Here is a 57,671-nt window from a genome sequence, read left to right as displayed (position 1 = left end):
ATATGGTGCCAATTTCCATCATTTACTACTGTACTGCCAATTGTATTTAGATATCCAGATTGCTGAGCACATAAACCAGTACCACAAAATGGTCGCATTACAACAGTAATTTTATTCCCATCTAAAACCGCTGTTGACCCAGAGAAAATGGACGTGTTATTATAATTTGAAAAATGATGAACGATTTCACTAAAATTTCCTGTGGCTGTGGTACTTACAAAAAAACTGTATGAAGTTTCTTCGGTAGAACCATTTATTCCCGATGCCTTTAAACGTGTTCCTCCAGCACTTTGTAACGCACTATTAGATTCACCACAATGCCCATTAACAGTATTTGTAGCACCACTGTCTAAACTTAAATTGTTTGATGCATTTGCATAATTTAAATAACTTCCGTTTTCGAAACTATACGTTATTAAATCGTCCGTTGGATTCATTGCATTTACAATTTCGTTTGCTAATGCTGTAATTTCTGTTTGTGTTAAGGTTCTATCATAAACCCTTACATTATCTATATCGTTTGTAAAACCAGTAGAAGTTTGGTTAGAAATTGTTGTAGCATGACTACTATAGAATATATTTCCATTAGTAAAAGGACCAGAAGAATTGGTTAAATTTTGGCTAAAAACCCCATCTAAATAAATTCTTAATTCCATAAAATTTGTAGGATTAGTAACCGCTGTACTTGTCATTACAATATGATGCCAGTTACCATCATTTAAACTAGACTCTGTAGCTAATCTTCCTGTCCCAGAACCTGAACTATCTTCTATTCTCCATTTAAAATCGACTGCACCATTACTGAAAGTTTGTTGGTTAAAAAAAATTCTATGCCCATCTTGATTTGTAAATCTAATGATCTCTTGTTCACTTGTAGCATTACCACTTAATTTAAACCAAAAGCTGTAAGAAAATTCTGTTGTGGTTGAACTTGTTACGACAGCCGAACCATCAAACGAGTCGGAATTAATTTTTAAAGCATTATTAGGAATACCTTCAATACCATTAGTAGTTGTTGATGCTGTACCAGACTGCACCAAATCACCCACACCACTATTGGCTTCATTAATTAAATTTCCGTTTGAAAATAAATACCTCGTTATATCATCTGTAGGAATTTGTGCTAAAGCAAAACTACTTGCAAATAATAGCAATAATAGTAATCGTGTTTTCATAATTATGTATTTGTGATTATTACAAATACAAATTTGCTCATACTAACACCTTTAATATTGTTTTTTTTTCTGAAACCCTTTATTTTTTTGCTGAATGTGTTTTTTTATTTCAGCCTAGTTTTTAGCCCAGATTGAGCGATTTGTTTGAAATCCTTTTTTTACGTTGCATTTATGCGCAAAAAAAAGATTGAGTCGTGAAAGCTGGAAATAGCTCCTTAAAAAACCTCTGCTATAATTTGCATAAACTCTTCTTTTTTATCTTTTGAGACTGGAATACTTTTATTGTTTTCCATAATTAAATGAAAGCCGTCTTTTTTAGATAATTCGTTAATATGCTTTAGATTAATTAAATACGAGCGATGCGGTTTGTAAAATGACACTTTGCTTTCTAGCTGACTTACAAAGTGCTTTAGTGGTTTGCAAATAAGTTCTGTACGGTTGTTTAGTAAATGAACTTTAGTGTACATTCCGTCGGCTTCAAAATAAAGAATATCATCTTCGGCTGCAAATATAATTCCTTTAGGAATCTCTAATGCCACTTTATTTATAGCCAGCTGTTTAAATGCTTGTTTTAAATCTCTTATTTGATTATTTATACTTTTATTTTCAATAATATGTTGTGCTTTGTTTACCGCCGTTATTAATTCTTGAACATCTACAGGTTTTAATAGGTAATCTATGGCAGATAATTTAAAGGCTTCTACTGCGTATTGATTATACGCTGTAACAAATATAATTTGAAAGTCTATAGGTTGGTTATCAAAAAAGTCTAATATTTCTAAGCCAGAATGTTGTGGCATATCAATATCTAAAAATACAATATCTGGCTGAGTTTCTTTTATTATTTTTATGCCTTCTAACAAATTAGAGGCTTTAAGAATGCTATTAACTTCAATACAGTTTTGTTGTAATAAAGCTTCCATTAAATTTTGTGCTTTACGCTCGTCGTCTATAATTATAGCTTTCATTATAGTGGTATTTTTATAAGTACTTGCGTACCATTTGGTTTGTTATTTTCGGTATATAAATCTATGATTTCTACTTTTATTTTTTCTTTGCGATCTTTATTTATTAAATCTACACGCTTTTTGTTGGCTTGAGTTGCAAATGACTTATGAAAATTAATATGTTGCTGCTTTAATTTATTAGCGGCTTCTCGACCAATACCATTATCTGTAATTGCACATATTAACTGGTTTTTATGTTGACAAAATGTTATGTTTAGATTTCTGTTATCTAACTTATGATGAAGCCCATGTTTTAAGGCATTTTCTATGTATGGTTGTATAAATAAGGACGGTAATTTAATGAGTTGCTGGTTTAATGTCGTATCGACATCTAAGTTATAATTTAGTTCTTGTTCAAAACGAACTTTTTCTAATTCTAAGTATAGTTTTAATGCTTGTAATTCTTGCTCTAAAGTCACTTCTTGCTCCTGACTTTGCTCTAAGTACATTCGTATTAATCTTGAAAACTTAACCAAGTAAGTACTTGCTAAGTTTTGCTGATTTAAAACAATATATTCTTGAATTGAATTTAATGCATTAAATATAAAATGTGGGTTCATTTGAGAACGCAAATTCTCTAATTTTAAATTCACTAATTGTTTATCTAACTCTAATTGTTTTAACTCTTTTTGTTTTAGGGATTCTTTACGTCTAAGTTTTCTTTTAAAATAAACAACAACAACACTAATAGTCAACATACTAATTAAAAGGTAAAACCATAATTGTTTGTAAAATGGCAATACAACTTTTATTTGTATACTTTTTGTTTTTGAATAGGTTTTACCAAATCTATTTTTAGCTTTAATGTTAAATGTAAAATCTCCTTCTGGAAGCGTATTGAATTTGACCTGCCCATTAGTTGCCTTTACCCATGTAGTATCAAATTTTTTAAGTTGATAATAATGCTCTATAAATTTTGAAGCTTGAAAACCTTTGCTATGAAAATTAAAAGTAATTTCTGATGCGTTTTGTTTTAAGGTATAATTTGGTTCTAAATCTTGCTCAATACCATTTACGACTACTTGAGTAAAATATACTTCTGGAACATTTTTTGGTTTAAAAATCGAGTTTTTATTAAAACTGAACAGGCCCAAATTAGAGGAAAACACTACTTCATCGCCTAAAACCTCTAGTTGATTAATATTATAGGAATTAATTCCATTTAATTTTGAAATGGTTTTATAAGTATGATAAGTTCTATCATAAAGTTGTAAACCAGATTCGGTAGATATCCATAAATTATTACCATCTGCTTTAATTTTGTTAGTTACATTAGACGCTAAACCTTTTTCTTTATTTAAATGCGCTACAACCTTATTGTTCTTTATACCTAAAACTCCAATGTTATAAGTCGCAACCCAAAAAACACCATCATTGGTTTGTGTTAAGTCATAGGCATATACTGGTTTTTCTTTAAAACGTATTGTTTGTGATTTTAAACTAGGAAAATCAAATAAAAACAAACCTTTTACAGAACTCACTAGTATTTGTTTTTTATCTCGAGACACTAATGATTTATAGGTTCGTTGTCCTATTAATTCTTGGGTTTTATTTTGAGATATTAATGCTGCATTGTGCGGTAGACTTACTACGTAGCAAGTGTCATTAACTTTGTCTAAAGATTTTAAAGAAGGTAATCGCTTTAAGGTATAATTTTCTAAATTATTTTCATTAATTGAAACCGTTTTTAAATCAGATACATAAAGTAATTTGTTAGTTTTCTTATTATAACTTAATGCTCTTATTGAACTATTATCTGATATGTGGTTTACAGTTTTTAACTGTTGTTTCTTCAGGTTTAATTGTTTTAAATGACCTTTTCTATCACCAATAAAAGCTTCAAATTCAGATTTTTTTTCAATAACTGAAATAGCATTAGAATTGGAATAACGTATTAAATCCTCGTTTGGGATAACATAAACACCTTTATTTAAAGTTGAAACCCAAAGATTTTTATTAAAGTCTCTTATGATAGAGGTTATGTACGTCGATTGAAAATAGTGTGATAAAATCTCTAAAGAGTCTCCGTTTCGCTTTAACTTAAACAACCCTTTTGATGAAGCAACATACCAAATAGCATTTTCAATGTAGACATAGTCAAGATGTAATTCTTTTAGAGCTTTTGGTATTTGTAATGGAGTTAAAACATTTGACTGAAACCTATATATTTTACCATCTCTTTTATATTTATTAAATAAAAAAAAGTAAACATCTTTATGATCTTTAAAATATTTTGTAAAGCCTAAAGTTTCTTTAGCTTCAAAACTTTTAATGTCCGTATTTTTTAATGTTTTTAATTTTTTTGGACTTTCATAAACTGATAATTCATAATCTTCATTTATATTAATCAATTGGTTTTTTTCATTTACAAAGCCTATTGAAGTACCAACTATTCCTGGTTTAGCATCAATTTTTTTTGTATCGAGGTTGATAAATAAAATTTCTTTATTTCCATTAATTACTAAATAGTTTTTAAAAATCACATAATCTGCTAAGCTTCCATTTAGTCGGTTCCCTAAATCAATAAACAAAGACAATTGATTGTTTTCAACATAAAAAAATTGACCTGCAATATTGTTACACCAAACTCTTCCTTTAGCATCAGTTTTTAAATTAAAAAAAGATCTTCCTCGTTTTTTTGAATGAGAAAATGACTTAAATTCTTCTCCATCGTATCTAAATAAACCTTTATTTCCAGACAACCACATGTAGCCACTTTGATCTTCTAGCATACTATAAAACTCAACATCTGGCAAACCATTTTCTTCAGTTAAGTGTATGCTCACTGGTTCTTGACCATAGATAAATTGGCCAAAAAATAATGTAAATAGAATTACTATTTTAGAGTATGTGTTTAACATTTTCATGTTAAAAATAAAAGAATTAAATATAAAGTTTATTATTAATTTGCTGTAAATAGCTTAGTTATTGCTGAAAGGTATATCTAAACAAAAAAATGCCTTAACTTTCGTTAAGGCATTTTTAAAATTATTTAAACATGTAAATTATTTTACAACTGTTTCATCAATTACTTCTTCCTTCTTACGTAATGATTCTGCAGCGCTTCCACTCTTAACCGTATCAAACATAATTGGTGTTGCAATAAATAAAGATGAGTATGTACCAACAATCACACCTACAATTAATGCAAACATAAAGCCTTGAATAGACTCACCTCCAAAAATAAAGATGGCTAATAACACAACTAATGTAGTTAAAGACGTGTTTAACGTACGGCTTAAGGTACTACTTAAAGACTTGTCTATAACATTAGAGAATGGCATACCTGTAAATTCATTAAAGTACTCACGAATTCTATCGAATACAACCACAGTATCATTTAATGAATAACCAATTACAGTTAATATAGCCGCAATAAATGCTTGATCAACTTCCATTGAGAATGGCATAAATTTATGTGTAATCGAGAAGACCCCTAATACAATTAAAACATCATGGAATACTGCCGCTACAGCTCCTAAAGAGAATTGCCATCTCTTAAATCTAAATAATATATATAAGAATACCACTACTAAAGATCCTAAAACAGCCCAGAATGATGCTTTCTTAATATCATCTGCTATTGATGGAGCCACTTTGTATTGCTCCATAATACCAACCTGCTTATTCTCATTAGAATTGTCTATAAACTGCTCATAAGTTAATCCATTTAAATAAGGTTTTAAAGCAGTAAATAATGTACTTCTAATTTCTTCATCGGTTTCTTGAGAAGTATCATCAATTTTATATTTTGTTGTAATATTTAAATCGTTATTGTCTCCAACTGTTTTAGCTACAGCGCTTCCAAACACATCTGGTTGAGATAACTCTGAAGATACTTTAGCAGCACTTACTGGATTAGCAAAACGCACTTTATACGTTCTTCCTCCAACAAAGTCTACTCCTTGGTCTAAACCATTAGTAAATAACGATACAACACTACCTAAAATTAATACTCCAGAAATAATATATGCTATTTTACGTTTCTTTAAAAACTCAATATTGATATTTCTAAACCAGCTTTTAGTAATAGCAGTTGTAAAATCTAACTTACCACCTTTTACAGAAGACTTATCTATAAATAAACGCGTAATAAAGATTGCTGTAAACAAAGAGGTTGCAATACCAATTAATAAAGTTGTTGCAAACCCTTTAATAGGTCCAGTACCAAATAAGAATAATATTAATGCCGTTAAACCTGTAGTAATATTTGCATCTAAGATTGAAGATAAAGCGTTATTAAAACCATCTTTAATAGCAGATGCTCTATCTTTTCCTTTATCTAACTCTTCTCTAATACGCTCAAAAATAAGTACGTTCGCATCTACAGACATACCAATAGTTAATACAATACCAGCAATACCAGGTAATGTTAAAACTGCTCCAATACCAGAAAGAATACCGAAGATTAATAAGATATTAAATAGCATTGCGATATCTGCATATAAACCTGCTTTACCATAATATAAAGCCATCCATAATAACACTAAAACTAATGCTATGATGAAAGACATCGTACCAGAATCTATTGCTTCCTGACCTAATGATGGTCCTACCACATCACTTTGAATCATTTCTGCTTTTGCTGGTAATTTACCCGCACGTAAAACGTTAGCTAAATCTGATGCTTCATTTAATGTAAAGCTTCCTGAAATCTCAGAACGTCCACCAGAAATTTTACCATTACGCAAACCAGGTGCTGAGTATACCACATTATCTAAAACAATCGCTATTTCTCCTCCAGTTTTAGCAGCATTATCGGTCATTTCTTCCCAGATTTTAGCTCCTTTCGGATTCATTTGCATTGTTACAACTGGCTGGTTGATTTGATTGTACTCCTGACGAGCATCATCAATTACAGCTCCACTAAGTTGTGGAACTCCTTCTCTATTTCCTTTTAAAGCATAAAGCTCTACTAAATCTGTATCTGCCTTAGGCTTTCCAAATGCGAAAATAACATCTTTATATTCTGCAGGTAAACTTGCTCTTACTTCAGTAGAATTTAATAACTCTAAAACTTTTCTAGAATCCGACTGACTAAACATAGCTACAACTGGACCACCTTGGTAACCAGGACCTTTAACTAAATCTACTAAAGGATTTTCTTCTGTAACTGTTTCGTCTTTAGAACCTGTTAAAGCTTCAATAGCTTTTTCTTCTTCAGTTTTAACTACTGTTGAGTCTTGTGCAGTTTCTGCTGTTTCTTCTGAAGCACCTTTTCCTTTTAAAATCTCATTAGCCTGGTAAATAAAGCCTATAAACTCTTGACCCTTATAAGCATCCCAAAATTCTAATTGAGCAGTACTAGTAATTAATTCCGTTGCACGTTCTACATCTTTGACGCCAGGTAATTCTACCAAAATACGTCCAGAAGTACCTAAACGCTGAATGTTTGGAGAAGATACACCAAATTGATCTATACGTGTTCTTAATACCTCTAAAGCAGAAACGATAGACTCATCTACCTTACGATCTAAAACTGCTTTGACATCATCTTCTGAAGTATTAATACTAATTTCAGGATATAATGATTTTGTAGCAAATATATCTGGAGAAGCTAATTTTTTATCACCTTTTAATTCATCAAAAGCCACATAAAAATCTTCTAAATACGTGTTTTGAGAATCTTTTTGTAACTCGTCGGTTCTTAATAAAGCTTTACCAAATGTAGGATCTGTAGTATTATTAGCTAATCCCTTTAAAATGTCTTTTACAGACACTTGTAAAATTACATTTAAACCACCTTTAAGGTCTAAACCTAATTTCATAGAATTGTCTTTAACCTCAGAATAGGTGTTTCCTAAAAACAAATTTTCTTTACTTTGAGATAAAGAGTCTAAATAATTAGCTTCTAAAATACTTACTTGTTCCTTATAATCTTTTGCAGATGCGTCTGCTTTACTTAAAGCATATTCGTTTGCTTGATTTTCTACCGCATTGTTTTTAAATGAAAAAGACAATTGGTAGATACTAACCGCTCCAAATAAAATAGCGAATAGTATAACTAAACCTTTGTTTTGCATGTTTTTTTTGTTTTTATCTAATATTAAAATCGGGCAAATATAGACTTTACCTCATAATTAGACAATTAATTTTAATTTGAAAATTTATATGGGTTACACCCTAAATGTTGTAACATTTGAAATAGTATAAAAAGTTGACTATTTCCTGAAATTAGGCAACTGGCCCAGCACGAACATTTGCTGTGTTATGCTCTGTATTACTATAGGCTTTTTGAGAAAAGCCTGAAAGTTCTTTTTTACAATTTAGTTGTACATTCTCTGAATTAGCTTTAGCAGGCTTTAAAAAGGCGCTTAAACTAATATCCAGATTACGGTTCACTTCATTTTTGCGTTCTACTACAATAACACCATCAAAACCAGAATTTGTAGAATTAGGATTTGAAATAGTGTCTACCGTTACGTGAAATTCTTCTTCAAGGTGAGATTGTATAAAGTCAGGCTGATACGCACTGTAGTATCTAATAGAAACCTCTCCATTATTAGAGTATTCTATAATTAAATCTGTAACACCTAAACTAGTAAGTTTCTCCTGAATTTGACCAATTACATCATCTTGATCTTTAGAAATTTGGTAAAACTTTGAAGGACTAAGAAATAATTCTTGATTCGGTTTGCAGCTATGTTCCTTACTAATAGCAAAAGCTACTAATAAAAACACTAAACTAAAACCTAACCATTTCATTTTCATGCTCCAAATATAAAAATAAAAGACTGTATTTCTACAGTCTTTTTAAAATTAATATATTTTAAGTAAAATTTATTTTCCTTCTTCCATTGCTGCTTGAGCATTGGTATATCCTTCTGGAATTTTTAAACTAAACACTTCATCTTTTATAGGTTTAGCTTCTACTTTAGTTACTTCACTTTCAATTATCATGTCCATTCCACCTTGATTCATTTCAATTTTCATGTACATTGGATAACCTTCTAGCTTAGAACCCATTTTGTTTAATTGCTCATTTTGAGCCTTAATTTTGTCGGTTGTAAAAACAGTCATGTTCATTTTAACCCCGCCTTCATTTACGGCAACATTATATTCTTGACATTCGTAACCTAAAATGGTTTTTGTTTCATCTCCTTTAGTAATATCAAATTTATCAACCTCTTCTTCGTTTGGGTCAATATCTTTCATTACATAAGTTTTACCATTCATAGACTCACTTAAAACTAACATTTTCTTAGCATCGCTGTCCATAATTGTAGTATTATTCCCCATCATAATACTATTTACCTGAGTATGCATTTTTCCTTTTTTGAATTGAGTTGTTGTAACAACGTCTCCAACCATAGCTAATTGGGCAGCTACCTCAGGATTAGGACTAGACATTTTTTGTGTTGAAATGACTACACCTTCTTCAATTTTATTTTGTGCGATCATTGTAAATGATACCATTAACACAAGCAATACTAAAATTCTTTTCATTTGATTTTATTTAATATTATATTATTATAATTCTAACAATCCGTTAGTTTTTTTAACGCCTTCTGCAGATTCACTTAATTTTGCTTTTTCCGCATCATTTAAGCTAATATTTACAATCTTTTCAATACCATTAGCTCCTAAAACACAAGGTACTCCAATTGCTAAATCATTAAGACCATACTCACCTTCTAATAATGCTGAACATGGAAATATTTTTTTGGTATCACAAGCTATAGCCTGAACCATCCCAGAAACTGCAGCACCTGGTGCATACCATGCAGAAGTTCCTAATAATTTTGTAAGTGTTGCTCCACCAACTTTGGTATCCTCCACCACTTGTTGCATACGCTCTTCACTTAAAAACTCCGAAACATTTACACTATTTCTTGTTGCCTTATTAATTAATGGCACCATACCTGTATCACTATGGCCTCCAATTACCATGCCATCTACATCACTGATTGGTGCTTCTAAAGCTTCCGCTAAACGGTATTTGAAACGTGCAGAGTCCAATGCTCCACCCATACCAATAATTCTATTTTTAGGTAAACCTGTTGTTTTATGCACTAAATAAGTCATGGTATCCATTGGATTTGATACCACGATAATAATTGTGTTTGGAGAGTTTTCAATTAAATTTGAAGATACTGTTTTAACAATCCCTGCATTAATACCAATTAACTCTTCACGAGTCATTCCTGGCTTTCTTGGAATCCCAGAGGTAATTACACAAACATCACTATTGGCTGTTTTAGAATAATCGTCGGTAACTCCAGTTATTTTAGTATCAAACCCATTTAAAGAAGCAGTTTGCATTAAATCCATTGCTTTACCTTCAGCAAAGCCTTCTTTAATATCTAATAAAACGACTTCGCTAGCAAAATTTTTAATTGCAATATACTCTGCACAACTTGCACCTACTGCTCCTGCTCCAACAACTGTTACTTTCATTTATGTTTTTTTTAATTAGTTAAATATCTTTTGCGAATTTATGAATTTAACCGCAAATTATAACTGCGATTCCAATTTTTTATTAGACCGATTTAATTAATTAAAAAACACATTTCTATTGCAAAAATGCTGTAGATGATGAGCTTATAGATTAAAACATAAAATTTATTCCTAAGGAAGCACTATTAAAATCTGCAATAGTATAACTGGCATTTAAGCCAAAAAAACCTGCTTTTAAACTTGCTCCTAAAGTAGTAAGCAAACCTTTAGTATCTGAAGATATTGAAAACGGATCTGTAATTTCTTCGCTAAAAAACACCCCATCACTAACTACATAAGTTCCTAGCAGGTCTGTTTTATTTTTACCCGACATGTACCCTAAAGAACCATAAAAATTTATCACTTTTAACTTTGTGCTCACTATTGCCTGATACAAAAAGGTATTTGTTTCGGTTTCAATACGTTGGTTTTCTCCATTAACCACACCTTGGTTAGTAAAGTCGTAACTTCCATCTAAATGAGTATATGCCACTAACCCTGAGATGGCTATTGGCAACGCTTTATCTGCTGGCAATAATGCTGTAAAATCCTGTTGAAGCCCAAAACCATATAGCCCAACTTTTGCATCTTCACGGTCTACTTTTGGGAAGTACCGGGCTTTAACCTGCGTTCCATTAAATGGTGAAAAACTGGCTTGTAAAAAAACGGTTGGAATAATATTAATATTAGCAGCTCCAATACCCGTAGGCAATTCAAATTCAGCCTCTTGATTACCAAAAATAGGATCTTCGTAGGTTATTATAACTGTTTGAGCAGGGTCATTATGCCCAAGAGCTGTAGCTACATTTTTGTTAGGACTATTATCTGGAAAACGAATGTTTTCATACTCGGCTACATTAAGATTAAAAGTTTTTTGCTCGTCTTTAATAAAACTCGCGTTTCCAATTAAACTTAATTCAAATCCAAATCTTTTTGGAGTTGCTGCATTATTAAACCACCCAACATTTATCCCATAAGCTAAACCATCATTAGCAGGTTTTATATAATTTTCAGAAAAACGCTTGGCATCATTTACACCAGCCGCTAATAGTTCATCAATATTCTCTTGAGCAGTTAGTGTTGAAACTATTGCGCATCCCATTATTAAAAATAACATCTTTTTCATAAGTCTAAATTTAATTTTGTGTTACTAAAATTAAACAAAGCGAAAAGAATCCATGTTAAAGAATAATTAAAGTATGCGGTAAAAAATAAAAATCCAATCCAAAAATTAATTTATGTTATAATTAATCCCAAAATTCAAATTCGTATAATCTCCAAAGGTAAGCATTGTATTAATTGAGAAGTCTTTGATGCGGTAATTAACATTGACATCTGCTTTAAAATTAGTTTTAGAGGCTTCTAATCCTTCTAAAGAATCATTTAAAATTTGAAGCAGTAAATCTCCTTCTCCTCCAACACTATATTCGAATTTAGAAGACATAAATCCTATTGCTGTTGAAAAATCAAATTGTTTTATACTTTTTGATGCGACAAAACTTCCACCAAAAGAAGTACCGCTTACTGCTATACTGTTTATCGTCCCTAAAATAAGGTCGGCCTCATTAAAATCGTCATTAACTTTATAGTTCGAATAATTTACTAAAACTCCGAAATTGTAACTGCTATTTTTAAGCGGATTAATCCACTGGTTTAAATGATGAGACAAACCAACACCAAAAGATTGGTATTTGGTTTTATTAATTTTAATGTTTGGTGCATACCGAACTATAAGATTAGTTTGTTTCCATAAACCTACAGCAGCTTGAATTTGACCATGTTTTACAGAACTATCATTAATTCCTTCTGGCGCATCAAACTCGAACACTTCTCCATTAATTGAACCTTCTAACACTTGTACATTATCGCCTCCTAAAGCGGTTGGACTATATGCAAAGGTTTGACTACCTTGCACTGAAATATTTTGAAGTTCTGCTTCATCTATTAAAAACGTCTTAGCCTTTTTTGGAATAAGCAAGGCGTTAAATTGAAGTGAAACCTCAACATCCCAAAGTTTTTTTGGTGTAAAGTTAGAAAACCATCCACCTGAAGCTTGATAAGCAGATGCTTCTGCTGCGGGAGAAATGTATTTTTCTGTAAGAAAAATTAAATCTTCCGCGACAGCATTAACATCTTCAAATTGTGCATTTGCCGATAGGGAGAACCCAAGGCAAACTGCAAATAAAAATTTATGCATCAATATTAGCGTAAATAGCGTTTCGTTCTATAAAATCTCTACGAGGTGGCACTTCGTCTCCCATTAACATTGAGAATACACGGTCTGCCTCTACTCCATTATCTATCTGGATTTGACGTAAAGTTCTAAATTCAGGATTCATTGTGGTATCCCAAAGTTGTTCTGCATTCATCTCTCCAAGACCTTTGTAACGTTGTATTTTACTGCTTTCACCAAATTCTTTCATGATAGCGGCACGCTCTTCATCATTCCAAGCATATTGCTTTTTATTTCCTTTTTTAACTAAATATAAAGGAGGCGTTGCAATATAGATGTGTCCGTTTTCAATTAATTCTTTCATATAACGGAAAAAGAAGGTTAAAATAAGTGTTTCAATATGCGAACCATCGATATCGGCATCACACATAATTACTATTTTGTGGTAACGTAATTTCGAAAGGTTTAAGGCTTTGCTATCTTCTTCTGTACCAATAGTAACACCTAAAGCGGTGAAAATATTTTTAATTTCTTCGTTTTCGAAAACCTTATGAGTCATGGCTTTTTCAACATTAAGAATTTTACCTCTTAATGGTAATATAGCTTGGAAATTACGATCTCTTCCTTGCTTAGCAGTACCACCTGCCGAATCTCCCTCGACTAAATACACTTCGCATTTTGATGGATCCTGCTCTGAACAATCTGATAATTTCCCAGGCAAACCACCAATACTCATCACCGTTTTACGCTGTACCATTTCACGTGCTTTTTGAGCAGCGTGACGGGCTTGCGCAGCAAGAATAACTTTTTGAACTATAATTTTAGCGTTATCTGGATTTTCTTCTAAATAATCCGTCAACATTTCTGATACTGCCTGACTTACAGAAGCAGACACTTCTCGGTTTCCTAATTTTGTTTTAGTCTGACCTTCAAATTGTGGCTCCTGGACTTTTACAGAAACAATTGCAGTTAAACCTTCACGAAAATCGTCTCCTGCTATGTCAAACTTAAGTTTATCCAACATTCCAGACTCATCTGCATATTTCTTTAAAGTATGCGTAAGACCTCTACGAAAACCAGATAAGTGTGTTCCTCCTTCATGTGTGTTAATATTATTTACATAAGAGTGTAAGTTTTCTGCATACGAGGTATTATAAATCATAGCAACCTCAACAGGAACGCCATTTTTTTCACCTTCAAAAGAAATAGCATCTTGCATTAAAGGCTCACGATTACCATCTAAAAACTTGATAAATTCCTTTAGACCTTCTTCTGAATGAAATGTTTCTCCTTCAAAAGAACCATCTTCTTTTTTATGTCTTTTATCTATTAAGTGAATCGTAATACCCTTATTTAAATATGCCAATTCGCGCATACGACTTGCTAAAGTATCATAACTATACTCTAAAGTTTGTTGGAATATAGTTGGGTCTGGTTTAAAGGTTACTATAGTACCTCTTTTATCGGTCTCGCCAATAGCTTTTACTGGATAAAGCGATTTACCACGCTCATATTCCTGCTCCCAAATTTTTCCGTCTCTATGAACCGTTGCTGTTAAATGTTCTGATAAGGCGTTAACACAACTTACACCAACACCATGCAGACCACCTGAAACTTTATAAGAATCTTTATCGAATTTACCACCAGCACCAATTTTAGTCATTACAACTTCTAATGCCGAAATGCCTTCTTTTTTATGAATATCTACAGGAATACCACGACCATCATCTTCGGTTGTAATAGAGTTATCCTCATTAATAGCCACGGTAATATTATTACAATGTCCAGCTAAAGCTTCATCTATAGAGTTATCTACAACTTCATATACTAAATGGTGTAAACCTCGTACTCCAACATCTCCAATATACATAGACGGACGCATTCTAACATGCTCCATACCTTCTAATGCCTGAATACTATCTGCCGAATAACCGTGTTTATTAAACTCTTCTTTAGGTTCGCTCATATTTATACTTTTTATTATCAATTTAATTCTATATAAATCAAAAAAATTAATTTTTGAATACAAACAAAGATACGAAAACACAGAAGCTTTTTAAAGAGTTTTGTTAACCGATTACTGTTTTTATTAACATTTGTTAATTATTGAGAAACATGCTTAAATCGTTTAAAAACAGCCTTAAAACAAGAATCAAAAACATTGCTTAAGATGTGCGACGAGCAAAAAACAAAAAAACCTCGCAAATGCGAGGTTTTGAAATTTAGTTAATTGGTTAAACTTAAAAATTATTGCTTAATAATACGTTTTGTAACAACGCCTTCATTTGAGGTAATTTTAAAAAGATATATTCCATTAGCAACAGATGATAAATCTATAATATCATTATTTAGGACAGATTGGTTCTTAATTAATCTACCATTTAAGTCATAGATGTCAATTTCTGCTTGACTGCTATTTTTTAAATTTATGTGAACTGTATTTTTGGTAGGGTTTGGATAGATATTAGACTCTAACTCTTGAGAAAAAAACTCAGTACTTAAAGTAATACATGTACTACCAGTAGTAATTGGTGATCCTGCCAACCAATTTGAAGTTGCTCCATTTAAGGCAAAATTTGTTAATGTCCCGTCATATGAGTTAGATGTTGCATCTGTTAACGTTGTAACACCAGTGTTGCTTCCTGAATCTGTTCCTTGATTAAATTTATAATATGAAATTAAACCTGTTTCTGTACCAAGTAATTCACAAGATTTAGAATTGTTAATTTGAGTACCAGTTCTTACTACATTCCAAATACGCACATCGTCTATTGATCCTGAAAAATATTCGCTTGGAAACTGATTTATTAAATCTGAGCTTCCTATTACTAATGGCGTACCAGTACTTGCGGCATTCATTGTAGTTGAAATATTCCCTCTAAAAACGCCATCCATACAAACCCCTACAGTAGAAGCATTAAATACAAATGCTACATGGCACCAAGTATTGGGATCTAATACACCTACATTTAATGTTTCAAAAGTTGAGCCGTTATATACCCCAAAAGTATTTGCATTTTCATTAACGTGCAAACTCCATCTTGTTTGAGATACAGAGGCTCTTTTAGCAACTATTACTTTATTATTAGAATTAGCAGAAACCTTAATAAAAGCTTCTACAGTACCCGTTGTAAAGTCAAAATCTGAATTTGTACCGCAATTAACAAAATCGTTAATTCCATCAAAATTTAAATGTGTTGCTGGTGTAGGAGGCCCTGTTACAGTACCATTTATTCTAACTATTCTATTAGCAAAGGATCCCGAATATGAAGAAAATGGTCCACCTATTAAAATTTTTCCATCTGCTTGAATTTTAGAATCAAAACCAATATTATTAAATCCACCAGCATACGAAAAGGAGTTATCTAAACTTCCATTATCATTAAGGCGAGCGATAAAATTTCTTCCAATACCATTAACGCTAGTAAAACTTCCCGTAATTATATATTTGCCGTTAGCTTGAACCGAAATTGAATTTAAATTACCTCCAATACTAGTGTTAAAAGATGTATCTGGAGTTCCATTAGAATTTATTCGAAGTAACCCTTGAGAACCATAACTATTATATGTACTAAAGCTTCCTGCAATTAGAATTTTTCCATCACTTTGTATTTTACTATCAAAAAGAACTCCGTTAGCACCGCCCGCATAATTAAACGTATTATCTATACTACCATTGGTATTTAGTCGTGCAATATTATTTCGTCCTACACCATTAATGGAACCAAATAGTCCAACCAAAATAATTTTATCATCACTTTGTAAAGACACAGAATATACTATATTATTAGTATTAAAACTTACAGAAGTATCTGGTGTGCCGTTAGGATTAATCCTTACGACGTCTACAGCACCACCATAGCCATTATAACTGCTAAAATTTCCTACAGCAATAACTTTTCCGTCACTTTGAATTTTAATATCGTAAACAACACCATTAACACCTCCGGTATATGAAAAACTATTATCTAATGATCCATCTGTATTTAATCGTGCAATACGGTTTCTACCATTACTATTTACTCCTCCAAAGGTTCCGCCTATTATGATTTTACCATCAGTTTGTATGGCTATTGCATTGACTTCTCCATCGTTAACAAATCCTACAAAACTGTTGTCTATCGTGCCGTCTGTATTTAATCTTAGAAGTCTGTTTTTATTTACTCCATTATACGCTGTAAATTGACCTCCAACTAGAATTTTACCATCGTTTTGTATAGTCATTTTTTTAACAGTACCATTAAACCCACTTCCGGTATTAAAGCTTGCGTCTATTGTCCCATCTTGTGAAAAGGAAATAGCGGTTATTAAAAATAGTAGTTTGAAAAAGAGTAATTGTTTTCTCATGATTAGTAGTTTTAAATTTAATTTTATAAATAAATGTAAACACTAATTAACAGAGTAAAAAAAATGTGTGACGAACGTCAGTTTTTTGTATACAAACGACCTTTATAGTAGTTTTGAGAAGGCTCTTCCTAATGGAATTTCAGTATCATCTAAGAAAACAGAATTTACAGTTTTTTTAGAAATTAAATTTTTATTAACCACATAAGACTTATGGATTCTTATAAAATTTGCAGCTTCGGGTATTTGTTTTATTAAATTTCCTAAGGTTTGTCTTATTGAATATTTATTTTCTTTAGTATGTATATCAATATAATTTCCGTCGGATTTAAAATATTGAATTTCCGAGTAGTTTAAAGTTACTAATTCATGACCATTTTTAAAGGAAAACGCATGTGACTCTTTTTTAAGAATAACTAAATTAATAGCAGCTGAAACATCATGTTTTTTAATTGGCTTAGTTAAATACGAATCTGGATTTGTCGCTAAAGCTTTATTCATTAATTCATAATCATATTGACTTGTTAAAAAAATCACATTGGCTTCCTTATTTTTTTCTTTAGCTAAATCTATGCCTGAATTAAATCCATTTAAATTAATATCCATTAAAATAATTTCAGGCTTAAATAGCTCCATCATTTTTAAAGCTTCAATATGTTCATGAACCATTTCAATAGTATCAAATCCAAGTTCCCTTAATAAATCAAAAATATACTCTGCAATTATAACTTCATCTTCAACAATTAAAATTTTAATGTTTTTCATGTTTTATACTTGTTTTGTAAAAGTAAACAAAAACCCATCTGTTCTATTAATATACAGCTTCACCTTAAGCTGCCTGCATATTTTATCTACAAGTTTAGGTTTTATATCTACATTTTTAGAGTTTGTACCATTATCTGAATATTTAAAATCTACTAAACCATTTTCTTCAGTTAACAAAAATGAAATTTGTTTTTGCTTTTGATTACCAAAAGCATGCTTCATAGAATTAATAATTAATTCTGTTAATAACAAACCAAAATACATGGCTGTATCTGTATTTAAATAAATTGTAGAAATTTTATAATCTAGTTTTATATTTTTTTCATTTAGAAGTTCATTAAAATTTATAAGAATTTCTTTCAAGTAGTCTTTAACATTAATAGTTTCCTTATTTGTATTTTTATATAAATGCCTATGTAATGTTGCAATAGAATCTACTTTAGAAAGTAAATTTTTTAAGCTAGACTGTTGCTCATTATTAAGTTTTTTTAATTGATCGGCAATTAAAATAATTACTAATTGCAAATTATTATTTATCCTATGGTTAGCTTCGCTTAATAAAAATTTATTTTCGTTTGAAAGTTCTTTTAGTGCTTTATTACTTCGTTTAATTTTTAAGTTATAAAAATACATTGTAAAAAGCCCTAAGACTATTAGAAAAACTATTACTAACAACAAAGCGAGATATCGCTTACTATTTTCCGCTTCTGTTGTTTTGTTTTTAATTATTTCTTTTTGCTCTTTAAACCTTAAATTATACTCATTACTTTTTAGAAGATTGGAAGTTCTTAAATTATATATATTGTTTAAATATTTAGTTTCTAGTTTTTGATATTTATAAGCGTTCTCATATTCCTCAAGTATTTCATACATTTCTGCCAATGAACGACTATTAGTATAAAGTTGAGTCATATTCTTAGTTTTCAAGGATGCATCATATGCTTTTTCTAAAAACTCAACACTACTTTTTATATCATGAAAGTACGCTTGATGGTATCTAGCAATATTTCTTGCTATATCTGCAGTTGCTATATCTATTTTGTTTTTTTTAGCATATTCTAACGCTTCATAATACAATTTTAGACTCTCTTTTAAGCTTCCGTGGGATTCATAAAATTTTGCTTTTTCATTTAAAGAATAGGCTATTATAGATTTGTCTTTAACTAAATGCTCTAATTTTAAAACTTTATTAGTTAAGTTTAAAATGAGATCTAAAGTATCTTTATTACCATCGTGAAATTCATTAAAAAAAGCTGCTTTTCTATTTAAATAATAAACAAAAACTTCACTGTTGAACTTATATTTAGAATTACTTTTAAGGAATTTTTCAGACTCTAAAAGTGTTTTGTCCATTAAATATCGATTAGCGTCAAATCGTGCTAACTCTGCTTTTAAAGTATAAAAATACAAAACACTGTCTTTATTGTTTGACTTTAAAATAGAGGCTTTCGCTCTATTTAAATAATAATAACTACTATCAATTTTACCTAATTGCTTTAGGATTTTTGAATATGAAATTAATTGAGGTGTGGAGACGCTCTTTTTTAAATTTTTCCTGTAGACATTTGCCACAGAGTCCAAATTATTTATGTTAGAAAAATTTTCTACAGAAAAAGAGTCCTCTTGAGAAAAGACAGAAATGGTAATTAGCAAAAAAAAGACACAAAGAAACTTCAAAAGCTGGTGGTTAGTTTTTTCAAATTTAAAGAAAAAAATATAGGTTTTCCCTAATAAAAAAAGCCAACTCAAAAGAATCGGCTTTAAAAAAAAATTATTGATTAAAACTAGTTAATTAATTAGCTTACTGTTTTCTCTTTGTTATAAGCGTCGGTATGTACTTTACTTACTGCTCGCCCACTTGGGTCATTTTGGTTTTTAAAGGCTTCATCCCATTCCAAAGCAATTTTAGTACTACAAGCTACACTTGGCTCTTGTGGTACACTTAAAGCTGCTGCGTCACTTGGAAAATGCGCTTCAAAAATAGTACGGTAATAATATTCCTCTTTATTTTGTGGCGTTTGGATAGGGAAACGGTGCTTTGCGGTTTCCATTTGAACATCGCTAACTTCAGTAGCGACTAATTCTTTCAAAGTATCAATCCAGCTATACCCTACACCATCACTAAATTGCTCTTTTTGACGCCACGCCACACTTTCTGGCAACATATCTTCAAAAGCTTTTCTAAGAACCCATTTTTCCATTCGTTCGCCATTAATCATTTTATCTTGTGGGTTAATAGACATCGCAACATCTATAAATTCTTTATCTAAAAAAGGTACACGACCTTCAATTCCCCAAGCAGCAAGACTCTTATTAGCTCTTAAGCAATCGTACATATGCAACTTACTTAATTTACGCACGGTTTCTTCATGAAACTCTTTAGCATTAGGTGCTTTGTGAAAGTACAAGTAACCTCCAAACAACTCGTCTGCACCTTCTCCTGAAAGTACCATTTTTATACCCATAGATTTAATTACTCGCGCCATTAAATACATAGGTGTACTTGCTCTAATGGTGGTGATATCATAAGTTTCTAACTGATAAATGACATCTTTAATAGCGTCTAATCCTTCCTGTATAGTAAATTTAATTTCATGGTGAATCGTTCCAATATGGTCTGCTACTTTTTGAGCAGCAGCTAAATCTGGAGAACCTTCAAGTCCTACAGAAAATGAGTGCAATTGTGGGTACCAAGCTTCCGAAGTATCTCCAGACTCAATTCGTTTTGAAGCAAACTTTTTTGCAACAGCCGATGTGATTGAAGAATCCAATCCGCCAGATAATAATACTCCATATGGCACATCACTCATTAACTGTCTGTGCACCGCAGCTTCCAAAGCTTCTTTTACCTTTTCTATAGATGTTTCTGCGTCTTTAACATCGTCATAATGTTCCCAATCTCTTTGGTACCATTCCACAAGTTTTCCATCGGTACTTGACAGATAATGACCTGGAGGAAACAATTCAATTTTAGAGCATACACCTTCCAATGCTTTTAACTCGGAAGCAACATAAAAGGTTCCAAATTTATCCCATCCCATATATAAAGGTATAATTCCCATATGGTCTCTGGCTATAAAGTAGGTATCATTAATTGTATCGTAAATAGCAAAACCAAAAATTCCGTTTAAATCTTTTACAAAATCAGCTCCTTTTTTTTCATAAAGTGCTAATAACACTTCACAATCACTTTTGGTTTTGAATGTATAATCTGAAACCTCTTTTCTTAATTCTAAGTGATTATAAATTTCACCGTTTGCAGCCAGCACCAATGTTTGATTATGATTAAACAAAGGTTGTTTTCCTGAAGCAGGATCTACAATCGCTAAACGCTCATGAGACATAACTGCCTTTTCATTTGAAAATATACCACTCCAATCTGGTCCACGATGTCTAATTTTTTTAGACATTTCTAAAACTTGAGTTCTTAACTCTTCTGAATCTTGCTTTATATCGAAAGCACATACAATTCCACACATAATAATTAGATTATAATTACATGACAAATATGCAAACAAACATTACTAATTAAAACCACAAACTTATATTTAATTACTATTTTATACTTTAAATACTAAATTAGATTCATTTAAAAACAAACCGCATCATAAATTATATCGTATATTTACAAATTATAAGTTGCGATACATTTTTATGAAAAATTTACTCTACATCTGTCTCTTATTGACTTCTTTTGCATATTCTCAGGCTAGTTGGCAAGAGTTACCCAATTTATATTCCAACCCTAACGGGCAACGTTTTGATGATATTTTCTTTTTAAATGAAAATTTAGGTTGGGCGGCTAACGGGTTTTATGCTGCAGTTTATAAAACTACAGATGGCGGATTAAATTGGACAGAGCAATTAAATAACGGCATTTTAGGAAGTAATCATTATTTTAGAAATATTCAGTTTTTAGATGAAAACATTGGCTTTTTAGGCACCTTAAACGGTAAATTCTACAAAACTGTTAATGGAGGAGCAACCTGGACCTTAGTTCCTATTACACCAAACCCAGTTGCTATTTGCGGATTAGACACCATTGGAACGTCTACTATATATGGTTGTGGCGCCTATTTTGAACCAGCTTTTATTATTAAGTCTACCGACAGTGGAAATACTTGGAATTATATAGACATGTCTGCATACGCTAATGCATTGGTTGAAATAAAATTTTTAGATGAATTAAATGGATTTGCAGCCGGAAAAAATGCAAATGGTGCAGTGGTGTTAAAAACTACAGATGGCGGTCAAACCTGGAGCACCATTTATAACGCTAATATTCCAGGAGAATACATTTGGAAACTACAAATTTTAGACGCTAACACAAATGTAATATTTGGAGCATTATATTCTTTCGCTCCAAATGAAGGAAAATTAGTAAAATCGACCGATGGTGGCCTTAACTGGGCGGAGTTTACAGCTCCAGAAAGCGGTATTGAAGCAGTTGGTTTTGTCTCTGAAACTAAAGGTTGGATGGGCGGACACACTACTGGTTTTTATGAAACTAATAATGGTGGACAGACCTGGACCAATTTAAATGTTGGAGGAAATTTAAATCGTATTTTTATTTTAAATAGCACATTAGCTTATGCTGCAGGAACAACAGGATACAAGTACACTAGTCAATCTTTAGGTACTGAAAATTTCAACTCAACAAGTAAAACAGATTTAGATCTTAGACTAATTGAAAATCCTGTAAAAAATGAACTTCTTATAGAAATTAATTTTCTTGCTGCAGACAACTTACTTATTGAACTTTATGATAGTAACGGAAAACACATTAAACAATTAGAACGTGATCAAATTAATACGAGCTCAAAAAAGGTTTATACGTTTTCAGTAAAAGATTTAGCGAATGGAATTTACATTTTAGATTTCCACAATAATTTAGGAAGAACCACCAAGAAGTTTATTAAAGAATAGTAGGCAGTAGGCAGTAAATTAAAAAAACAATTAACTTAATTTTCTATTTAGAATTTAAAAACTGAAAATAAAGACTAACCACTGAGAACTGAGTACTGAAGACTAAGGACTAAGGACTGAGGACTGAGGACTGAAAACTAAGGAATATTTAAATACTTATGCGTTTGTAAAGACACTTTCCATTTAGGATTTTTCATGACGTAATCTACAATTTCAGGAACGACTTTATCGCGTTTACTCCACTCTGGTTGTAAATATAATATACAATCTTTATTTACTTTAGCTGCTTGTTCTTCAGCAAATCTAAAATCGTCTTGGTTATACACAATTACCTTTAATTCATTAGCTTTATCGTAAACACTTTGTGTAGGTAATTTTAATTTCTTTGGAGACAAACAAACCCAATCCCAAGTACCAGACAATTCATAAGCGCCAGAAGTTTCAATATGCACCTGCATACCTTCAGCTTTTAAAAGTGTTGTTAAAACGGTCATATCCCAAGTTAAAGGCTCACCACCTGTAACCACAATGGTATCGCTATACTTTTTAGCATTAGCTACTATGGTTTCAGTTTTAGTTGGTGGATGCAATTCTGCATTCCAACTTTCTTTAACATCGCACCAGTGACAACCAACATCACAACCACCTACTCTAATAAAATAAGCAGCTGTACCTTTATGAAATCCTTCACCTTGTATGGTGTAAAATTCTTCCATAAGAGGCAATAATAATCCTTTATTGACTAAGTCTTGAGTTGTCGCTTTCATAGCCTGCAAATATAGTTAAACTATAGAAATTCAAAACTATGTCTTACAAGAATTAGCAATAATATTTTTAAATTACTGTAGCTTTGCTTAAGGATTAGTATTTTTACATTAAACGACACTATTTTATGGCACGTAAAGACGATTTTTTTAAATCTATAACAGATGGAAATACGTTTAAAGGCGAATTTATCACCTTAGGTTCTGCGATGTTAGACGGCGAAACTCTTAGCAATGCATTTGTAAAAGTTCCTTTAAAAACCTTAAACCGTCATGGTTTAATTGCTGGAGCTACAGGTACAGGGAAAACAAAAACACTTCAGGTTTTAGCCGAAAACTTAAGTGAAAAAGGTATCCCTGTTTTACTTATGGATATTAAAGGCGATTTAAGCGGACTTGCACAACCTAGTCCCGGACACATAAAAATAGATGAACGCCATGAAAAAATAGGACTACCTTTTACAAGTAAAGGGTTTCCTGTTGAATTAATGACGCTTTCAGAACAAAATGGGGTAAGACTTCGTGCCACTATAAGTGAATTTGGCCCAGTGCTAATCTCAAGGATTTTGGATGTTACCGAAACGCAAGCAGGCATTATCTCTGTTATTTTTAAATATTGTGATGATAATAAACTACCTCTTTTAGATTTAAAAGATTTTAAAAAAATGTTGCACTATGCAACTAATGAAGGTAAAGATGAATTTTCTCAGGATTATGGAAGGATTTCATCCGCATCAACATCTGCCATACTTAGAAAATTAATTGAAATTGAAGAGCAAGGTGGCGATTTATTTTTTGGCGAAAAAAGTTTTGAGGTAGACGATTTGACCCGTCGAGATAAAAATGGAAATGGTTACATCAATATCATAAGATTAACAGACATACAAGATAAACCTAAATTATTCTCCACGTTTATGCTGAGTTTATTGGCTGAAATTTACGAGAATTTCCCAGAACAAGGCGATGCAGATCAACCTGAATTGGTTTTATTTATTGATGAAGCTCACCTGATTTTTGACAATGCATCAAAAGCACTACTTAATCAAATAGAAAGTATTGTAAAATTAATACGTAGTAAAGGGATTGGAATTTACTTTGTAACGCAAAATCCTACAGATGTGCCAGAAGGTGTTTTAAGCCAGTTAGGTTTAAAAGTCCAACACGCCTTAAGAGCTTTTACAGCAAAAGACCGTAAAGCCATAAAACTAACCGCACAAAATTATCCAGATACCGATTATTACGACACTGCAGATGTTTTGACCTCTTTAGGAACTGGTGAAGCGTTAGTAAGTGCATTAGATGAAAAAGGACGACCAACGCCATTAGCCGCAACAATGATGCGAGCACCAATGAGTCGTATGGATATTTTAACACCTCAAGAAATTAATACACTTCTAGATAAATCCGAATTAGTTAAAAAATATAACGACACCATTGATAGGGAAAGTGCCTATGAGATCCTCAATAAAAAAATTGAAGAAGCAGAAGCTTTAAAACAGAAAATGGAAGCTAAAGAGGAAGCTGCAAAAGCAAAAGAACGCGAAGAAAAATCGAATTCTAGACGCAGCACGACTCGTAGAAGCACCGCTATGAATCCTATTGTAAAAGTATTAACCAGTGCCACGTTTATTCGTGCGGTATTTGGAATCCTTAAAAAGGCGATGAAATAGTTGTTGGAAATATATTAATGAATCTATAACACCATTAGAATTTAAAATGTCTAAAAAATATCATATTCAAAATTCGCCATTTGTAGTACCCACAACAGACGGGAAACTAATTGAAGAACATTTCGGACAAGCAACCGATGGGAACAAGGACATTAGTATTGCTCACATGATTGCTCCTGCGGGCTGGAGCGAACCATTTCAAACCCCAGAATTTGATGAATACACCTATATTATAAGTGGCAAAAAGCAATTTATTATAGACGGCGAGACCATTATTCTTGAAGCTGGACAGAGTATTAAAATTGAAAAAAACACACGTGTTCAATATTCTAATCCGTTTGTAGTAGCTTGCGAATACATTGCTATTTGTACGCCTGCATTTTCTATGGATTTAGTAAACAGAGAAGCCGAATAATTTATGTCTAAAATTGTAAAACTCGTAGGGAAAACCTTAAATGGCTTAAGCTATATAGCACCTAAATATGCCTCGCAAAAAGCATTGGACTTATTTTCGACTCCACGAAAAGGTCGCGTTAATGAGCACCAAGTCTCATTTTTAGAATCGGCAACCAAAGCCATTATAAAATATAATCATTTAGATGTGGCTACTTATGTTTGGAAAGGCACTAATAAAAAAATTCTTTTAGCACACGGATGGGAAAGCAATACCTTTAGATGGAATACTTTAATTGAAGATTTAAAAAAAGATAATCATACAATCATTGCATTAGATGCACCTGCACACGGAAACACTTCTGGGAAATATTTTAATGCCATTTTGTACGCAGAATGTATTAATGAAGTGGTAAAAAAACATCAGCCAGACATTATTATTGGTCATTCGGTTGGTGGTATGGCTACTGGGTTTTACCAGTATAAATTTCAAAATAAAAACATAGAAAAATTAGTGCTTTTGGGAGCTCCTTCAGAATTTACTGGAGTTTTTAAACGTTATGTAGACATGTTAGGCTATAATGAGCGTATTGAAAACGGATTAAATCATTTAGTTGAAGAACGTTTCAACCAAAAACCCGAGCATTTTTCTCTAGCTAATTTTTCAAAAGACATAGAAACCAAAGCCTTGCTAATTCATGATGAAGATGATAAAATTATTCCTTATGAAGATGCAAAACTTATAGCCAAAAATTATAAAAACGCTACACTTATTAGCACAAAAGGTTCTGGACATGGATTAAAAAGTGAAGCTATAAATAAACACATTACAACCTTTATAAACGAAGCATAACATGGAAGAACAACTAACACGATTAAACAAATATTTAAGCGAAGTAGGCTACTGCTCTAGAAGAGAAGCAGATAAGCTTATAGACGCTGGTCGTGTGACTATTAACGGCGAAGTTCCAGAAATGGGAACCAAAGTTAAAAAAACCGATGTCGTGCAAGTCGATGGAGAAACCATTACAAATCGTAAAGAAGATTTTGTATATCTAGCATTCCATAAACCGGTAGGCATTGTTTGCACTACAGATACTGGTGTAGAAAAAGATAACATTATAGATTTTATTAATTATCCTGAACGTATTTTCCCTATTGGTCGTTTAGATAAACCTAGTGAAGGTTTAATATTTATGACTAATGATGGAGATATTGTAAATAAAATTTTAAGAGCGAGTAATAACCATGAAAAGGAATATGTGGTTACGGTAGATAAACCTATCTCACAAACCTTTTTAGAACGTATGTCTAAAGGTATCTATTTAGAAGATTTAGACAAAACCACAAAACCTTGTATTGTAAAAAAAATAAATTCAACAACATTTAAAATTATATTAACCCAAGGTTTAAATAGACAAATTCGTCGTATGTGCGACTATTTAAATTATGAAGTATTGACTCTAAAGCGAATTAGAATCATGAATATTGAGTTAGATGTACCCGTTGGAGCATACAGAGAATTTACTAAAGACGAATTAAAAACACTGAATGAGCTTTTAGAAGCTTCTACAAAAACTCACGAATCAAAACTTGTAGAGCGTGAAGGGAGAACTTTGACTAAAAAACAAATAAAACCTAAAACAGAAGAACCTAAAGAATCTAGAAGCACACGACGAATTAATAGAAGACGAGACTAATGCTTGCACCTTTTCACTTAGCCATTCCTGTATATAATTTACAAGAATGCAGAACGTTTTACCGAGATATTTTAAATTGCGAAGAAGGTCGAAGCAGTGACCATTGGGTCGATTTTAATTTTTTTGGTCACCAATTAGTTATTCATCTTGATGATTCCAAACATGAAGCGGTTTCAAACCCTGTAGATGGAAAGTCTGTTCCGGTTCCTCATTTTGGCGTGGTGTTAGAATGGCAGGATTTTAAAGATTTTTCAGAGCATTTAAGGTCTAAACATATTCAATTTATAATTGAACCTTATATTCGATTTGAAGGTTTGGTTGGAGAGCAAGCGACGATGTTTTTTAAAGACCCATCTGGAAATGCACTAGAATTTAAGGCGTTTAAAGAAACATCTCAGATTTTTGCAAAATAATTAACGTTTGGATTAACATAATATTAAAACTATTAATCAATAAATTATATAATTTAGTAGGACTAACCAAATTATTTACAATTATGATTAAGATTTTAGCGATAGTATTAACAATTGGAGGAATGATTTCTTTAATTATGGGTGTTTTAGGAATTTTTGGAGACAACATGACTTCTTTAAACCCATGGGCTTTAACCATTTTAGGTGGCGTATTTTTTATTGCTGGAGTTTCTATGCTGAAATATAGAAAAGACCAACCAGCTCCTTCTGAAGGCGAATAGATTATTAAAAATGAATAATAGAAAAGAGCTTCATTATACTGAAGCTCTTTTTTTTTGAACTAATTTAAAAATAACATAGATAACAAAAAACACTATACCTAAAATTGCATCTGCCTTTAAAGTATACATAGGCCAGTCTCCTAAAACATCTAACACAGATGGTGATTCTGGTTTACGATTTAGATACATATAATTTGATCCCAAAATATAATTTAAGATCAACATTAATAATAAATAAACTTGTAAAAAAATATAGGACTTAAATACACTACTTAATTTAGGTCTCATTTTATAAATTGCTATAGCATAAGCCATTACTAATAATAGCCCTAAATGAACAATCCAATATCTAAAATAGTCCAAACTAGGGAAACCCTCTTCAATATCTGGAGTAAGAACCCCTTGTAGCGTACCCGCAATTATCCAAAACACTAATATTTCGAACATCCAATACTTTCTATAACAAGTAAATAAAGGTATGATTAGGCCTAAAAAACTACATAAATACAAAGGTAAATCTTCTTTAAAATTATAATTACCATTTATAATTTGAACCAAATGATAAGTTACTACTGAAGCACTAACACATAATGCGACATAGTGTATTAGTTTATTTTGAAACTTTACAGATTTTTGTTTAGAGTATTTTATTAAAAAGAGAGCGCAAAAAACAAATATACCAATTGGCAAGAGATGCTCAGCACTTCCTATAAGAACACGAGATAGTAACATAAAAAAACCTGAATCTTTTAGCATTCAGGTTTTAAAAATAAGGGTTTCTAAGTTATTTCTTAGCGGCTTTTCTATGTCTTTCCCTTGCAAGTAGGGTGTTTTTTAACAACATCGCTATCGTCATTGGTCCCACACCTCCAGGTACAGGTGTAATAAAGCTTGCTTTTTTACTAACGTTTTCATAATCTACATCTCCCGTAATTACATAACCACGTTCTTTAGTGTCGTCTGGAACACGAGTGATACCAACATCTATAATGACAGCATCATCTTTTACCATTTCAGCTTTTAAGAAATTTGGCACACCTAATGCAGAGATAATAATATCTGCTTGCGAAGTAATTTGAGTAATGTTTTTAGTGTGACTATGAGTTAATGTAACTGTAGAGTTTCCAGGAAATCCTTTACGTCCCATTAGTATACTCATTGGGCGACCAACTATGTGAGAACGTCCAATTACTACAGTATGTTTTCCTTTAGTATCTACATCATATCGATCTAAAAGCTCTAAAATTCCAAAAGGAGTTGCAGGGATAAAAGTTGACATATCTAATGCCATTTTACCAAAATTCATTGGGTGAAATCCATCCACATCTTTATCTGGATGTACCGCCATTAAAACTTTTTGCGTGTCTATCTGGTCTGGTAAAGGCAATTGAATAATAAAACCATCGATATCAGCATTCTCATTTAACTCTTCAATCTTATCTAACAATTCAACCTCGCTTGTAGTATTAGATAATCGTACCATAGTAGACTCAAAACCCACACGCTCACATGCTCGAACTTTACTTCCTACATAGGTTAAACTTGCACCATCATTACCAACTATAACTGCAGCCAAATGAGGAACTTTTTCTCCATTAGCCTTCATTTTATCAACTTCCGCTTTTATTTCGTTTTTAATATCGTTACTTACTTTTTTCCCGTCTAAAATGGTCATTTTTAAAGTGCTTTTTATTGTAGCATAATAACTACTGTAGGTTAATATTTTGAGGATTTATAAAAATAAAAAAAACATGAGTTATCTCATGTTTTTCATTGCTTGCATCATACGTTTACCGCCGCCACCTTGCATCATTTTCATCATCTTACTCATCTGGTCAAACTGTTTTAGCAATTGGTTGACTTGGGTTACAGAAGTTCCAGAACCTTTCCCTATTCGTTTTTTACGGCTTGCGTTAATAACACTAGGATTAGTTCTTTCCTCTGGGGTCATGGAATGAATAATGGCTTCAATACCTTTAAATGCATCATCATCTATATCGACATCTTTCATCATTTTTCCAGCTCCAGGAATCATTCCAACCAGGTCTTTCATATTACCCATTTTCTTAATTTGCTGAATCTGTTTTAAGAAATCATCAAACCCAAATTGGTTTTTAGCAATCTTCTTTTGAAGTTTACGCGCTTCATCTTCATCAAATTGTTCCTGAGCTCTTTCAACTAAAGATACAACATCTCCCATACCTAAGATACGGTCTGCCATACGAGATGGGTAGAAAATATCTATAGCTTCCATCTTCTCACCTGTACCAATAAACTTAATTGGTTTATCAACTACCGACTTAATCGAAATTGCTGCTCCACCACGCGTATCTCCATCTAATTTGGTTAAAATAACCCCATCAAAATTTAATACATCGTTGAAGGCTTTTGCCGTATTTACCGCATCTTGACCTGTCATAGAATCTACAACAAAAAGCGTCTCCTGTGGCTCTATAGCTTTATGAATATTTGAGATTTCGGTCATCATCGCTTCATCTACTGCTAAACGACCTGCGGTATCTATAATAACTACATTATGTCCATTTTCCTTAGCGTGTGCTATACCAGCTTTTGCAATAGCAACTGGATCTGTATTACCCTTATCACTGTAAACATCTACCTTAATTTGTTCTCCAACCACATGAAGTTGGTCTACCGCTGCTGGACGATACACATCACAAGCGACTAATAACGGTTTTTTTGTTTTTTTATTTTTAAGAAAGTTTGCCAGCTTACCAGAAAAGGTTGTTTTACCAGAACCTTGTAAACCAGACATCAAAATAACAGTTGGTTTACCAGACAGATTAATACCTGCGGCATCACCACCCATAAGCTCAGTTAACTCGTCCTTAACAATCTTCACCATTAATTGACCAGGCTGAAGCGTTGTTAATACATTTTGACCTAACGCTTTTTCTTTTACACGATTGGTAAATTCTTTAGCAATTTTAAAGTTAACATCGGCATCTAAAAGCGCTCTACGAACTTCTTTCAACGTTTCAGCAACATTTACTTCTGTAATGCTACCGTGTCCTTTCAGGACGTGTAGGGCTTTATCTAACTTCTCGCTTAAATTATTAAACATAGTTTTCTTGTATTCAGTTATCAGTCTGCTGTGCGCAGTCTGTTGCAAAAATGAACTGCAAATTTAAGGATTTTATGTGGAATTTTGAAGTATTTTAAATAGTAAACTTCGTTATAATATAATTAAAATTTATTCGTTTTTAAGACGAAACCTAACCTCTATATTATGAAACCTTTAATCTGCTTATTTACATTTTTTATTTTTTTTAACTGTGGTTCAAAAAAATCTTTTAACAAAAACGAATTAGTGACTGGTACTTGGAAAGTTGAATCCATCTCTGAGGATTTTAAAAATAAATCATCAGAATATAGTGCTCTACACAAATGTAATGACCTTATCAGACACAAGTATTTTAGTGATGGTCGTTTAAATTACATTATGCCAGATTGGAAAAATACTAATTGTGAATTACGAAATAAAGACTTTTGGACTGGAGAATGGGGTATTATTAATGATTCGACATTAGTTACCCGACATAATTTACATTATCCTAATGGACAAATTAGTGGCTATTGCTCTGAACAAAGCCTAAGATTTATTGACAAGAATACTATGGAAATAGTTTTAAATTATGAAGATGATGGAATAGCAATGGATGATGAAAACAGAGTTGGGGAAACTACTATTTTCAAGCGAGTAAAACTGTAGTACTCAAATAATAAATAACATGAAAAATATAACCTACTTATTACTATCGCTTTTATTTTTATCCTCAACCCATAAAAATCACATCAAATCAATAGACGAAATAATTATTGGATCATGGCGAATTGATTCCTATGAATTAGATTACATAAATAAGCCATCCGATAATATAAAAAGTTACGACTATAATGAATTTTCAGTTGTTACTTACACTATTAAAGGTAAGATGAAATATTCTAATTTAAAAATAACAAATGAAAAGTCTGAACTGATAGATGACACGCTTGCTTCTGGAAATTTTACTGTTTATAAAAAAAATATACTTATAGAAAATCAAATTCACAAATACAAAGCTACCGGTATCTGGACTAGTGAAATTAAGGTAATTGACAAAAATACTTTAAAAAAGGTTCTCAATTTTGAGGACAATGGTGTATCAATTGATGATAAAAACATTATTGGGGAAACTGTAATTTTGAAAAGAATTGAATAAACAAATATAAATTTAAAAAACAAAAGCCTCAATTTCAATTAAAAATGAGGCTTTTGTTTTAATTATAGATTTCGACTCCGCTCAACATGACTTTTATCTTAATCTCTAATTAAAGGCATTGTACTGCATCTTAATAAGCCTTCTTGCTTAGCAATTTCAGCATATGGGACTTCTTCAACCGTAAACCCGTTTTCTCTAAACCATGCATTTAAACGGGTAAAGTTTTGTTCTGAAATTACCACATCTTCAGCTATAGAAAATACATTAGAATTCATGTGGTACATTTCATCTTTAGTAATAACGAAACAGTTCTCTTTTCCAAAGAAATTAACTAGCCATTCATATTCTGAAATATCTCTAAATCCTTCTTTATGGATAATACATTTGTCTTTCCCTACGGGTTGAAAACAACAATCCAAATGCAAGGCATTTTCTTTAGCATTTTTAGATTTATTTAAATCGAACGCTTTTATTTTTTTATGAGTAAATTGCTCTTTAATATAGTCAATTCCTGCCTGATTGGTTCTTGCAGTTAACCAATCACTATAATCGGCACCACGATAGGTTCCTATAAATATATAATCGTTATATAGCATGACATCGCCACCTTCTATGTGCGCTTCTTCTGGTGGACGGATGACCTTTTTAGGGTCGATTTGATCTATTACATATTGTATAGCATCCAATTCCTTTTCGCGTTCTGGTAAAATATTAGCTTTTACCAACACATCGTCTATGGTAAAGGCAATGTCTCTCGAAAATATTTGATTATAATCCTCAATAATTTCAGGTCTATAAACCTTAACATCATATTTTTTAAATACTGCCGCAACTGCTTCCATTTCTTTAACCATATCTTCTTCTTCCGGATAGGTTCCTGCCAAGATGTGTTCTAAAGATTTAGGGTCATAAGCTTCCTCTGCGGTTGGTTTTGGACCAATACTTTTAGCTGTTCCTAATATAACAGCCCTTAATCTTGAGGTTTCATTTTTTACGTTCAGTTTAAGCATATATCTCATATATAAAAAGCTCCATAAGTGACCTTATGAAGCTTTCATTAATCTTATAAAATAAATTATCTCTCAGAAATAGACTTAAATGGTCTATGTGTTTCTCCTGTATAAATTTGTCTTGGACGACCAATTGGTTCTTTCTTCAACCTCATTTCTCTCCATTGAGCTATCCACCCTGGTAAACGACCTAAAGCAAACATTACTGTAAACATTTCAACTGGAATACCCATACCCCTGTAAATAATTCCTGAATAGAAATCTACATTTGGATATAGCTTACGATCTACAAAATATGGATCACTTAAAGCTTCGCTTGCCAAACCTTTTGCTATATCTAACACTGGATCTTCAACTCCTAAGTCTCCTAAAACTTCATCTGCAGCAACTTTTATGATTTTTGCACGTGGGTCGAAATTTTTATAAACTCTATGTCCAAAGCCCATTAAACGGAAAGGATCGTTTTTATCCTTAGCTTTCGCCATGAATTTTTTAGTATCTCCTCCATCTTCTTTAATCGCTTCCAACATTTCTAAAACTGCTTGGTTAGCTCCACCATGTAAAGGTCCCCAAAGAGCAGAGATACCAGAAGATAACGATGCAAATAAACCTGCGTGAGAAGAACCAACTATTCTAACTGTAGAGGTAGAACAGTTTTGCTCATGGTCTGCATGTAAGATTAATAATTTATCTAAAGCATTTACTAAAATATCGTTTTGTTGATAGTCTTCATTAGGTGTTTCAAACATCATTTTTAAGATATTCTCTACATAACCTAAGTTCTTATTCCCGTAATTTAAAGGTAATCCTTGTTTTTTACGTAAGGTCCAAGCTACTAACACAGGGAATTTCCCTAATATTTTTACAATAGCCTTGTACATGTCTTCTTCAGAATCAACATTTACTGAAGATGGATTAAAAGCCGTAAGAGCACTCGTTAAAGACGCTAAAACACCCATAGGATGCGCAGACTTTGGAAATGCTTCAACTATTTTCTTTAAATCTTCGTCTACACGAGATTCATCTTTAATGTCTTTATGAAATTTGTCTAATTGAGACTGATTTGGTAATTCTCCAAATATTAATAAATATGCAACCTCTAAAAAACCAGCTTTTTCAGCTAATTCTTCAATAGCATAACCTCTGTATCTAAGAATTCCTTCTTCTCCATCTAAAAAAGTAATGGCACTTTCACAAGATGCTGTGTTTTTATAACCAGGATCTATAGTGGTTACACCATTTGTTACAGCACGTAACGCTTTAATATCAATTCCTACTTCATTTTCTGATCCTACAATTAAAGGAAATTCATGTTTTTCTCCATTAATTTCCAAGGTTGCTTTGTTTGACATATATATTGTATTTCTTTAATTTTTTTAACATCGTAAATTTACGAAAACTATAACGATTTAGAAAGTCTAATTATAATCGTTTTAACATTTTTTTGAATGAAATTTTGAGCTGATAAACAAAAAAACCCATAACAACTGTCACGGGTTTTTTAATTTATAGAATTCTAAACTAGATTATTTGATTTTGAATGCATTCATTTTAGGAAAATAAGCTACATCTCCTAATTCTTCCTCAATACGAATTAATTGGTTGTATTTAGCCATACGATCACTTCTTGAAGCAGAACCAGTTTTGATTTGCCCACAGTTTAAAGCAACTGCTAAATCTGCAATGGTATTATCTTCTGTCTCACCAGATCTGTGTGACATTACAGAAGTATATCCTGCATTATGTGCCATATTAACCGCCGCAATAGTTTCGGTTAATGTACCAATCTGATTCACTTTAATTAAAATAGAATTGGCAATGTTTTGCTTAATTCCTTTAGATAAACGCTCTACGTTAGTTACATATAAATCATCACCAACCAATTGTACTTTATCTCCAATTTGCTCGGTTAAATATTTCCAACCTTCCCAATCGTTTTCATCCATTCCATCTTCAATAGAAATAATTGGATAATTACGAGATAATTCTGCTAAGTAATCTGCTTGTTCTTTACTTGATCTTACTTTACCTGTATCTCCTTCAAATTTAGAATAATCATAATTTCCATCAACATAAAATTCTGCTGCTGCACAATCTAAAGCAATCATAACATCGTCTCCTAATGTATAACCCGCATTTTTAACGGCTAATGCTATGGTGTCTAAAGCATCTTCAGTACCGTCTAAAGTTGGTGCAAAACCACCTTCATCTCCTACTGCTGTACTTAAACCACGGTCATGTAATACTTTTTTAAGATTATGGAAAATTTCGGTTCCCATTTGTAAAGCATGTGAAAAATCATTTGCTTTTACTGGCATAACCATAAATTCCTGAAATGCTATTGGGGCATCACTATGTGATCCTCCATTAATAATGTTCATCATTGGAACAGGTAATGTGTTGGCAGAAACACCACCTACATATCTGTATAATGGCATACCTAACTCTGCAGCTGCAGCTTTTGCTACCGCAAGAGATACTCCTAAAATAGCATTTGCTCCTAATTTAGATTTATTTGGAGTTCCATCTATTTCACACATCAATTTATCAATGTAATTTTGCTCAAACACATTAACACCTAATAATTCCTCAGCTAAAATGGTGTTAACATTATCTACAGCTTTTGTTACACCTTTACCCATAAATTTATCACCACCGTCACGCAATTCTACCGCTTCATGTTCTCCTGTTGAAGCTCCAGATGGAACTGCAGCTCTTCCCATAAACCCGTTTTCTGTTTCTACATCTACTTCTACTGTTGGATTACCTCTAGAATCGAATATTTGTCTTGCATGAACATTGATAATGATACTCATAAAATTAATTTTTTAATATTTATATGGCTCAAATTTACGGTTATATTTGCAAATTCTCAGCTTTTACTATGATTTTTAAAGAATACTCAAACTAAAACGTTTGAGTTTAAAAAATAAATCAACAAAATTAGTGTTTTGTTGATTTATTTATACTATTATGATTTAATGTTACTTATAAATTGATCGAATAAGTATGAAGAGTCGTGCGGTCCAGGACTTGCTTCTGGGTGATATTGTACAGAAAAGCAGTTTTTAGACTTCATTTTAATTCCTGCAACTGTATGATCATTTAAGTGAACATGTGTAATTTCTATATCGCTATGCGCTTCTGTTTCTTCTCTGTTTATGGCAAAACCATGATTTTGAGACGTAATTTCCCCTTTACCAGTCACTAAGTTTTTTACCGGATGGTTAATACCTCTGTGACCGTTGTGCATCTTATATGTAGAAATTCCATTTGCTAATGCAATAACTTGATGTCCTAAACAAATTCCAAATAATGGCTTATTATCTGCAATAATTTGTTTTGCTACATTTTGTGCATCTACTAATGGTTCTGGATCTCCAGGACCGTTAGACAAAAAGTAACCATCTGGATTGAATGCTTTTAGATCTTCATAAGTAGCATTGTATGGAAACACTTTTATATAAGCATCTCGCTTTGCTAAATTTCTTAAAATATTTGTTTTAATACCTAAATCTAAAGCAGCAATTTTAATAGGAGCATTTTCATCTCCGAAAAAATAAGGTTCCTTAGTAGATACTTTAGAAGACAATTCCAGACCTGCCATTTGAGGCACTTCAGCTAACTGCTTTTTTAAACCTTCAATATTATCCACTTCTGTAGAAATTAAAGCATTCATAGAGCCATTATCTCTAATATAACTTACTAAAGCTCGCGTATCTACATCTGAAATAGCTAACAGATTATGGGCATTTAAAAAATCTTCTAAAGAGCCGTTAGAATTATCTCTTGAATAATCGTAACTAAAATTTTTACAAATTAAACCTGAAATTTTAATAGAATCTGATTCTACTTCTTCATCATTAACTCCATAGTTACCAATATGAGCATTGGTCGTTACCATTAATTGTCCAAAATAAGACGGGTCTGTAAAAATCTCCTGATAACCAGTCATACCGGTATTAAAACAAACTTCTCCAAATGCGGTGCCTTCTTTACCTACAGCTTTCCCATGAAAGATTGTTCCATCTGCTAATAATACTATGGCTTTTTTAAGTTTTTGATATTTCATTTTAAAAGTGGTTTATTCATTTTAAAAGTTGTACAAAATTGCATAAAAAAAAGGATAAACTAAAATAGTTTATCCTTTAATATTTAAATGCTTGAAATCATTTATTCTTCTTCGTTAGTTGCTTTAGTTTCAACTGGCGCAGCTGCTGGTTTAGAACCACCACGACGAGAACGACGTGTTGTTTTCTTCTTAGCTTTATCTGCGTTGTAGATTTCATTAAAGTCTACTAATTCAATCATTGCCATATCAGCGTTATCTCCTAAACGATTTCCAAGTTTAATAATTCTTGTATATCCTCCTGGACGATCTGCAACTTTAACCGCTACATCTCTAAATAATTCTGTTACTGCTTCTTTTTGTCTTAATTTACTAAAAACGATACGTCTGTTGTGAGTTGTATCTTCCTTAGATTTTGTAATCATAGGTTCTACAAATACTTTTAAAGCTTTTGCTTTAGCAACAGTAGTATTAATACGTTTATGCTCGATAAGAGAACAAGCCATATTTGCTAACATAGATTTTCTATGAGCAGTTTTTCTACTTAAATGATTTACTTTTTTTCCGTGTCTCATGACATTTTAAGTTTGACTACATCTTGCTACCATATCCTTCTTGGAGAGCAAATTATGTGTCGTTAATAATTATTTATTGCGATAAGATTACAATTAATCTTTATCTAACTTGTATTTAGATAAATCCATTCCGAAATTTAATCCTTTAACATTAACAAGCTCTTCAAGCTCTGTTAAAGATTTTTTACCGAAGTTACGGAACTTCATTAAATCATTTTTATTAAAAGATACTAAGTCTCCTAAAGTATCTACTTCTGCAGCTTTTAAACAATTAAGAGCACGAACAGATAAGTCCATATCTACTAATTTTGTTTTAAGCAACTGTCTCATATGAAGAGATTCTTCATCATAAGTTTCAGTTTGAGCTATTTCATCAGCCTCTAAAGTGATACGCTCATCAGAGAATAACATAAAGTGGTGAATTAAAGTCTTAGCTGCTTCAGTTAAAGCATCTTGAGGCGTAATAGAACCATCTGTAATGATTTCGAAAACTAATTTTTCGTAATCTGTTTTTTGTTCTACACGGTAATTCTCGATACTATACTTAACATTTTTAATTGGCGTGTAAATTGAATCTGTAAAGATAGTTCCAACTGCTACTGAAGGTTTTTTATTTTCTTCAGCAGGAACATAACCTCTACCTTTTTCAATTGTAATTTCCATGTTAATGTTTACTTTAGGATCTAAGTTACAAATGACTAAGTCTTTGTTTAAAACTTGGAATCCTGAAATAAATTTTTGAAAATCACCAGCTGTGATAGTTTCTTGTCCTGATAGAGATATAGAAACAGTTTCGTTATCTACATCTTCTATTTGACGCTTAAAACGTACTTGTTTTAAACTTAATATAATTTCTGTAACATCTTCTACAACACCTGCAATGGTAGAGAATTCATGATCTACACCTTCGATTCTTACCGAAGTAATTGCAAATCCTTCTAAAGAAGATAATAAAACTCTACGTAAAGCATTTCCTACTGTTAATCCATAACCAGGTTCTAAAGGACGAAATTCGAATTTCCCTTCAAAATCTGTAGAATCAATCATGATTACTTTATCAGGTTTTTGAAAATTAAATACTGCCATGTTATTCTTCGTTTTAATTGTTATTTAGTTGCGCGGTTTAGAGGTTTGAAGAAAGTCCAATAAACCCTTTGGCTAAATCCCAATATGATTAATTATTATTTAGAGTATAATTCGACGATGAATTGCTCATTAATGTTTTCTGGAATCTGAATTCTTGCCGGAACAGAAACATAAGTTCCTTGCTTCGTATCGGTATTCCAAGTGATCCACTCGTATACATTACTAGAATTAGATAAAGAACGGTCGATAGACTCTAAAGATTTAGACTTTTCTCTTACCGCTACAACATCTCCAGCGTTTAATGAATAAGAAGGTATATTAACAATCTCTCCATTAACTGTAATATGTCTATGAGATACTAATTGTCTAGCACCACTTCTAGAAGGAGATAATCCCATTCTAAAAACAACGTTATCTAATCTAGACTCACATAATTGTAACAATACCTCACCAGTAATACCTTGTGCAGCAGTTGCTTTTTTAAACATATTACGGAATTGCTTTTCTAAAATACCATAAGTATATTTAGCTTTTTGCTTTTCCATTAACTGAATTGCGTATTCAGATTTTTTACCACGACGACGGTTGTTACCATGTTGTCCTGGTGGATAATTTCTTTTTTCGAAAGACTTGTCGTCTCCGAAGATAGCTTCTCCGAATTTACGGGCTATTTTAGTTTTAGGACCAGTATATCTTGCCATTTTAAATTTGATTTAAGAGTGATTGGGAATTAAGGTCTTAATCTTATCCTTCGCCAACCGTTAATCTCTTGTTGATACTTGTTTTTTTATTTCAGTGTGCAAATGTATAAAAAAAATTAATACCAACCTTAAAAAAGATTGGTATTAACTTCATTCATAATTTATTATACTCTTCTTCGTTTTGGAGGACGACAACCGTTATGTGGTAATGGTGTAACATCAATAATTTCTGTTACTTCTATACCTGCATTATGGATTGAACGAATAGCAGATTCTCTACCATTTCCTGGTCCTTTAACGTAAACTTTTACTTTTTTCAAACCTGCTTCTTTAGCAACGCCTGAAGCATCTTCTGCAGCTAATTGAGCAGCATAAGGTGTATTTTTCTTAGATCCTCTAAAGCCCATTTTACCGGCAGATGACCAAGAGATTACATCTCCTTTTTTATTAGTTAAAGAGATAATGATGTTGTTAAAAGAAGCTGTAACGTGAGCTTCTCCTACAGAGTCAACAATAACTTTACGTTTCTTGGTGCTCTTAGCATTTGTTTTTGCCATATCTTTCTAGTTTTCAGTTTTAGTTATAGTCGCTAGAATCCTAAACTATTATAATTTCAAACAGATTCTTTCCAACGTCTAAATCCTAAAGACTAAATTAATTATTTAGTTGCTTTCTTTTTGTTAGCAACAGTTTTTCTTCTACCTTTTCTAGTTCTAGAGTTGTTCTTAGTACGTTGTCCTCTTAAAGGTAAACCAGATCTGTGACGAATACCTCTGTAACATCCAATATCCATTAATCGCTTAATGTTTAATTGAATTTCAGAACGTAATTCTCCTTCAATGGTAAATGAACTTACTGCATCACGAATGGCTGCAATTTGATCATCTGTCCAATCTTGAACTTTAATACTTTCATCTACTTTAGCTAAGTCTAAAATTTCTTTAGCTCTGCTTCTTCCTATACCATAGATATAAGTTAATGAGATGACTCCTCTTTTTTGTTTTGGTATATCAACACCTGCAATTCTTGCCATAATTATCCTTGTCTTTGTTTGAATCTAGGATTCTTTTTGTTAATCACGTAAAGTCTACCTTTTCTACGCACAATTTTACAATCTGCGCTTCTTTTTTTAACTGATGCTCTAACTTTCATCTGTTCTATTTAATATTAAAATATTAACCGGTTTAACCGCAATGGTTACCTAATTAGTATCTATAGGTTATACGAGCCTTACTTAAATCGTAAGGACTCATTTCTAATTTTACTTTATCTCCTGGAAGCAATTTAATGTAATGCATTCTCATTTTACCAGAGATATGTGCCGTCACAATGTGACCATTCTCTAACTCTACTCGAAACATTGCATTAGATAATGCCTCAATTATTGTTCCGTCTTGCTCTATTGCTGCTTGCTTTGCCATATTATACGACTGCTTTTCTGTTTTTACCAGTTTTCATCAATCCATCATAGTGTCTATTTAACAAGTAAGAATTTACTTGCTGCATAGTATCTATAGCAACACCAACCATAATTAAAAGAGAAGTTCCTCCGAAAAATAACGCCCAACCAGATTGTACGTCTAATAATTTTACAATGACTGCTGGAAAAACTGCAATTAATGCTAAAAATATAGAACCTGGTAATGTAATTTGTGACATTATTTTATCCAAATATTCAGAAGTTTCAGATCCTGGACGAATACCTGGAATAAATCCACCACTTCGTTTTAAATCGTCTGCCATCTTATTAGTTGGAACTGTAATTGCAGTATAGAAATACGTAAAGATTATAATTAATAATGCAAATACGAAATTATACCAAAATCCAAATATGTCTGCAAAATTAGTTTGCATCCATAAACCTGCTGATGTCTCTTTTAAAAATGAAGATCCTCCAATTAAACCAGGAACAAACATGATCGCTTGAGCAAAGATAATTGGCATAACTCCAGAAGCATTTAACTTTAAAGGAATGTATTGTCTGTTACCACCCATAGCATCTTTCTCGTAAGTTCCAGTTGCAGTTCTTCTAGCATACTGTACGGCTATTTTACGAACAGCCATGACTAATAAGATAGATAATAATATTATTACAAACCAGATTAACACCTCAAACAAAATTAACATCACACTATTAGTCTCCATACGAGATACAGCATTTTGTAAAAATGATTTAGGTAAAGTTGCAATAATACCAACCATAATTAATAATGATATACCATTACCAATACCTTTATCGGTTATTTTTTCACCCAACCACATTGCAAAAATAGTTCCTGTTACCAAGATTATAATTGAAGATGTGTAGAATACTGTAGAATCAAGCAAAAATGCTGATTCTGGTATTCCAAACATAGGTGTTAAACTTGCTAAATAACCAGGAGCTTGAACCAAACAAATACCAATAGTTAACCAACGGGTAATTTGGGTGATTTTTTTCTGACCTGAAGCACCTTCTTTTTGAAGCTTTTGTAAATAAGGAATTGCTATTCCCATTAACTGAACCACAATAGAAGCAGAAATGTAAGGCATGATACCTAAAGCGAAAACTGAAGCATTAGCAAAAGCTCCTCCAGTGAATGCATTTAAGATACCAAAAATACCCTCTGATGTTCCTTGCTGTAAGTTTTGTAATTGAGACGCATCAATACCAGGTAAAACTACCTGAGCACCAAAACGATACACTAAAAGCAAACTTAAAGTAATCAGAATACGATTTCTTAGTTCGTCTATTTTCCAAACATTTTTTATAGTCTCTATAAATTTCATGTTTTGTGGAATTATAGAGTTACGATTTCTCCGCCTGCAGCTTCAATAGCCTTTTGTGCAGATGCAGAAAATTTATGAGCAGATACTGTTATCTTAGACTTTAATTCTCCTCTACCTAATACCTTAAATAGCTCGTTTTTACCAGCTAAACCTAAAGATACTACAGTTTCATGATCTAAAGTATTTGAGATTACTTTATCATCTATTAATTGTTGAATCTTATCTAAGTTAATTGCTTGGTATTCTTTACGATTAATATTAGTGAAACCAAATTTTGGAACACGACGCTGTAAAGGCATTTGACCACCTTCAAAACCTACTTTCTTAGAATATCCTGAACGAGACTTAGCACCTTTGTGACCACGTGTTGCAGTACCACCTTTACCTGAACCTTGTCCGCGACCTACTCGCTTGCCTTGATTTTTTACCGATCCTTCTGCCGGTTGTAAGTTACTTAAATTCATTTATTAGTTGTATTATTTAGTTTCTTCAACAGAAACTAAGTGATTTACTTTTTTAACCATACCTAAAATGTTAGGTGTAGCTTCGTGTTCTACGACTTGACCAATCTTTTTTAAACCTAGAGCCTCTAAAGTTCTCTTTTGTCTTAATGTACGATTGATAGCACTTTTAACTTTTTTTACTTTTATCTTAGCCATCTGTCCTATTTTATCCGTTAAACACTTTCTCTAAAGAAAGACCTCTTTCTTTAGCTATTGATTGAGCACTTCTTAATTGTAATAAAGCATCAAATGTTGCTTTTACAACGTTATGTGGATTAGAAGATCCTTGAGATTTAGATAATACATCATGTACTCCAACTGCTTCTAAAACTGTTCTTACAGCTCCACCAGCAATAACTCCGGTACCAGGTGCTGCAGGAATAATATTTACTCTAGCTCCACCATATTTACCTTTTTGTTCATGAGGTAAAGTTCCTTTAATAATAGGGATACGAACTAAGTTCTTTTTAGCATCTTCGATTGCTTTTGCAATTGCACTAGCTACATCTTTAGATTTACCTAAACCTTGCCCTACAACACCAGCTTCATCACCAACAACAACGATTGCTGAGAAACCAAATGCTCTACCACCTTTTGTTACTTTAGTAACTCTCTGTACTCCAACCAAACGATCTTTCAAATCTAAACCACTTGGTTTTACTAACTCTGCACTTTTGTATTTCTGATACATAATTTCTTAGAATTTAAGTCCTGCTTCTCTAGCCCCATCGGCTAATGATTTTACTCTTCCGTGGTATAAAAATCCCCCTCTATCAAAAGAGATGGTTTCAATTCCAGCTTTAAGAGCTTTTTCAGCAATTGACTTACCTACTAAAGCAGCGATTTCTATTTTATTTCCTTTTTCAGAACTAATACTCTTTTCTCTAGAAGAAGCAGATACTAATGTTTTACCATCTACATCGTTTACTATCTGAGCATAAATTTCTTTATTACTTCTAAAAACAGATAATCTAGGTCTAGCTTCAGTTCCAGAAACAACCTTACGAACTCTGCTTTTAATTCTTAATCTTTTTTCGTTTTTTGTTAACGCCATGACTTATATATTAAGCTGATTTACCTGCTTTTCTTCTTAAAATCTCTCCAACAAACTTGATTCCTTTACCTTTGTATGGTTCAGGTCTTCTGTAATCTCTAATCTTAGCAGCAACTTGACCAACTAATTGTTTGTCATGAGAAGTTAATTTAATAATTGGGTTTTTACCTTTTTCAGATACTGTTTCCACTTTAACTTCTTCAGCTATTCTAATAACAATGTTATGAGAAAAACCTAATGCTAAATCTAAATTATTACCTTGGTTTGTTGCTCTGTAACCTACACCAACCAATTCTAATTGTTTTGTCCAACCTTCAGAAACACCTTTTATCATATTGTGCACTAAAGATCTGTATAAACCATGCTTAGCTTTACTATCTTTTGAATCAGAAGATCGCGTCACATAAACATTTCCTTCTTCAACTTTAACTTCTACTGTATCAAAGTTTTGAGTTAATTCACCCATTTTACCTTTAGCAGTAATTACGTTATCGTTTACAGTTACTGTTACTCCTGATGGAATAACAACTGGATTATTTCCTATTCTTGACATATCTCTATTCTTTTTTTAGTAAACGTAACATAAAACTTCCCCACCAACATTCTCTCTTTGAGCTTGCTTAGCAGTCATTACACCATGAGAGGTAGAAACGATTGCTATACCAAGACCATTAAGAATACGTGGTAACTCTTTAGAGCTAGAATACTTACGTAAACCTGGCTTACTAATTCTTTGAATTTTTCTAATAACAGGCTCTTTTGTTTCCTTGTTATATTTAAGAGCTATTTTAATAGTCCCTTGAACATTAGAATCTTCAAATTTGTAACTTAAAATATATCCTTGATCGAATAATATTTTAGTAATGTTCTTTTTTAAATTTGATGCAGGTATTTCTACAACTCTATGGTTAGCACGCACTGCGTTTCTAACTCGTGTTAAATAATCTGCAATTGGATCTGTATACATATATATTAATTTGCGGTTTTGGTTTTCGACAAAACGTCGAACCTAAAACCAATTATAATTTTACCAACTTGCTTTAGTAACTCCTGGTATTAAACCTTGGTTAGCCATTTCTCTAAATAAAACTCTAGAAATTCCAAATGTTCTCATGTAACCTCTTGGTCTTCCCGTTAATTTACAACGGTTGTGCTGACGAATAGGCGATGCGTTTTTTGGTAATCTCTGTAACGCCTCATAATCTCCAGCTTCTTTAAGAGCTTTACGCTTTGCAGCATATTTAGCGACAGTTTTACTTCTTTTAACCTCGCGGGCTTTCATTGATTCTTTAGCCATAACTTAGTTTTTTTGGAATGGTAAACCCATTTCAGTTAATAATGATTTTGCTTCTTTATCTGTAGCGGCCGAAGTTACGAAAGTAATATCCATTCCTGAAATTTTATTTACTTTATCGATATCTATTTCAGGAAAAATGATTTGCTCAGTAATTCCTAAGTTATAGTTACCTCTACCATCAAATCCAGTAGCTTTAATCCCGTTGAAATCTCTTACACGTGGTAATGCTGAAGTGATTAAACGATCTAAAAATTCGAACATTTGCTCTCCTCTTAGTGTTACTTTAGCTCCAATTGGCATTCCCTTACGTAATTTAAAAGATGCAACATCTTTTTTCGATAACGTAGAAACGGCTTTTTGTCCTGTAATTGTAGTTAACTCATCCACAGCGTAATCTACTAATTTCTTATCAGAAACAGCAGCACCAACTCCTTTAGAAACAACAATTTTTTCTAATTTAGGAACCTGCATTACATTCTTGTAACCAAATTCTTCTGTAAGAGCAGCAATTACTTTGCTTTTATACTCTTCCTTAAGTCTAGGTGAATATGCCATAATTATATAACTTCATTAGATTTTTTAGAAAAACGAACTTTTTTACCTTTTTCAGTTCTGTATCCAACTCTTGTCTCATCTCCTTTAGAAGTTAAAAGACTTAAATTAGAAACATGAATAGGCGCTTCTTTTTCTACAATTCCTCCTTGCGGACTTTGAGCACTAGGTTTCATATGTTTTTTAATCATATTTACACCTTCTACTATCGCTTTATTCTTTTCAATAAACACTTTAGTTACTTTACCTTCAGAACCTTTATGGTCTCCAGCAATAACTTTTACAGTGTCTCCTGTTTTAATTTTTAGCTTTGTCATTTTATTTTTCATTAAAGCACCTCAGGCGCTAATGATACAATTTTCATGAAAGATTTATCACGAAGTTCTCTAGCAACAGGTCCAAATACACGAGTACCTTTCATTTCTCCTTGCGGATTTAAAAGTACACAAGCGTTATCATCAAATCTAATATAAGATCCGTCTGGACGTCTTACTTCTTTCTTAGTACGTACAACTACTGCAGTTGCAACTGATCCCTTTTTGGTGTTACCGTTTGGGGTTGCATCTTTAACAGCGACTACTATTTTATCTCCAATAGAAGCGTATCTTCTTTTAGTTCCACCTAGAACACGGATAGTTAAAACTTCCTTTGCTCCAGTATTATCTGCAACTCTTAATCTTGATTCTTGCTGTACCATTACTTCGCTCTTTCAATTATTTCAACTAATCTCCAACATTTAGATTTACTTAAAGGTCTTGTTTCCATGATCTTTACAGTATCTCCAATATTACAATCGTTTGTCTCGTCGTGTGCAACATATTTCTTAGTCTTTAACACGAACTTACCGTACATTGGGTGTTTTACCTTCTTAACTTCAGATACCACAATTGATTTCTGCATTTTATTACTAGTAACTACACCAATACGTTCTTTTCTTAAGTTTCTTTTTTCCATCTTTAGGCAGAATTATTGTAAATCTCTTTTAGTTAATTCTGTTGCAATTCTTGCAACACTACGTCTCATTTGACGTAATTGAATAGGGTTTTCTAAAGGAGAGATAGCATGAGCCATTTTTAAATCTGAATAACTCTTTTTTGATTCACTAAGTTTCTCTTGTAACTCAGCTACAGATAATTCTTTAATTTCTGATTGTTTCATGATATCAAATAAATTATGCTTGGTAATCTCTAGCGATTACAAACTTAGTTTTAACTGGTAATTTTTGAGCCGCTAAACGTAATGCTTCTTTAGCAACGTCTAATGGTACTCCTCCTACTTCAAAAAGGATTCTACCTGGTTTAACAACAGCAGCCCAATATTCTACAGCTCCTTTACCTTTACCCATACGTACTTCAAGAGGTTTCTTTGTTATTGGCTTATCTGGGAATATTTTAATCCACAGTTGACCTTCTCTTTTCATAAAACGAGTAGCAGCAATACGAGCAGCTTCTATTTGACGTGATGTTAAAAAATTAGAATCTAATGATTTTATTCCAAAAGTTCCGTTTGAAAGTAAGTGACCTCTACCAGAGTTCCCTTTCATACGTCCCTTTTGCATTTTTCTAAATTTTGTTCTTTTAGGCTGTAACATTTGTTCTTTTCTTTAAAAAATTACTTTCTACGTCTTTGTTGTGGCTTACCACCTTGACGTCCACCTTTTCCTTGCTTTTTAGTAGATAAACCTACAAGTGGAGAAAGATCTCTTTTACCATATACTTCACCTTTCATGATCCAAACTTTAACACCTAATCTACCATAAGTAGTATGTGCCTCAACTAAAGCATAATCAATATCGGCTCTAAAAGTCGATAAAGGAATACGTCCTTCTTTGTAGTGCTCTGAACGTGCCATTTCAGCTCCGTTTAAACGTCCACTAATCTGAACTTTAATTCCTTCAGCATTCATACGCATTGTAGCAGCGATAGCCATTTTAATTGCACGTCTGTATGAAATACGATTTTCAATTTGACGAGCAATACTAGTTGCTACTAAAAATGCATCAAGTTCAGGTCTTTTAATTTCAAAAATATTAATCTGAACTTCCTTCTCTGTAATTTTCTTAAGCTCTTCTTTTAACTTGTCTACCTCTTGTCCACCTTTTCCTATAATAATACCAGGTCTAGCAGTAGTGATAGTAACGGTTACAAGTTTTAAAGTTCTCTCAATAATTACTCGAGATACACTAGCTTTAGATAAACGCGCGTGAACGTATTTTCTAATCTTATCGTCTTCGGCAAGTTTGTCACCATAATCGTTTCCTCCGTACCAGTTAGATTCCCATCCTCTGATAATTCCTAAGCGATTCCCGATTGGATTTGTTTTTTGTCCCATATCTATCTTAGCTTTGTGTGTTATTGTTAGCTCCAACTACGATAGTTACGTGGTTAGAACGTTTTCTAATTCTGTGTGCGCGACCTTGAGGTGCTGGACGTAATCTTTTTAACATTGATCCACCATCTACTCTTATCTCTTGTACGAATAATTCAGCTTCTTCAATACTAGCTTCCTCATTCTTAGCTTGCCAGTTAGCAACCGCAGATAATAATAATTTCTCTAAACGGTTTGACGCTTCCTTTGAGCTAAACTTCAAAATATTAAGCGCTTTTTCTACGCGTTCACCTCTTACTAAATCGGCTACTAAACGCATTTTTCTTGGTGACGTAGGACAGTTATTAAGTTTCGCGAAAGCAATTTGCTTTTTCCCTTCCTTAATAGCGTCTGCCATTTGTTTTTTACGACTTCCCATAGCTTATTATTTTTTTCCTTTATTTTTTGCACCTGCGTGACCTCTAAAAGATCGTGTTGGTGAAAATTCTCCTAATTTATGACCTACCATATTTTCAGTAACATAAACTGGTACGAATTGACGACCGTTATGTACTGCAATAGTTTGTCCTACAAAATCTGGTGTTATCATTGAAGCTCTAGACCAAGTTTTAATAACAGTCTTTTTGTTTGCTTCAACATTAGCAGCCACTTTTCTTTCTAATTTATAATGAACGTAAGGTCCTTTTTTTAATGATCTTGCCATGTCTTATTATTTCTTTCTACGTTCTACAATGTACTTATTACTTGCTTTAGTTTTAGAACGTGTTCTATAACCTTTAGCTGGTATACCGTTTCTTGAACGAGGGTGTCCTCCAGAAGATTTACCTTCACCACCACCCATTGGGTGATCAACCGGGTTCATTACAACTGGTCTAGTTCTTGGACGACGTCCTAACCAACGAGATCTACCTGCTTTACCAGAAACTAGTAATTGGTGATCTGAATTAGATACTGCTCCAATAGTAGCACGACATGTTACAAGAATTAAACGAGTTTCTCCAGAAGGCAACTTAATTGTTGCAAACTTACCATCTCTTGCCATTAATTGAGCAAAAGCACCAGCACTACGAGCCATAACAGCTCCTTGACCAGGTCTTAACTCTACACAAGAAATAATAGTTCCTAATGGAATATTTGCTAATGACATTGTATTTCCAATTTCTGGAGATACTGTATCACCAGACACAACTGTTTGTCCAACTTGCAGACCATTTTGTGCAATTATATATGCTTTTTCACCATCTTGATAGTTTAATAAAGCAATAAAAGCTGTTCTGTTTGGATCGTATTGAATTGATGCAACTTCAGCTGGAATACCATCTTTAGTTCTTTTGAAATCAATAATACGGTAACGACGTTTGTGACCACCACCTTTGTAGCGCATTGTCATACGTCCTTGACTGTTTCTACCACCTGAACGTTTTTTCGGAGCTAATAAACTCTTCTCCGGCTTATCAGTTGTAATGGCGTCAAATCCATTTACAACTCTAAATCGCTGTCCTGGTGTGATTGGTTTTAATTTTCTTACTGACATTTGTCTTTAAATTACATGTTAGTGTATAAATCAATCGATTCACCTTCCGCCAGTTGTACAATTGCTTTTTTAAGAGCATTTGTTTTACCATGTTGAATCCCAGTTTTTGTAAACTTGGTCTTTCTATCTGGACGGACATTTATAGTACGAACTTTTTCAACAGAAACGCCATAAGCAGCTTCCACCGCTTTTTTAATTTCTACCTTGTTCGCCTTAGTTTTTACGAAAAAGCTAAAACAGTTGTTCAACTCAGTGTTAGCTGTCGCTTTTTCTGTAATAATAGGTTTAATTAAGATACTCATCGCTTTCTTATTTACTTAAATTCGTTACAATTTCTTCTAAAGAACTCTCTAAAAGCACTACTTGATTAGCATTCATAATCTTGTAAGTGCTTATTTCTGAGTTAGTTAACACTTCAGAGCTTTTTAAATTGCGTGACGACAAATATACATTTTTATTTGATGCACCCAACACAAATAGAGACTTTTTATTTTGTAAGTCCAACGCACTCAGGATAGAAGTAAAATTTTTGGTCTTTGGAGAATCGAAATTGAAGTCTTCTAAAACTACAATTGCATTCTCTTTTGCCTTAATACTAAAAGCCGATTTACGTGCTAATCTCTTCAGTGATTTATTTAATTTGAATGAGTAGTTACGAGGTCTTGGTCCGAACATACGTCCTCCACCTTTAAATACTCCAGACTTAATACTACCCGCACGAGCAGTACCAGTTCCTTTTTGTTTTTTAATCTTACGCGTACTTCCTGCAATTTCAGCTCTTTCCTTAGACTTGTGTGTACCTTGTCTTTGGTTAGCTAAATATTGTTTTACATCTAAGTAAACAGCGTGATTATTTGGCTCAATTTCGAATACAGAATTAGAAAGTTCAACCTTTCTACCTGTATCTTTTCCGTTAATATCTAAAACTGCTACTTTCATTATTTTCTAATAATTACATAAGAATTTTTGTGTCCAGGTACACAACCTTTTACTACTAAAAGATTTTTATCTGAAACTACTTTTAAAACTCTTAAATTTTCAACTTTAACTGTGTCGCCACCCATTCTTCCTGCCATTTTCATTCCTTTGAAAACTCTTGCAGGATAAGAAGCTGCACCGATAGAACCTGGTGCTCTTAGACGGTTATGCTGACCGTGAGTCGCTTGACCTACACCACCAAAACCATGACGCTTTACAACACCTTGAAATCCTTTACCTTTAGATACTCCTGCAATATCAACAAATTCACCTTCTGTGAAATGCTCTACTGTTAGTGTATCTCCTAATTTGTACTCCTCATCAAAACCTTGAAATTCAACTAGTTTTCTCTTAACAGAAGTACCTGCTTTTTTAGCGTGACCTAAGTCTGCTTTAGTAGCACTTTTCTCTGTCTTGTCATCGAAACCTAATTGAAGTGCAGAATAACCATCTACTTCTTCAGTTCTGACTTGGGTAACAACGCATGGTCCAGCTTCGATTACTGTACATGGAATATTCTTTCCATTTTCGTCGAAAATGCTGGTCATTCCGATTTTTTTTCCAATTAACCCAGACATAATTATTATTTATTTATTATTAATTTTTATTTAAAAAAACTCAAGGCCGAAAATACGTTTCAGCCTTGAATTGTATTTTTTCCGTTTTTCCTTAACCATCGTTAAGGACATTTTACTTTAAAAACTTACACCTTAATTTCTACTTCAACTCCACTTGGTAATTCAAGCTTCATTAAAGCATCAATTGTTTTAGAAGATGATGAGTAAATATCTAATAAGCGCTTGTAAGAGCTTAATTGAAATTGTTCTCTAGACTTCTTATTTACGTGAGGTGAACGTAATACGGTAAAAATTTTCTTGTGTGTTGGTAATGGAATTGGACCAGTTACCACAGCACCTGTACTCTTTACTGTTTTTACAATCTTATCAGCAGACTTATCTACTAAGCTATGATCGTAAGATTTTAATTTTATTCTGATTTTCTGACTCATGTTCTTAGTATTTAAGCTTCAACTCCTTTAGCTGCTTTAATCACTTCTTCTGAAATATTAGAAGGTGTTTCAGCATAGTGTGAAAATTCCATTGTTGATGTTGCACGACCTGATGAAAGTGTTCTTAATGTAGTTACATAACCAAACATTTCAGATAATGGCACAGTTGCTTTTACTGTTTTAGCTCCAGCTCTATCACCCATATCACTTACTTGACCACGACGACGGTTTAAGTCACCTACAATATCACCCATGTTCTCTTCTGGAGTAATAACTTCAAGTTTCATGATAGGCTCCATAATTACTGCTTTAGCAGCTTTTGCAGAGTTTTTAAATCCTAACTTAGCAGCTAACTCGAAAGATAACTGATCCGAATCCACATCGTGGTAAGAACCATCTGTTAATGTTACTTTCATAGCATCAACTTCGTATCCTGCTAATGGACCATTTGTCATTGCCATTTTAAATCCTTTCTCAATAGAAGGGATAAATTCCTTAGGAACGTTACCACCTTTAATTTCAGAAATGAATTCTAAACCTTCTTTACCTTCTTCAGCAGGCTCTAATGTAAATACAATATCTGCGAATTTACCACGTCCACCAGATTGTTTCTTGTAAACTTCTCTGTGTTGCGCTTTTTGAGTAATCGCTTCTTTGTACTCTACTTGAGGCTGACCTTGGTTAACTTCAACTTTAAATTCACGACGTAAACGATCTACAATAATATCTAAGTGTAGCTCTCCCATTCCAGAGATAATAGTCTGCCCTGAAGCTTCATCTGTTCTTGCTGTAAATGTTGGATCTTCTTCAGCTAATTTAGCTAAAGCCATACCCATTTTATCTACGTCTGCTTTAGTTTTAGGCTCTACCGCGATACCAATTACTGGATCTGGGAAGTCCATAGATTCTAATACAATAGGATGTTTCTCATCAGACATAGTATCACCAGTCTTAATATCTTTAAATCCTACTGCTGCTCCAATATCTCCTGCTTCAATAAAATCGATAGCATTTTGTTTATTAGAGTGCATTTGGTAAATACGTGAGATACGCTCTTTTTTACCTGAACGGTTGTTCAAAATATAAGAACCAGCATCTAAACGTCCAGAGTAAGCACGGAAAAATGCTAAACGACCTACGAATGGATCTGTAGCAATTTTAAATGCTAAAGCCGCAAACGGCTCATCTACACTTGGCTTACGTCTTTCTTCTTTATCAGTTTCAGGATTTGTTCCAATTACACTTTCTCTATCTAATGGAGAAGGTAAGTAACGACAAACTGCATCTAATAAAAACTGAACACCTTTATTCTTGAATGAAGATCCACAAATCATTGGTATGATAGCCATATCCATAACCGCAGCTCTTAAAGCAGCATGTACTTCGTCCTCTGTAATAGAGTCTTCATCTTCCATGAATTTCTCTAAAAGATTTTCGTCGTAACCAGCAACTTCTTCAATTAATAAAGCTCTGTACTTTCTAGCATCTTCTTTTAACTCTTCAGGAATTTCAATAACATCAAATGTTGCTCCTTGAGTTTCATCATGCCATACAATAGCACGGTTTTTTACTAAATCTATAATTCCTTTAAAATCTGCCTCATCACCAATGTTTAATACAATTGGCACTGCATTAGATTTTAACATATCTTTTACCTGTTGGCAAACTGCTAAGAAATTAGATCCTTGACGATCCATTTTATTAACAAAACCAATTCTTGGTACTTTATAATTATCTGCAAGTCTCCAGTTAGTTTCAGATTGTGGCTCTACACCATCTACTGCACTAAAAAGGAACACTAAACCATCTAATACACGTAATGAACGGTTTACTTCAACCGTAAAATCTACGTGACCTGGTGTATCGATAATATTAAAATGATAATCTTTAGCATCTTCAGTTGGTTGAGCATTTTCCTTTGGAAAAACCCAAGTACATGTAGTTGCTGCAGATGTAATTGTAATACCTCTTTCTTGCTCTTGCTCCATCCAGTCCATGGTTGCTGCACCATCGTGCACCTCACCAATCTTGTGTGAAACTCCTGTATAATAAAGAATACGCTCTGTTGTTGTTGTTTTACCAGCATCAATATGAGCCGCAATTCCAATATTTCTTGTATATTTTAAATCTCTAGCCATGTCTTATTAAAATCTAAAGTGAGAGAATGCTTTATTAGCTTCCGCCATTTTATGAGTATCTACTCTTTTCTTAACCGCCGCTCCTTCTTCTTTAGCTGCTGCTAAAATTTCTGATGCTAAACGTTGAGCCATAGATTTTTCATTTCTTTTTCTTGAAAATGAAATTAACCACTTCATTGCAGTAGATATTTTTCTATCTGCACGAATTGGGTTAGGAATCTGAAATGTTGCTCCACCAACACGACGACTACGTACTTCTACGTGAGGCATCACATTTGTTAACGCTTCTTTCCAAACCTCTAAAGCTGGCTTTTCTTCGTCTGTTTTTTTTGATTCTACGATATCAATTGCATCGTAAAACACTTTAAAAGCTACCGATTTCTTTCCATCCCACATCATCATGTTAACAAAACGAGTTACTAACTGATCGTTAAAACGTGGATCTGGCAAAAGCGGTCTTTTTTTCGCTGCTCTTTTTCTCATGTCTTCTTCTTAAAGTTTTAAAAATTACTTCTTAGGGCGTTTTGCACCATACTTAGATCTACGTTGCGTTCTTCCTGCAACACCAGCGGTGTCTAAGGCTCCACGAACAATGTGATATCTAACTCCTGGTAAATCTTTTACCCTTCCACCTCTAACCAATACTATCGAGTGCTCTTGTAGGTTGTGTCCTTCACCACCGATGTATGCATTAACCTCGTTACCGTTTGTTAAACGAACCCTTGCCACCTTACGCATTGCTGAGTTAGGCTTCTTAGGAGTTGTTGTGTAAACACGAGTACACACACCACGTCTTTGTGGACACGAATCTAAAGCAGCCGATTTACTCTTCTTGGTTATTTTGGCTCTTCCTTTTCGTACTAATTGTGAAATTGTTGGCATATTAATAAATATAATTTAACATATCCTCTTCTTAGAGGGCTGCAAATGTAACCATTAATTTTTAAAATTCAAATGTTAATGCATTAATTTTCAATAAGATTAATTTTTAAATCTCTTCTTTAAAACTATCGTTTCATTAAAATCTACTATTTTTACTAAAAATAATTTAGGTGAAATCTAAACTCTTACTCATATTAATCTTCCACCTTCAACTTTCTTTTTCACAAAAAGAGAGTGTTAAAATAACTCCCGTAGAAGCAACAAACAAAAGTGTTTCAGATTCTATTACAAAAGAAATTAATAAAAATGACAGGAAATTAGAAGACGTGCTATATAAAAAAGGATTTCTTAATTACACTATAATAGATTCCATTATAAAAGGCCTTCAAAAAAATTATATCATAAAATACAATGACAGAATAAAGTATCTGGAATTAACAAAAGATAGTCTTAGCAATTCTCAGGAATTTATAAAAAAATTTAACACCAATGAAAACTTCTACCTCATACCATTTAGTAATATAGAAGAAGTGTTAGAGAAAATTTCAGAAAGCATTAAAACCTCCGGCTTTCTTTTTACAGAAGTATATTTAGGTGAAATAAAGCTGAAAAACAAATCGACTATAACAGCTGTCCTTAATATAAGTAATCAAGAAAGAAAAAGACAACTAGATAAAATTATATTAAAAGGTTACGAAAAGTTCCCAAAAGGCTTCCTCAAAAATTACTTAAAATACAAATTGAACAAAAACATTAATTTAAAAGAAATAGAGACTAAAAGTGAACGCGTCTTAGATTTAGAATTTGTAGAGGAAATTAAAAGTCCTGAGTTATTATTCACAAGAGATTCTACTACGTTATACTTATACCTAAAAAAGAAATTTAGCAATAGTTTTGATGGTTTTATAGGCTTTAATACTGATGAGGAAACAAAAAAATTAAATATTAATGGATACTTAAACCTTGTACTATTAAACAACCTTAATTATGGGGAGCGATTAGAGATTAAATACAAAAGCGACGAAAGCGAACAAAAAAACTTTGAAGCAACTTTAGATCTACCCTATTTATTTTCGAGTCCTATTGGCATTGAAGCCAGATTAAATATTTTTAATAGAGATAGTGTGTTTACACTTTCTACTACCGAGCTAAAAACATATTATCTCATTAATCAAAAATTCAAAACCTCATTAAGCTATGAGAGTACAAACTCCAGCAACTTATCTAGTAATGAAAGTTTTTTTGTTGAAGACTATGACGCTCAATATATAACTACAGCATTTGAATACAGAAAAAGAAATTTAAATTCTAGGATTTTAAACACAAAAACAAGTATATATCTCAAATTAAAAAATGGAAACCGGAATACAATAGATAGAAAAACGAAGCAAAACGGAATCGAATTGAAACTACAACAATTGTTTAATTTAAATGATAGAAATAAAATAATAACAAAATTAGAATCTAGTAAATTATTCTCAAACAACTACCTAATTAATGAACTTTACCGTTTTGGAGGCAACAAATCTATACGAGGATTTAACGAAAATAGTTTAGAAGCAGATTTTTATAATATAATAGGAATTGAATATCACTACTTATTAAGTCCAGCTTTATCTATAAACAGCATCACAGACTTAGGTTATTTAGAAAACACTTTACTAAATACTAAAACACAAATTTATGGTTTTGGATTTGGACTCTCTGCTTTAACAAAAGCTGGTGTATTGAAAATGAATTTTGCAAATGGTAAGACTAAAAACGATGAGTTTAAATTCTCTAACACAAAAGTTCACCTAAGTTTAAACGCTTTTTTCTAAGTTAACAGGTCATTATCAAGCCAATTATTGAAAAAAAATGAAAATTTAACCAATAAATATTGTTTAATTAACTTTTTATTATGATTTTTGACCTAGACTAATTCAAATAAAAAATAAAATGAAAACAAAGTTTAGTGGAATTTTAACGCTATTTCTAGCGTTTGTTGTGCAACTAACGTTCGCACAAGAAAAAACAATTTCAGGAGTTGTTACCGACGATAACGGTTTGCCTTTACCGGCTGCTACCGTTTTAGTTAAAGGAACAACAAATGGAACATCAACTGATTTTGATGGTAATTACTCAATTACTGCAAATACAGGTGATGTATTACAATTTAGCTATGTTGGTTACGCTACAATGGAGCAACCTGTAGGAGCATCAAACACAATAAGTGTTTCTTTAGTAGCTGATAATGAACTTGAAGAAGTAGTTGTAACAGCCTTAGGTATTAAAAGAAAGGAAAGCGAATTAACATCTTCAACTCAAAACGTTAAAGCTGAAGAGTTAACACAAGCATCAAACCCTAATGTGGTACAGTCTTTAACAGGTAAAGTTTCTGGATTACAGATTAACACAACAAATAACGGAGTAAATCCAACATCTAAAGTAACCTTAAGGGGTAACTCTTCTATAACAGGGAATAACGGAGCTTTAGTTGTAATTGATGGGGTGATCTCAAGTTTAGGGGTTTTAAATAATTTACCTCCAGACATTATTGCATCTGCAAATGTCCTTAAAGGTCAACAAGGTGCTGCACTTTATGGTGCTCAAGCTGCAAATGGTGTAATTATTGTTACCACAAAAGGTGGTGGTAATAAAGAAAAAGTTGAAGTAACTTTTAATTCTTCTACTGAATTTCAAGTAGTAAATTTCGTTCCTCAAAGACAAACCAAATATGGACAAGGTTGGAATGGAGAACATGTATCATATGAAAATGGTGGATGGGGTCCAGAATTTGACGGAAGTTTACAGCCAGTTGGTTTACCACAGGCTGATGGTACATACAAAGTGTTCCCTTATGAAAGTTTAGGAAATGATCATATAAAAGATTTCTTTAAAACTGGAACAACCTTTCAAAACTCTGTAACTGTAAAT

The 57,671-nt window shown here is 32.6% G+C and carries 65 protein-coding genes (2 of these 65 only partly in view); 11 read left to right on the top strand and 54 right to left on the bottom strand.

Annotated features, from left to right (window positions below):
- The 14 genes from C7H52_RS01200 to asnB all read right to left on the bottom strand — a co-directional run.
- Positions 1-1,175, bottom strand: the 5' portion of a protein-coding gene (locus C7H52_RS01200; RefSeq protein WP_106462050.1) for a LamG-like jellyroll fold domain-containing protein. Its footprint begins 1,738 nt before the window's first position; the window shows 1,175 of its 2,913 coding nt (coding positions 1-1,175); the start codon lies at positions 1,173-1,175; its stop codon lies off the left edge, out of view.
- 215 nt (positions 1,176-1,390) lie between these two features.
- Positions 1,391-2,143 carry a LytR/AlgR family response regulator transcription factor gene (locus tag C7H52_RS01195; protein ID WP_106462049.1) on the bottom strand — a complete coding sequence of 251 codons (753 nt, stop codon included), beginning with the start codon at positions 2,141-2,143 and terminating at the stop codon, positions 1,391-1,393.
- Entirely contained in the window at positions 2,143-5,049 is a 2,907-nt protein-coding gene (locus C7H52_RS01190; RefSeq protein WP_106462048.1) for a sensor histidine kinase, read from the bottom strand. The genes C7H52_RS01195 and C7H52_RS01190 overlap by 1 nt, the downstream gene beginning before the upstream one ends.
- A gap of 138 nt (positions 5,050-5,187) precedes the next feature.
- The gene (gene secDF, locus C7H52_RS01185) at positions 5,188-8,205 is read right to left on the bottom strand and encodes a protein translocase subunit SecDF (RefSeq protein WP_106462047.1); all 3,018 of its coding nucleotides are present in this window, start codon (positions 8,203-8,205) and stop codon (positions 5,188-5,190) included.
- Between the two features lie 151 nt (positions 8,206-8,356).
- Positions 8,357-8,887, bottom strand: coding sequence for a hypothetical protein (locus C7H52_RS01180; protein WP_181256191.1), 531 nt, complete (start codon positions 8,885-8,887; stop codon positions 8,357-8,359).
- Positions 8,888-8,962: 75 nt separating this feature from the next.
- Positions 8,963-9,628 (bottom strand): hypothetical protein, encoded by a 666-nt coding sequence (locus tag C7H52_RS01175; protein WP_146129993.1) that lies wholly within the window; start codon positions 9,626-9,628, stop codon positions 8,963-8,965.
- Positions 9,629-9,652: 24 nt separating this feature from the next.
- Positions 9,653-10,579: a malate dehydrogenase gene (mdh, locus tag C7H52_RS01170; RefSeq protein ID WP_106462044.1), complete on the bottom strand. Its 927-nt coding sequence runs from the start codon at positions 10,577-10,579 to the stop codon at positions 9,653-9,655.
- A 151-nt stretch (positions 10,580-10,730) separates the two neighbouring features.
- Positions 10,731-11,744 carry a DUF6588 family protein gene (locus tag C7H52_RS01165; RefSeq protein ID WP_106462043.1) on the bottom strand — a complete coding sequence of 338 codons (1,014 nt, stop codon included), beginning with the start codon at positions 11,742-11,744 and terminating at the stop codon, positions 10,731-10,733.
- A gap of 105 nt (positions 11,745-11,849) precedes the next feature.
- Positions 11,850-12,815: a DUF6588 family protein gene (locus C7H52_RS01160; RefSeq protein WP_106462042.1), complete on the bottom strand. Its 966-nt coding sequence runs from the start codon at positions 12,813-12,815 to the stop codon at positions 11,850-11,852.
- The gene (gene gyrB / locus C7H52_RS01155) at positions 12,808-14,757 is read right to left on the bottom strand and encodes a DNA topoisomerase (ATP-hydrolyzing) subunit B (RefSeq protein WP_106462041.1); all 1,950 of its coding nucleotides are present in this window, start codon (positions 14,755-14,757) and stop codon (positions 12,808-12,810) included. Before gyrB ends, C7H52_RS01160 begins: the two co-directional genes overlap by 8 nt.
- Before the next feature lie 281 nt (positions 14,758-15,038).
- A complete protein-coding gene (locus C7H52_RS01150) occupies positions 15,039-17,138 on the bottom strand; it encodes a LamG-like jellyroll fold domain-containing protein (protein ID WP_106462040.1) in 2,100 nt (699 codons plus the stop codon).
- Positions 17,139-17,240: 102 nt separating this feature from the next.
- Entirely contained in the window at positions 17,241-17,900 is a 660-nt protein-coding gene (locus C7H52_RS01145) for a LytR/AlgR family response regulator transcription factor (RefSeq protein ID WP_106462039.1), read from the bottom strand.
- A 3-nt stretch (positions 17,901-17,903) separates the two neighbouring features.
- Complete coding sequence (locus C7H52_RS01140; RefSeq protein ID WP_146129992.1) at positions 17,904-19,577, bottom strand: sensor histidine kinase; 1,674 nt, start codon at positions 19,575-19,577, stop codon at positions 17,904-17,906.
- A gap of 119 nt (positions 19,578-19,696) precedes the next feature.
- A complete protein-coding gene (gene asnB / locus C7H52_RS01135) occupies positions 19,697-21,379 on the bottom strand; it encodes an asparagine synthase B (RefSeq protein WP_106462037.1) in 1,683 nt (560 codons plus the stop codon).
- A gap of 175 nt (positions 21,380-21,554) precedes the next feature.
- Between asnB and C7H52_RS01130 the strand changes: the two genes are divergently transcribed.
- Positions 21,555-22,826, top strand: coding sequence for a T9SS type A sorting domain-containing protein (locus tag C7H52_RS01130; RefSeq protein ID WP_106462036.1), 1,272 nt, complete (start codon positions 21,555-21,557; stop codon positions 22,824-22,826).
- A 137-nt stretch (positions 22,827-22,963) separates the two neighbouring features.
- Here the strand turns inward: C7H52_RS01130 and C7H52_RS01125 are convergent, their stop codons facing one another.
- A complete protein-coding gene (locus C7H52_RS01125) occupies positions 22,964-23,593 on the bottom strand; it encodes a 7-carboxy-7-deazaguanine synthase QueE (RefSeq protein WP_106462035.1) in 630 nt (209 codons plus the stop codon).
- 125 nt (positions 23,594-23,718) lie between these two features.
- Between C7H52_RS01125 and C7H52_RS01120 the strand changes: the two genes are divergently transcribed.
- From C7H52_RS01120 to C7H52_RS01095, 6 genes are all read left to right on the top strand, one after another.
- Positions 23,719-25,260, top strand: coding sequence for a helicase HerA-like domain-containing protein (locus C7H52_RS01120; RefSeq protein WP_106462034.1), 1,542 nt, complete (start codon positions 23,719-23,721; stop codon positions 25,258-25,260).
- Positions 25,261-25,306: 46 nt separating this feature from the next.
- Positions 25,307-25,675: a cupin domain-containing protein gene (locus C7H52_RS01115; RefSeq protein WP_106462033.1), complete on the top strand. Its 369-nt coding sequence runs from the start codon at positions 25,307-25,309 to the stop codon at positions 25,673-25,675.
- A 3-nt stretch (positions 25,676-25,678) separates the two neighbouring features.
- Positions 25,679-26,506 carry an alpha/beta fold hydrolase gene (locus tag C7H52_RS01110; RefSeq protein WP_106462032.1) on the top strand — a complete coding sequence of 276 codons (828 nt, stop codon included), beginning with the start codon at positions 25,679-25,681 and terminating at the stop codon, positions 26,504-26,506.
- Position 26,507: 1 nt separating this feature from the next.
- Complete coding sequence (rluF, locus tag C7H52_RS01105; protein WP_106462031.1) at positions 26,508-27,353, top strand: 23S rRNA pseudouridine(2604) synthase RluF; 846 nt, start codon at positions 26,508-26,510, stop codon at positions 27,351-27,353.
- A complete protein-coding gene (locus tag C7H52_RS01100) occupies positions 27,353-27,766 on the top strand; it encodes a VOC family protein (RefSeq protein WP_106462030.1) in 414 nt (137 codons plus the stop codon). Before rluF ends, C7H52_RS01100 begins: the two co-directional genes overlap by 1 nt.
- Positions 27,767-27,849: 83 nt before the next feature.
- A complete protein-coding gene (locus C7H52_RS01095) occupies positions 27,850-28,047 on the top strand; it encodes a hypothetical protein (RefSeq protein WP_106462029.1) in 198 nt (65 codons plus the stop codon).
- 33 nt (positions 28,048-28,080) lie between these two features.
- Here the strand turns inward: C7H52_RS01095 and C7H52_RS01090 are convergent, their stop codons facing one another.
- The 3 genes from C7H52_RS01090 to ffh form a co-directional block, all read right to left on the bottom strand.
- A complete protein-coding gene (locus C7H52_RS01090) occupies positions 28,081-28,803 on the bottom strand; it encodes a YwaF family protein (RefSeq protein WP_106462028.1) in 723 nt (240 codons plus the stop codon).
- 28 nt (positions 28,804-28,831) lie between these two features.
- On the bottom strand, positions 28,832-29,722 hold the full coding sequence (locus C7H52_RS01085) for a bifunctional 5,10-methylenetetrahydrofolate dehydrogenase/5,10-methenyltetrahydrofolate cyclohydrolase (protein ID WP_106462027.1): 891 nt from the start codon (positions 29,720-29,722) through the stop codon (positions 28,832-28,834).
- Positions 29,723-29,803: 81 nt separating this feature from the next.
- Positions 29,804-31,132: a signal recognition particle protein gene (gene ffh / locus C7H52_RS01080; protein ID WP_106462066.1), complete on the bottom strand. Its 1,329-nt coding sequence runs from the start codon at positions 31,130-31,132 to the stop codon at positions 29,804-29,806.
- A gap of 165 nt (positions 31,133-31,297) precedes the next feature.
- Here ffh and C7H52_RS01075 point away from each other — a divergent pair, with 165 nt between their 5' ends.
- On the top strand, positions 31,298-31,780 hold the full coding sequence (locus C7H52_RS01075; protein WP_106462026.1) for a hypothetical protein: 483 nt from the start codon (positions 31,298-31,300) through the stop codon (positions 31,778-31,780).
- Positions 31,781-31,799: 19 nt separating this feature from the next.
- Positions 31,800-32,270, top strand: coding sequence for a hypothetical protein (locus C7H52_RS01070; protein WP_106462025.1), 471 nt, complete (start codon positions 31,800-31,802; stop codon positions 32,268-32,270).
- Between the two features lie 98 nt (positions 32,271-32,368).
- Here C7H52_RS01070 and C7H52_RS01065 read toward each other — a convergent pair whose 3' ends face one another.
- The 36 genes from C7H52_RS01065 to rpsL all read right to left on the bottom strand — a co-directional run bounded on the left by C7H52_RS01065 (position 32,369) and on the right by rpsL (position 54,755).
- On the bottom strand, positions 32,369-33,280 hold the full coding sequence (locus C7H52_RS01065) for a dimethylarginine dimethylaminohydrolase family protein (RefSeq protein WP_106462024.1): 912 nt from the start codon (positions 33,278-33,280) through the stop codon (positions 32,369-32,371).
- A gap of 65 nt (positions 33,281-33,345) precedes the next feature.
- Entirely contained in the window at positions 33,346-34,632 is a 1,287-nt protein-coding gene (locus C7H52_RS01060; protein WP_106462023.1) for a citrate synthase, read from the bottom strand.
- A gap of 174 nt (positions 34,633-34,806) precedes the next feature.
- Positions 34,807-36,096 carry a phosphopyruvate hydratase gene (gene eno, locus C7H52_RS01055; RefSeq protein ID WP_106462022.1) on the bottom strand — a complete coding sequence of 430 codons (1,290 nt, stop codon included), beginning with the start codon at positions 36,094-36,096 and terminating at the stop codon, positions 34,807-34,809.
- Positions 36,097-36,251: 155 nt separating this feature from the next.
- A complete protein-coding gene (gene carA / locus C7H52_RS01050; protein WP_106462021.1) occupies positions 36,252-37,352 on the bottom strand; it encodes a glutamine-hydrolyzing carbamoyl-phosphate synthase small subunit in 1,101 nt (366 codons plus the stop codon).
- Between the two features lie 101 nt (positions 37,353-37,453).
- Positions 37,454-37,924: a 50S ribosomal protein L17 gene (gene rplQ, locus C7H52_RS01045; protein ID WP_106462020.1), complete on the bottom strand. Its 471-nt coding sequence runs from the start codon at positions 37,922-37,924 to the stop codon at positions 37,454-37,456.
- A 93-nt stretch (positions 37,925-38,017) separates the two neighbouring features.
- Positions 38,018-39,010 carry a DNA-directed RNA polymerase subunit alpha gene (locus C7H52_RS01040; RefSeq protein ID WP_106462019.1) on the bottom strand — a complete coding sequence of 331 codons (993 nt, stop codon included), beginning with the start codon at positions 39,008-39,010 and terminating at the stop codon, positions 38,018-38,020.
- A 95-nt stretch (positions 39,011-39,105) separates the two neighbouring features.
- Positions 39,106-39,711 carry a 30S ribosomal protein S4 gene (gene rpsD / locus C7H52_RS01035; RefSeq protein ID WP_106462018.1) on the bottom strand — a complete coding sequence of 202 codons (606 nt, stop codon included), beginning with the start codon at positions 39,709-39,711 and terminating at the stop codon, positions 39,106-39,108.
- A 164-nt stretch (positions 39,712-39,875) separates the two neighbouring features.
- Positions 39,876-40,268 (bottom strand): 30S ribosomal protein S11, encoded by a 393-nt coding sequence (rpsK, locus tag C7H52_RS01030; RefSeq protein ID WP_106462017.1) that lies wholly within the window; start codon positions 40,266-40,268, stop codon positions 39,876-39,878.
- A gap of 101 nt (positions 40,269-40,369) precedes the next feature.
- On the bottom strand, positions 40,370-40,744 hold the full coding sequence (gene rpsM / locus C7H52_RS01025; RefSeq protein ID WP_106462016.1) for a 30S ribosomal protein S13: 375 nt from the start codon (positions 40,742-40,744) through the stop codon (positions 40,370-40,372).
- 2 nt (positions 40,745-40,746) lie between these two features.
- Entirely contained in the window at positions 40,747-40,863 is a 117-nt protein-coding gene (ykgO, locus tag C7H52_RS01020) for a type B 50S ribosomal protein L36 (protein WP_013305171.1), read from the bottom strand.
- A 53-nt stretch (positions 40,864-40,916) separates the two neighbouring features.
- Positions 40,917-41,132, bottom strand: coding sequence for a translation initiation factor IF-1 (gene infA, locus C7H52_RS01015; RefSeq protein WP_028289261.1), 216 nt, complete (start codon positions 41,130-41,132; stop codon positions 40,917-40,919).
- A gap of 1 nt (position 41,133) precedes the next feature.
- The gene (secY, locus tag C7H52_RS01010) at positions 41,134-42,480 is read right to left on the bottom strand and encodes a preprotein translocase subunit SecY (protein WP_106462015.1); all 1,347 of its coding nucleotides are present in this window, start codon (positions 42,478-42,480) and stop codon (positions 41,134-41,136) included.
- 11 nt (positions 42,481-42,491) lie between these two features.
- Positions 42,492-42,944 (bottom strand): 50S ribosomal protein L15, encoded by a 453-nt coding sequence (gene rplO, locus C7H52_RS01005; RefSeq protein ID WP_106462014.1) that lies wholly within the window; start codon positions 42,942-42,944, stop codon positions 42,492-42,494.
- Between the two features lie 12 nt (positions 42,945-42,956).
- A complete protein-coding gene (rpmD, locus tag C7H52_RS01000; protein ID WP_106462013.1) occupies positions 42,957-43,139 on the bottom strand; it encodes a 50S ribosomal protein L30 in 183 nt (60 codons plus the stop codon).
- A gap of 10 nt (positions 43,140-43,149) precedes the next feature.
- Positions 43,150-43,674 carry a 30S ribosomal protein S5 gene (gene rpsE / locus C7H52_RS00995; protein WP_106462012.1) on the bottom strand — a complete coding sequence of 175 codons (525 nt, stop codon included), beginning with the start codon at positions 43,672-43,674 and terminating at the stop codon, positions 43,150-43,152.
- Between the two features lie 6 nt (positions 43,675-43,680).
- The gene (rplR, locus tag C7H52_RS00990; RefSeq protein WP_106462011.1) at positions 43,681-44,037 is read right to left on the bottom strand and encodes a 50S ribosomal protein L18; all 357 of its coding nucleotides are present in this window, start codon (positions 44,035-44,037) and stop codon (positions 43,681-43,683) included.
- Positions 44,038-44,047: 10 nt separating this feature from the next.
- The gene (rplF, locus tag C7H52_RS00985; RefSeq protein WP_106462010.1) at positions 44,048-44,590 is read right to left on the bottom strand and encodes a 50S ribosomal protein L6; all 543 of its coding nucleotides are present in this window, start codon (positions 44,588-44,590) and stop codon (positions 44,048-44,050) included.
- Between the two features lie 15 nt (positions 44,591-44,605).
- Complete coding sequence (gene rpsH, locus C7H52_RS00980) at positions 44,606-45,004, bottom strand: 30S ribosomal protein S8 (protein WP_106462009.1); 399 nt, start codon at positions 45,002-45,004, stop codon at positions 44,606-44,608.
- Positions 45,005-45,064: 60 nt separating this feature from the next.
- Positions 45,065-45,334, bottom strand: a complete 270-nt coding sequence (gene rpsN, locus C7H52_RS00975) for a 30S ribosomal protein S14 (RefSeq protein ID WP_106462008.1) — start codon at positions 45,332-45,334, stop codon at positions 45,065-45,067.
- A gap of 3 nt (positions 45,335-45,337) precedes the next feature.
- The gene (gene rplE, locus C7H52_RS00970) at positions 45,338-45,889 is read right to left on the bottom strand and encodes a 50S ribosomal protein L5 (RefSeq protein ID WP_106462007.1); all 552 of its coding nucleotides are present in this window, start codon (positions 45,887-45,889) and stop codon (positions 45,338-45,340) included.
- Positions 45,890-45,891: 2 nt separating this feature from the next.
- Positions 45,892-46,203, bottom strand: coding sequence for a 50S ribosomal protein L24 (gene rplX / locus C7H52_RS00965; protein ID WP_106462065.1), 312 nt, complete (start codon positions 46,201-46,203; stop codon positions 45,892-45,894).
- Positions 46,204-46,214: 11 nt separating this feature from the next.
- On the bottom strand, positions 46,215-46,583 hold the full coding sequence (gene rplN, locus C7H52_RS00960; protein WP_106462006.1) for a 50S ribosomal protein L14: 369 nt from the start codon (positions 46,581-46,583) through the stop codon (positions 46,215-46,217).
- Positions 46,583-46,840 (bottom strand): 30S ribosomal protein S17, encoded by a 258-nt coding sequence (gene rpsQ, locus C7H52_RS00955; RefSeq protein WP_073085362.1) that lies wholly within the window; start codon positions 46,838-46,840, stop codon positions 46,583-46,585. Before rpsQ ends, rplN begins: the two co-directional genes overlap by 1 nt.
- A 12-nt stretch (positions 46,841-46,852) precedes the next feature.
- Positions 46,853-47,044 (bottom strand): 50S ribosomal protein L29, encoded by a 192-nt coding sequence (gene rpmC / locus C7H52_RS00950; RefSeq protein WP_106462005.1) that lies wholly within the window; start codon positions 47,042-47,044, stop codon positions 46,853-46,855.
- Between the two features lie 13 nt (positions 47,045-47,057).
- On the bottom strand, positions 47,058-47,477 hold the full coding sequence (gene rplP / locus C7H52_RS00945) for a 50S ribosomal protein L16 (protein WP_106462004.1): 420 nt from the start codon (positions 47,475-47,477) through the stop codon (positions 47,058-47,060).
- A gap of 20 nt (positions 47,478-47,497) precedes the next feature.
- Positions 47,498-48,217, bottom strand: coding sequence for a 30S ribosomal protein S3 (gene rpsC, locus C7H52_RS00940; protein ID WP_106462003.1), 720 nt, complete (start codon positions 48,215-48,217; stop codon positions 47,498-47,500).
- A 7-nt stretch (positions 48,218-48,224) separates the two neighbouring features.
- Positions 48,225-48,632 (bottom strand): 50S ribosomal protein L22, encoded by a 408-nt coding sequence (gene rplV / locus C7H52_RS00935; protein WP_106462002.1) that lies wholly within the window; start codon positions 48,630-48,632, stop codon positions 48,225-48,227.
- A 6-nt stretch (positions 48,633-48,638) separates the two neighbouring features.
- Positions 48,639-48,917 carry a 30S ribosomal protein S19 gene (gene rpsS / locus C7H52_RS00930; protein ID WP_013869040.1) on the bottom strand — a complete coding sequence of 93 codons (279 nt, stop codon included), beginning with the start codon at positions 48,915-48,917 and terminating at the stop codon, positions 48,639-48,641.
- Positions 48,918-48,923: 6 nt separating this feature from the next.
- The gene (gene rplB / locus C7H52_RS00925; RefSeq protein ID WP_106462001.1) at positions 48,924-49,748 is read right to left on the bottom strand and encodes a 50S ribosomal protein L2; all 825 of its coding nucleotides are present in this window, start codon (positions 49,746-49,748) and stop codon (positions 48,924-48,926) included.
- 11 nt (positions 49,749-49,759) lie between these two features.
- Positions 49,760-50,050 (bottom strand): 50S ribosomal protein L23, encoded by a 291-nt coding sequence (gene rplW, locus C7H52_RS00920; RefSeq protein WP_106462000.1) that lies wholly within the window; start codon positions 50,048-50,050, stop codon positions 49,760-49,762.
- 7 nt (positions 50,051-50,057) lie between these two features.
- On the bottom strand, positions 50,058-50,687 hold the full coding sequence (gene rplD, locus C7H52_RS00915; RefSeq protein WP_106461999.1) for a 50S ribosomal protein L4: 630 nt from the start codon (positions 50,685-50,687) through the stop codon (positions 50,058-50,060).
- Positions 50,687-51,304: a 50S ribosomal protein L3 gene (rplC, locus tag C7H52_RS00910; RefSeq protein WP_106461998.1), complete on the bottom strand. Its 618-nt coding sequence runs from the start codon at positions 51,302-51,304 to the stop codon at positions 50,687-50,689. Before rplC ends, rplD begins: the two co-directional genes overlap by 1 nt.
- A 125-nt stretch (positions 51,305-51,429) precedes the next feature.
- Positions 51,430-51,735 (bottom strand): 30S ribosomal protein S10, encoded by a 306-nt coding sequence (gene rpsJ / locus C7H52_RS00905; protein ID WP_106461997.1) that lies wholly within the window; start codon positions 51,733-51,735, stop codon positions 51,430-51,432.
- 11 nt (positions 51,736-51,746) lie between these two features.
- Positions 51,747-53,873, bottom strand: coding sequence for an elongation factor G (gene fusA / locus C7H52_RS00900; RefSeq protein WP_106461996.1), 2,127 nt, complete (start codon positions 53,871-53,873; stop codon positions 51,747-51,749).
- Between the two features lie 6 nt (positions 53,874-53,879).
- The gene (gene rpsG, locus C7H52_RS00895; RefSeq protein WP_106461995.1) at positions 53,880-54,356 is read right to left on the bottom strand and encodes a 30S ribosomal protein S7; all 477 of its coding nucleotides are present in this window, start codon (positions 54,354-54,356) and stop codon (positions 53,880-53,882) included.
- A 24-nt stretch (positions 54,357-54,380) separates the two neighbouring features.
- Positions 54,381-54,755, bottom strand: a complete 375-nt coding sequence (gene rpsL / locus C7H52_RS00890; protein WP_008269190.1) for a 30S ribosomal protein S12 — start codon at positions 54,753-54,755, stop codon at positions 54,381-54,383.
- A 170-nt stretch (positions 54,756-54,925) separates the two neighbouring features.
- Here rpsL and C7H52_RS00885 point away from each other — a divergent pair, with 170 nt between their 5' ends.
- Together C7H52_RS00885 and C7H52_RS00880 are read left to right on the top strand one after the other, a co-directional pair.
- A complete protein-coding gene (locus tag C7H52_RS00885; protein WP_106461994.1) occupies positions 54,926-56,575 on the top strand; it encodes a BamA/TamA family outer membrane protein in 1,650 nt (549 codons plus the stop codon).
- A 118-nt stretch (positions 56,576-56,693) separates the two neighbouring features.
- Positions 56,694-57,671, top strand: partial view of a SusC/RagA family TonB-linked outer membrane protein gene (locus C7H52_RS00880; protein WP_106461993.1) — the beginning only. Its footprint extends 2,103 nt past the window's final position; the window shows 978 of its 3,081 coding nt (coding positions 1-978); it begins with the start codon at positions 56,694-56,696; the stop codon falls past the right edge of the window.

Source organism: Aurantibacter aestuarii, from assembly GCF_003008425.1.
In the GTDB taxonomy this organism is placed as follows: Bacteria; Bacteroidota; Bacteroidia; order Flavobacteriales; family Flavobacteriaceae; genus Aurantibacter; species Aurantibacter aestuarii.
The sequence above is the reverse complement of the archived record's forward strand: the minus strand, read 5'-3'. Positions and strand labels throughout refer to the sequence as shown.

Bases quoted from the DNA above. Each gene is read 5' to 3' on its own strand.
- C7H52_RS01090 (WP_106462028.1), bottom strand. From the start codon at position 28,803: ATGCTAAAAGATTCAGGTTTTTTTATGTTACTATCTCGTGTTCTTATA.
- C7H52_RS01180 (WP_181256191.1), bottom strand. From the start codon at position 8,887: ATGAAATGGTTAGGTTTTAGTTTAGTGTTTTTATTAGTAGCTTTTGCT.
- rpsQ (WP_073085362.1), bottom strand. From the start codon at position 46,840: ATGGAAAAAAGAAACTTAAGAAAAGAACGTATTGGTGTAGTTACTAGT.
- C7H52_RS01040 (WP_106462019.1), bottom strand. From the start codon at position 39,010: ATGGCAGTATTTAATTTTCAAAAACCTGATAAAGTAATCATGATTGAT.
- rpsC (WP_106462003.1), bottom strand. From the start codon at position 48,217: ATGGGACAAAAAACAAATCCAATCGGGAATCGCTTAGGAATTATCAGA.
- rpsG (WP_106461995.1), bottom strand. From the start codon at position 54,356: ATGAGAAAAAGAGCAGCGAAAAAAAGACCGCTTTTGCCAGATCCACGT.
- secY (WP_106462015.1), bottom strand. From the start codon at position 42,480: ATGAAATTTATAGAGACTATAAAAAATGTTTGGAAAATAGACGAACTA.
- C7H52_RS01190 (WP_106462048.1), bottom strand. From the start codon at position 5,049: ATGAAAATGTTAAACACATACTCTAAAATAGTAATTCTATTTACATTA.
- C7H52_RS01085 (WP_106462027.1), bottom strand. From the start codon at position 29,722: ATGACCATTTTAGACGGGAAAAAAGTAAGTAACGATATTAAAAACGAA.
- C7H52_RS01100 (WP_106462030.1), top strand. From the start codon at position 27,353: ATGCTTGCACCTTTTCACTTAGCCATTCCTGTATATAATTTACAAGAA.
- C7H52_RS01150 (WP_106462040.1), bottom strand. From the start codon at position 17,138: ATGAGAAAACAATTACTCTTTTTCAAACTACTATTTTTAATAACCGCT.
- asnB (WP_106462037.1), bottom strand. From the start codon at position 21,379: ATGTGTGGAATTGTATGTGCTTTCGATATAAAGCAAGATTCAGAAGAG.
- C7H52_RS01195 (WP_106462049.1), bottom strand. From the start codon at position 2,143: ATGAAAGCTATAATTATAGACGACGAGCGTAAAGCACAAAATTTAATG.
- C7H52_RS01160 (WP_106462042.1), bottom strand. From the start codon at position 12,815: ATGCATAAATTTTTATTTGCAGTTTGCCTTGGGTTCTCCCTATCGGCA.
- rplC (WP_106461998.1), bottom strand. From the start codon at position 51,304: ATGTCTGGGTTAATTGGAAAAAAAATCGGAATGACCAGCATTTTCGAC.
- rplF (WP_106462010.1), bottom strand. From the start codon at position 44,590: ATGTCAAGAATAGGAAATAATCCAGTTGTTATTCCATCAGGAGTAACA.
- rpsM (WP_106462016.1), bottom strand. From the start codon at position 40,744: ATGGCAAGAATTGCAGGTGTTGATATACCAAAACAAAAAAGAGGAGTC.
- rplD (WP_106461999.1), bottom strand. From the start codon at position 50,687: ATGAAAGTAGCAGTTTTAGATATTAACGGAAAAGATACAGGTAGAAAG.
- rpsK (WP_106462017.1), bottom strand. From the start codon at position 40,268: ATGGCAAAAACAAATGCTAAGAGCACCAAGAAACGTAAAGTTATTGTT.
- C7H52_RS01175 (WP_146129993.1), bottom strand. From the start codon at position 9,628: ATGAAAAGAATTTTAGTATTGCTTGTGTTAATGGTATCATTTACAATG.
- eno (WP_106462022.1), bottom strand. From the start codon at position 36,096: ATGAGTATCATTATCAATGTTCATGCAAGACAAATATTCGATTCTAGA.
- rplV (WP_106462002.1), bottom strand. From the start codon at position 48,632: ATGGGAAGTCGTAAAAAACAAATGGCAGACGCTATTAAGGAAGGGAAA.
- C7H52_RS01110 (WP_106462032.1), top strand. From the start codon at position 25,679: ATGTCTAAAATTGTAAAACTCGTAGGGAAAACCTTAAATGGCTTAAGC.
- rplW (WP_106462000.1), bottom strand. From the start codon at position 50,050: ATGAGTATCTTAATTAAACCTATTATTACAGAAAAAGCGACAGCTAAC.
- ykgO (WP_013305171.1), bottom strand. From the start codon at position 40,863: ATGAAAGTTAGAGCATCAGTTAAAAAAAGAAGCGCAGATTGTAAAATT.
- gyrB (WP_106462041.1), bottom strand. From the start codon at position 14,757: ATGAGCGAACCTAAAGAAGAGTTTAATAAACACGGTTATTCGGCAGAT.
- C7H52_RS01095 (WP_106462029.1), top strand. From the start codon at position 27,850: ATGATTAAGATTTTAGCGATAGTATTAACAATTGGAGGAATGATTTCT.
- rplR (WP_106462011.1), bottom strand. From the start codon at position 44,037: ATGGCGTTAACAAAAAACGAAAAAAGATTAAGAATTAAAAGCAGAGTT.
- fusA (WP_106461996.1), bottom strand. From the start codon at position 53,873: ATGGCTAGAGATTTAAAATATACAAGAAATATTGGAATTGCGGCTCAT.
- rplN (WP_106462006.1), bottom strand. From the start codon at position 46,583: ATGGTACAGCAAGAATCAAGATTAAGAGTTGCAGATAATACTGGAGCA.
- C7H52_RS01075 (WP_106462026.1), top strand. From the start codon at position 31,298: ATGAAACCTTTAATCTGCTTATTTACATTTTTTATTTTTTTTAACTGT.
- rpsS (WP_013869040.1), bottom strand. From the start codon at position 48,917: ATGGCAAGATCATTAAAAAAAGGACCTTACGTTCATTATAAATTAGAA.
- rpsH (WP_106462009.1), bottom strand. From the start codon at position 45,004: ATGTATACAGATCCAATTGCAGATTATTTAACACGAGTTAGAAACGCA.
- rpsN (WP_106462008.1), bottom strand. From the start codon at position 45,334: ATGGCTAAAGAATCAATGAAAGCCCGCGAGGTTAAAAGAAGTAAAACT.
- rpsD (WP_106462018.1), bottom strand. From the start codon at position 39,711: ATGGCAAGATATACTGGTCCTAAAACTAAAATAGCCCGTAAATTCGGA.
- infA (WP_028289261.1), bottom strand. From the start codon at position 41,132: ATGGCAAAGCAAGCAGCAATAGAGCAAGACGGAACAATAATTGAGGCA.
- rpmD (WP_106462013.1), bottom strand. From the start codon at position 43,139: ATGGCTAAGATAAAAGTAAAAAAAGTTAAAAGTGCTATCAATCGTACA.
- C7H52_RS01115 (WP_106462033.1), top strand. From the start codon at position 25,307: ATGTCTAAAAAATATCATATTCAAAATTCGCCATTTGTAGTACCCACA.
- rpsE (WP_106462012.1), bottom strand. From the start codon at position 43,674: ATGTATCAGAAATACAAAAGTGCAGAGTTAGTAAAACCAAGTGGTTTA.
- C7H52_RS01165 (WP_106462043.1), bottom strand. From the start codon at position 11,744: ATGAAAAAGATGTTATTTTTAATAATGGGATGCGCAATAGTTTCAACA.
- mdh (WP_106462044.1), bottom strand. From the start codon at position 10,579: ATGAAAGTAACAGTTGTTGGAGCAGGAGCAGTAGGTGCAAGTTGTGCA.
- rpsL (WP_008269190.1), bottom strand. From the start codon at position 54,755: ATGCCAACAATTTCACAATTAGTACGAAAAGGAAGAGCCAAAATAACC.
- C7H52_RS01060 (WP_106462023.1), bottom strand. From the start codon at position 34,632: ATGTCAAACAAAGCAACCTTGGAAATTAATGGAGAAAAACATGAATTT.
- rplE (WP_106462007.1), bottom strand. From the start codon at position 45,889: ATGGCATATTCACCTAGACTTAAGGAAGAGTATAAAAGCAAAGTAATT.
- secDF (WP_106462047.1), bottom strand. From the start codon at position 8,205: ATGCAAAACAAAGGTTTAGTTATACTATTCGCTATTTTATTTGGAGCG.
- rplQ (WP_106462020.1), bottom strand. From the start codon at position 37,924: ATGAGACACGGAAAAAAAGTAAATCATTTAAGTAGAAAAACTGCTCAT.
- rpsJ (WP_106461997.1), bottom strand. From the start codon at position 51,735: ATGAGTCAGAAAATCAGAATAAAATTAAAATCTTACGATCATAGCTTA.
- rplX (WP_106462065.1), bottom strand. From the start codon at position 46,203: ATGACAAAGCTAAAAATTAAAACAGGAGACACTGTAAAAGTTATTGCT.
- rplO (WP_106462014.1), bottom strand. From the start codon at position 42,944: ATGAATTTAAGTAACTTACAACCGGCAGAAGGATCGGTAAAAAATCAA.
- C7H52_RS01065 (WP_106462024.1), bottom strand. From the start codon at position 33,280: ATGCTTAAACTGAACGTAAAAAATGAAACCTCAAGATTAAGGGCTGTT.
- carA (WP_106462021.1), bottom strand. From the start codon at position 37,352: ATGAAATATCAAAAACTTAAAAAAGCCATAGTATTATTAGCAGATGGA.
- rluF (WP_106462031.1), top strand. From the start codon at position 26,508: ATGGAAGAACAACTAACACGATTAAACAAATATTTAAGCGAAGTAGGC.
- C7H52_RS01070 (WP_106462025.1), top strand. From the start codon at position 31,800: ATGAAAAATATAACCTACTTATTACTATCGCTTTTATTTTTATCCTCA.
- rplB (WP_106462001.1), bottom strand. From the start codon at position 49,748: ATGTCAGTAAGAAAATTAAAACCAATCACACCAGGACAGCGATTTAGA.
- C7H52_RS01125 (WP_106462035.1), bottom strand. From the start codon at position 23,593: ATGAAAGCGACAACTCAAGACTTAGTCAATAAAGGATTATTATTGCCT.
- rpmC (WP_106462005.1), bottom strand. From the start codon at position 47,044: ATGAAACAATCAGAAATTAAAGAATTATCTGTAGCTGAGTTACAAGAG.
- C7H52_RS01145 (WP_106462039.1), bottom strand. From the start codon at position 17,900: ATGAAAAACATTAAAATTTTAATTGTTGAAGATGAAGTTATAATTGCA.
- C7H52_RS01130 (WP_106462036.1), top strand. From the start codon at position 21,555: ATGAAAAATTTACTCTACATCTGTCTCTTATTGACTTCTTTTGCATAT.
- rplP (WP_106462004.1), bottom strand. From the start codon at position 47,477: ATGTTACAGCCTAAAAGAACAAAATTTAGAAAAATGCAAAAGGGACGT.
- C7H52_RS01120 (WP_106462034.1), top strand. From the start codon at position 23,719: ATGGCACGTAAAGACGATTTTTTTAAATCTATAACAGATGGAAATACG.
- ffh (WP_106462066.1), bottom strand. From the start codon at position 31,132: ATGTTTAATAATTTAAGCGAGAAGTTAGATAAAGCCCTACACGTCCTG.